This is a genomic window from Sphaerotilus sp. FB-3, from assembly GCF_023706025.1.
In the GTDB taxonomy this organism is placed as follows: domain Bacteria; phylum Pseudomonadota; class Gammaproteobacteria; order Burkholderiales; family Burkholderiaceae_C; genus Sphaerotilus; species Sphaerotilus sulfidivorans.
The window spans coordinates 1-55,898 of the sequence record NZ_BQWE01000008.1 but is presented as its reverse complement, the minus strand read 5'-3'; the positions used below and the strand labels follow the sequence as shown (position 1 = coordinate 55,898).

Annotated in this window: 53 protein-coding genes and 3 pseudogenes (1 of these 56 running past the window's edge); 38 read left to right on the top strand and 18 right to left on the bottom strand. The window is 70.0% G+C overall.

What is annotated here, in order from left to right:
• The 4 genes from rbbA to NFT33_RS03920 form a co-directional block, all read left to right on the top strand.
• On the top strand, positions 1–189 hold the end of the coding sequence (rbbA, locus tag NFT33_RS03935) for a ribosome-associated ATPase/putative transporter RbbA (protein WP_251673308.1). Its footprint begins 2,598 nt before the window's first position; only the last 189 of its 2,787 coding nucleotides appear in the window; the start codon falls outside the window, past its left edge; the stop codon is at positions 187–189.
• 46 nt (positions 190–235) lie between these two features.
• The gene (locus tag NFT33_RS03930) at positions 236–1,360 is read left to right on the top strand and encodes an ABC transporter permease (protein ID WP_251673306.1); all 1,125 of its coding nucleotides are present in this window, start codon (positions 236–238) and stop codon (positions 1,358–1,360) included.
• Positions 1,361–1,533: 173 nt separating this feature from the next.
• Positions 1,534–2,553, top strand: a complete 1,020-nt coding sequence (locus NFT33_RS03925; protein ID WP_251673304.1) for a Gfo/Idh/MocA family oxidoreductase — start codon at positions 1,534–1,536, stop codon at positions 2,551–2,553.
• A gap of 11 nt (positions 2,554–2,564) precedes the next feature.
• A complete protein-coding gene (locus NFT33_RS03920; RefSeq protein ID WP_251673302.1) occupies positions 2,565–3,482 on the top strand; it encodes a sugar phosphate isomerase/epimerase family protein in 918 nt (305 codons plus the stop codon).
• Here the strand turns inward: NFT33_RS03920 and NFT33_RS03915 are convergent.
• Positions 3,467–4,276 (bottom strand): pseudouridine synthase, encoded by an 810-nt coding sequence (locus NFT33_RS03915; RefSeq protein WP_251673300.1) that lies wholly within the window; start codon positions 4,274–4,276, stop codon positions 3,467–3,469. The two genes, NFT33_RS03920 and NFT33_RS03915, sit on opposite strands and share 16 nt — an antisense overlap.
• A 254-nt stretch (positions 4,277–4,530) precedes the next feature.
• Between NFT33_RS03915 and NFT33_RS03910 the strand changes: the two genes are divergently transcribed.
• The 3 genes from NFT33_RS03910 to NFT33_RS03900 are packed head-to-tail and all read left to right on the top strand — an operon-like array spanning position 4,531 to position 8,614.
• Positions 4,531–5,121, top strand: coding sequence for a type IV pili methyl-accepting chemotaxis transducer N-terminal domain-containing protein (locus NFT33_RS03910; protein WP_251673298.1), 591 nt, complete (start codon positions 4,531–4,533; stop codon positions 5,119–5,121).
• 8 nt (positions 5,122–5,129) lie between these two features.
• Positions 5,130–7,289, top strand: a complete 2,160-nt coding sequence (locus NFT33_RS03905) for a SpoIIE family protein phosphatase (RefSeq protein WP_251673296.1) — start codon at positions 5,130–5,132, stop codon at positions 7,287–7,289.
• The gene (locus NFT33_RS03900; protein WP_251673294.1) at positions 7,286–8,614 is read left to right on the top strand and encodes a PhnD/SsuA/transferrin family substrate-binding protein; all 1,329 of its coding nucleotides are present in this window, start codon (positions 7,286–7,288) and stop codon (positions 8,612–8,614) included. Before NFT33_RS03905 ends, NFT33_RS03900 begins: the two co-directional genes overlap by 4 nt.
• An 86-nt stretch (positions 8,615–8,700) precedes the next feature.
• On the opposite strand, the gene NFT33_RS03895 is transcribed toward NFT33_RS03900, so the two are convergent.
• The 4 genes from NFT33_RS03895 to NFT33_RS03880 all read right to left on the bottom strand — a co-directional run bounded on the left by NFT33_RS03895 (position 8,701) and on the right by NFT33_RS03880 (position 11,659).
• The gene (locus NFT33_RS03895) at positions 8,701–9,150 is read right to left on the bottom strand and encodes an acyl-CoA thioesterase (RefSeq protein ID WP_149505692.1); all 450 of its coding nucleotides are present in this window, start codon (positions 9,148–9,150) and stop codon (positions 8,701–8,703) included.
• Positions 9,147–10,322: an iron-containing alcohol dehydrogenase gene (locus tag NFT33_RS03890; protein ID WP_376744121.1), complete on the bottom strand. Its 1,176-nt coding sequence runs from the start codon at positions 10,320–10,322 to the stop codon at positions 9,147–9,149. The genes NFT33_RS03895 and NFT33_RS03890 overlap by 4 nt, the downstream gene beginning before the upstream one ends.
• Before the next feature lie 141 nt (positions 10,323–10,463).
• Positions 10,464–11,450, bottom strand: a complete 987-nt coding sequence (locus NFT33_RS03885) for a DUF6976 family protein (RefSeq protein ID WP_251673289.1) — start codon at positions 11,448–11,450, stop codon at positions 10,464–10,466.
• A gap of 47 nt (positions 11,451–11,497) precedes the next feature.
• Entirely contained in the window at positions 11,498–11,659 is a 162-nt protein-coding gene (locus NFT33_RS03880; RefSeq protein WP_220786724.1) for a hypothetical protein, read from the bottom strand.
• Positions 11,660–11,814: 155 nt separating this feature from the next.
• Between NFT33_RS03880 and NFT33_RS03875 the strand changes: the two genes are divergently transcribed.
• From NFT33_RS03875 to NFT33_RS03865, 3 genes are all read left to right on the top strand, one after another.
• A complete protein-coding gene (locus NFT33_RS03875; RefSeq protein ID WP_251673287.1) occupies positions 11,815–13,788 on the top strand; it encodes a phage integrase family protein in 1,974 nt (657 codons plus the stop codon).
• Positions 13,789–14,012: 224 nt separating this feature from the next.
• Positions 14,013–14,468 carry a PadR family transcriptional regulator gene (locus tag NFT33_RS03870; protein WP_220786638.1) on the top strand — a complete coding sequence of 152 codons (456 nt, stop codon included), beginning with the start codon at positions 14,013–14,015 and terminating at the stop codon, positions 14,466–14,468.
• A gap of 26 nt (positions 14,469–14,494) precedes the next feature.
• Positions 14,495–14,839 (top strand): DUF3861 domain-containing protein, encoded by a 345-nt coding sequence (locus tag NFT33_RS03865; RefSeq protein WP_251673284.1) that lies wholly within the window; start codon positions 14,495–14,497, stop codon positions 14,837–14,839.
• Here the strand turns inward: NFT33_RS03865 and NFT33_RS03860 are convergent.
• The 5 genes from NFT33_RS03860 to NFT33_RS03840 all read right to left on the bottom strand — a co-directional run bounded on the left by NFT33_RS03860 (position 14,782) and on the right by NFT33_RS03840 (position 20,975).
• Positions 14,782–16,512, bottom strand: coding sequence for a subtype B tannase (locus NFT33_RS03860; RefSeq protein WP_251673282.1), 1,731 nt, complete (start codon positions 16,510–16,512; stop codon positions 14,782–14,784). The genes NFT33_RS03865 and NFT33_RS03860 overlap by 58 nt on opposite strands.
• A gap of 104 nt (positions 16,513–16,616) precedes the next feature.
• Positions 16,617–17,936, bottom strand: a complete 1,320-nt coding sequence (locus tag NFT33_RS03855) for a gallate dioxygenase (protein ID WP_251673280.1) — start codon at positions 17,934–17,936, stop codon at positions 16,617–16,619.
• 54 nt (positions 17,937–17,990) lie between these two features.
• A complete protein-coding gene (locus NFT33_RS03850; protein ID WP_251673278.1) occupies positions 17,991–19,040 on the bottom strand; it encodes a TRAP transporter substrate-binding protein in 1,050 nt (349 codons plus the stop codon).
• Positions 19,041–19,104: 64 nt separating this feature from the next.
• On the bottom strand, positions 19,105–20,430 hold the full coding sequence (locus tag NFT33_RS03845; RefSeq protein WP_251673276.1) for a TRAP transporter large permease: 1,326 nt from the start codon (positions 20,428–20,430) through the stop codon (positions 19,105–19,107).
• Positions 20,427–20,975: a TRAP transporter small permease gene (locus NFT33_RS03840; RefSeq protein WP_251673274.1), complete on the bottom strand. Its 549-nt coding sequence runs from the start codon at positions 20,973–20,975 to the stop codon at positions 20,427–20,429. Before NFT33_RS03840 ends, NFT33_RS03845 begins: the two co-directional genes overlap by 4 nt.
• Before the next feature lie 208 nt (positions 20,976–21,183).
• On the opposite strand from NFT33_RS03840, the gene NFT33_RS03835 reads away from it, so the two are divergent.
• The gene (locus tag NFT33_RS03835; protein WP_251673272.1) at positions 21,184–22,110 is read left to right on the top strand and encodes a LysR family transcriptional regulator; all 927 of its coding nucleotides are present in this window, start codon (positions 21,184–21,186) and stop codon (positions 22,108–22,110) included.
• A gap of 88 nt (positions 22,111–22,198) precedes the next feature.
• On the opposite strand, the pseudogene tal reads toward NFT33_RS03835, so the two are convergent.
• Positions 22,199–23,251 (bottom strand): annotated as a pseudogene (gene tal / locus NFT33_RS03830) (transaldolase); the annotation flags it as partial.
• 21 nt (positions 23,252–23,272) lie between these two features.
• Positions 23,273–25,063: pseudogene (tkt, locus tag NFT33_RS03825) on the bottom strand (transketolase); the annotation flags it as partial.
• A 200-nt stretch (positions 25,064–25,263) separates the two neighbouring features.
• On the opposite strand from tkt, the gene NFT33_RS03820 reads away from it, so the two are divergent.
• Entirely contained in the window at positions 25,264–26,226 is a 963-nt protein-coding gene (locus tag NFT33_RS03820) for an IS110 family RNA-guided transposase (protein ID WP_251673270.1), read from the top strand.
• A gap of 14 nt (positions 26,227–26,240) precedes the next feature.
• Here NFT33_RS03820 and NFT33_RS03815 read toward each other — a convergent pair.
• Positions 26,241–26,480, bottom strand: a pseudogene (locus NFT33_RS03815) (transketolase); the annotation flags it as partial.
• Positions 26,481–26,829: 349 nt separating this feature from the next.
• On the opposite strand from NFT33_RS03815, the gene NFT33_RS03810 reads away from it, so the two are divergent.
• The 8 genes from NFT33_RS03810 (at position 26,830) to NFT33_RS03775 (ending at position 32,675) form a co-directional block, all read left to right on the top strand.
• Positions 26,830–27,780, top strand: a complete 951-nt coding sequence (locus NFT33_RS03810; protein ID WP_149505760.1) for a sugar-binding transcriptional regulator — start codon at positions 26,830–26,832, stop codon at positions 27,778–27,780.
• 92 nt (positions 27,781–27,872) lie between these two features.
• Positions 27,873–28,193, top strand: a complete 321-nt coding sequence (locus tag NFT33_RS03805) for an ArsR/SmtB family transcription factor (protein ID WP_251673267.1) — start codon at positions 27,873–27,875, stop codon at positions 28,191–28,193.
• 12 nt (positions 28,194–28,205) lie between these two features.
• Entirely contained in the window at positions 28,206–28,703 is a 498-nt protein-coding gene (locus NFT33_RS03800; protein ID WP_149505675.1) for an arsenate reductase ArsC, read from the top strand.
• A 51-nt stretch (positions 28,704–28,754) separates the two neighbouring features.
• Positions 28,755–29,243: an arsenate reductase ArsC gene (locus NFT33_RS03795; protein ID WP_251673265.1), complete on the top strand. Its 489-nt coding sequence runs from the start codon at positions 28,755–28,757 to the stop codon at positions 29,241–29,243.
• A gap of 17 nt (positions 29,244–29,260) precedes the next feature.
• A complete protein-coding gene (locus NFT33_RS03790; RefSeq protein ID WP_251673263.1) occupies positions 29,261–29,926 on the top strand; it encodes an aquaporin in 666 nt (221 codons plus the stop codon).
• Between the two features lie 86 nt (positions 29,927–30,012).
• A complete protein-coding gene (gene arsD, locus NFT33_RS03785) occupies positions 30,013–30,390 on the top strand; it encodes an arsenite efflux transporter metallochaperone ArsD (protein WP_220787935.1) in 378 nt (125 codons plus the stop codon).
• 8 nt (positions 30,391–30,398) lie between these two features.
• Entirely contained in the window at positions 30,399–32,153 is a 1,755-nt protein-coding gene (arsA, locus tag NFT33_RS03780) for an arsenical pump-driving ATPase (RefSeq protein ID WP_251673261.1), read from the top strand.
• Positions 32,154–32,195: 42 nt separating this feature from the next.
• Positions 32,196–32,675, top strand: coding sequence for an OsmC family protein (locus NFT33_RS03775; protein WP_220787933.1), 480 nt, complete (start codon positions 32,196–32,198; stop codon positions 32,673–32,675).
• A 13-nt stretch (positions 32,676–32,688) separates the two neighbouring features.
• On the opposite strand, the gene NFT33_RS03770 is transcribed toward NFT33_RS03775, so the two are convergent.
• Entirely contained in the window at positions 32,689–33,102 is a 414-nt protein-coding gene (locus NFT33_RS03770) for a GlcG/HbpS family heme-binding protein (RefSeq protein ID WP_149505670.1), read from the bottom strand.
• A 73-nt stretch (positions 33,103–33,175) separates the two neighbouring features.
• A complete protein-coding gene (locus tag NFT33_RS03765; RefSeq protein ID WP_251673259.1) occupies positions 33,176–33,895 on the bottom strand; it encodes a dienelactone hydrolase family protein in 720 nt (239 codons plus the stop codon).
• Positions 33,896–34,076: 181 nt separating this feature from the next.
• Between NFT33_RS03765 and mnmH the strand changes: the two genes are divergently transcribed.
• From mnmH to selD, 5 genes are read left to right on the top strand one after another with little or no spacing between them, the layout of a single operon-like run.
• Positions 34,077–35,126, top strand: coding sequence for a tRNA 2-selenouridine(34) synthase MnmH (gene mnmH / locus NFT33_RS03760; protein WP_251673257.1), 1,050 nt, complete (start codon positions 34,077–34,079; stop codon positions 35,124–35,126).
• A gap of 13 nt (positions 35,127–35,139) precedes the next feature.
• Positions 35,140–35,895 carry a phosphonate ABC transporter ATP-binding protein gene (locus NFT33_RS03755; protein ID WP_251673255.1) on the top strand — a complete coding sequence of 252 codons (756 nt, stop codon included), beginning with the start codon at positions 35,140–35,142 and terminating at the stop codon, positions 35,893–35,895.
• A complete protein-coding gene (locus tag NFT33_RS03750) occupies positions 35,882–37,570 on the top strand; it encodes a PhnE/PtxC family ABC transporter permease (RefSeq protein ID WP_251673253.1) in 1,689 nt (562 codons plus the stop codon). The genes NFT33_RS03755 and NFT33_RS03750 overlap by 14 nt, the downstream gene beginning before the upstream one ends.
• On the top strand, positions 37,567–38,436 hold the full coding sequence (locus NFT33_RS03745; protein ID WP_251673251.1) for a putative selenate ABC transporter substrate-binding protein: 870 nt from the start codon (positions 37,567–37,569) through the stop codon (positions 38,434–38,436). The genes NFT33_RS03750 and NFT33_RS03745 overlap by 4 nt, the downstream gene beginning before the upstream one ends.
• A gap of 8 nt (positions 38,437–38,444) precedes the next feature.
• Positions 38,445–39,527, top strand: a complete 1,083-nt coding sequence (gene selD, locus NFT33_RS03740) for a selenide, water dikinase SelD (RefSeq protein ID WP_251673249.1) — start codon at positions 38,445–38,447, stop codon at positions 39,525–39,527.
• Between the two features lie 32 nt (positions 39,528–39,559).
• Here the strand turns inward: selD and NFT33_RS03735 are convergent, their stop codons facing one another.
• Entirely contained in the window at positions 39,560–40,312 is a 753-nt protein-coding gene (locus NFT33_RS03735; RefSeq protein WP_309296107.1) for a class I SAM-dependent methyltransferase, read from the bottom strand.
• A 73-nt stretch (positions 40,313–40,385) separates the two neighbouring features.
• Between NFT33_RS03735 and NFT33_RS03730 the strand changes: the two genes are divergently transcribed.
• From NFT33_RS03730 to NFT33_RS03685, 10 genes are all read left to right on the top strand, one after another.
• Positions 40,386–40,676, top strand: a complete 291-nt coding sequence (locus NFT33_RS03730) for a rhodanese-like domain-containing protein (protein ID WP_149505653.1) — start codon at positions 40,386–40,388, stop codon at positions 40,674–40,676.
• A 57-nt stretch (positions 40,677–40,733) separates the two neighbouring features.
• Positions 40,734–41,474 carry a GntR family transcriptional regulator gene (locus NFT33_RS03725; protein ID WP_251673247.1) on the top strand — a complete coding sequence of 247 codons (741 nt, stop codon included), beginning with the start codon at positions 40,734–40,736 and terminating at the stop codon, positions 41,472–41,474.
• Positions 41,475–41,613: 139 nt separating this feature from the next.
• Positions 41,614–42,489 (top strand): formyltetrahydrofolate deformylase, encoded by an 876-nt coding sequence (gene purU / locus NFT33_RS03720; protein WP_251673312.1) that lies wholly within the window; start codon positions 41,614–41,616, stop codon positions 42,487–42,489.
• Between the two features lie 13 nt (positions 42,490–42,502).
• Positions 42,503–43,879, top strand: coding sequence for an L-serine ammonia-lyase (locus NFT33_RS03715; RefSeq protein WP_251673244.1), 1,377 nt, complete (start codon positions 42,503–42,505; stop codon positions 43,877–43,879).
• On the top strand, positions 43,845–44,933 hold the full coding sequence (locus NFT33_RS03710; RefSeq protein ID WP_251673242.1) for a GlxA family transcriptional regulator: 1,089 nt from the start codon (positions 43,845–43,847) through the stop codon (positions 44,931–44,933). Before NFT33_RS03715 ends, NFT33_RS03710 begins: the two co-directional genes overlap by 35 nt.
• Before the next feature lie 100 nt (positions 44,934–45,033).
• Positions 45,034–46,290: a sarcosine oxidase subunit beta family protein gene (locus tag NFT33_RS03705; RefSeq protein ID WP_251673241.1), complete on the top strand. Its 1,257-nt coding sequence runs from the start codon at positions 45,034–45,036 to the stop codon at positions 46,288–46,290.
• A gap of 21 nt (positions 46,291–46,311) precedes the next feature.
• A complete protein-coding gene (locus NFT33_RS03700; protein ID WP_251673239.1) occupies positions 46,312–46,629 on the top strand; it encodes a sarcosine oxidase subunit delta in 318 nt (105 codons plus the stop codon).
• Positions 46,626–49,631, top strand: coding sequence for a sarcosine oxidase subunit alpha family protein (locus tag NFT33_RS03695; RefSeq protein WP_251673237.1), 3,006 nt, complete (start codon positions 46,626–46,628; stop codon positions 49,629–49,631). The genes NFT33_RS03700 and NFT33_RS03695 overlap by 4 nt, the downstream gene beginning before the upstream one ends.
• Entirely contained in the window at positions 49,624–50,286 is a 663-nt protein-coding gene (locus NFT33_RS03690; protein WP_251673235.1) for a sarcosine oxidase subunit gamma, read from the top strand. Before NFT33_RS03695 ends, NFT33_RS03690 begins: the two co-directional genes overlap by 8 nt.
• 49 nt (positions 50,287–50,335) lie before the next feature.
• Complete coding sequence (locus tag NFT33_RS03685) at positions 50,336–51,481, top strand: branched-chain amino acid ABC transporter substrate-binding protein (protein WP_251673234.1); 1,146 nt, start codon at positions 50,336–50,338, stop codon at positions 51,479–51,481.
• A 70-nt stretch (positions 51,482–51,551) separates the two neighbouring features.
• On the opposite strand, the gene NFT33_RS03680 is transcribed toward NFT33_RS03685, so the two are convergent.
• Both NFT33_RS03680 and NFT33_RS03675 read right to left on the bottom strand, forming a co-directional pair.
• Positions 51,552–52,445: a glycine betaine ABC transporter substrate-binding protein gene (locus NFT33_RS03680; protein WP_251673232.1), complete on the bottom strand. Its 894-nt coding sequence runs from the start codon at positions 52,443–52,445 to the stop codon at positions 51,552–51,554.
• A 150-nt stretch (positions 52,446–52,595) separates the two neighbouring features.
• Positions 52,596–52,781: a CBU_0592 family membrane protein gene (locus NFT33_RS03675; RefSeq protein WP_251673230.1), complete on the bottom strand. Its 186-nt coding sequence runs from the start codon at positions 52,779–52,781 to the stop codon at positions 52,596–52,598.
• A gap of 32 nt (positions 52,782–52,813) precedes the next feature.
• Between NFT33_RS03675 and NFT33_RS03670 the strand changes: the two genes are divergently transcribed.
• The 3 genes from NFT33_RS03670 to NFT33_RS03660 all read left to right on the top strand — a co-directional run.
• Positions 52,814–53,761 (top strand): IS5 family transposase, encoded by a 948-nt coding sequence (locus NFT33_RS03670; RefSeq protein ID WP_251673228.1) that lies wholly within the window; start codon positions 52,814–52,816, stop codon positions 53,759–53,761.
• 466 nt (positions 53,762–54,227) lie between these two features.
• Complete coding sequence (locus tag NFT33_RS03665) at positions 54,228–55,199, top strand: MvdC/MvdD family ATP grasp protein (protein ID WP_251673226.1); 972 nt, start codon at positions 54,228–54,230, stop codon at positions 55,197–55,199.
• Positions 55,200–55,696: 497 nt separating this feature from the next.
• A partial coding sequence (locus tag NFT33_RS03660) for a transposase (protein ID WP_251673224.1) occupies positions 55,697–55,898 on the top strand: 202 nt, incomplete at its 3' end.

Genomic DNA, 55,898 nt, shown 5'->3' with positions numbered 1-55,898 from the left:
TCGCTCGACGGCGTGGGCGCGCTGGTCGGGCAGGTCTATCCGGCCTCGCATTTCCTGACGATCAGCCGCGGCGTCTTCGCCAAGGCGCTGGACCTGCCGGCGCTGGCCTCGTCCTTCCAGGCGATGGCGCTGGCGGTGCCGGTCATTCTCGGGCTGGCCCTGTGGTGCCTGCCCAAGCAGGAGCGCTGAGACGCGGCCCGCGCCGCGTCCGGCCCCGTTCACGGAGACAGTCCCGATGGCCTCGCTGTCGAACATCCGCCGCCTCGGCATCAAGGAGCTGTGGAGCCTGGCGCGCGATCCGATGATGATCGTGCTGATCCTCTACACCTTCACCGTGTCGATCTACGTCGCCGCCACCGCGATGCCCGAGACGCTGCACCACGCCGCGATCGCGGTGGTCGACGAGGACGGCTCGGCGCTGTCGGCGCGCATCGTCTCGGCCTTCCGGCCGCCCTGGTTCACGGTGCCGGCGCTGATCGACCCGGCCGAGGCGGACGCGCGCATGGACCGCGGCGAGAGCACCTTCGTGCTCGACCTGCCCCCGGGCCTGCAGCGCGACGTGCTGGCCGGCCGCAGCCCGACGATCCAGCTCTCCATCGACGCGACCCGCATGAGCCAGGCCTTCACCGGCAACGTGCAGATCCAGCGCATCCTCGCCACCGAGATCGCCGGCTTCGTGCGGCGCGACGAGGGCGTGACGCGGCTGCCGGTCGGGCTGGACCTGCGCATGCGCTTCAATCCGAACCTGGAGCAGGCCTGGTTCGGCGCGCTGATGGAGATCATCAACAACGTCACGCTGCTGTCGCTGATCCTGACCGGCGCGGCGCTGATCCGCGAGCGCGAGCACGGCACGATCGAGCACCTGCTGGTCATGCCGGTCAGCCCGGCCGAGATCATGCTCGGCAAGGTCTGGTCGATGGGCCTGGTGGTGCTGCTGGCGGCGCTGGGCTCGCTGGCGGGCGTGGTGCAGATCGCGCTGCAGGTGCCGGTGCAGGGCTCGGTCGCGCTGTTCCTCGCGCTGGTGGCGCTGCACCTGTTCGCCACCACCTCGATGGGCATCTTCCTGGCGACGCTGGCGCGCTCGATGCCGCAGTTCGCGCTGCTGCTGGTGCTGGTGCTGCTGCCGCTGCAGCTGCTCTCGGGCGGAGTGACGCCGCGCGAGAGCATGCCGCAGGCGGTGCAGCAGCTGATGCTGGCCGCGCCGACCACGCACTTCGTCGCCGCCGCACAGGCCGTGCTCTACCGTGGCGCCGGCCTGGAGGTGATCTGGCCGCAGGCGCTGGCCCTGCTGGCGATCGGCAGCGCGCTGTTCGCCTTCTCGCTGTCGCGCTTCCGGCGCACGCTGGGGCAGATGGGCTGAGCCGGCGCGGCGGCCCGAGGGCCGCCCGATGCAGGATGCGGGGTGCACCGCACGGACTGAAGCCGCGGCCGGCCTGACCAGATCTGGTCCACGCTGGAATGGAAATCCATTTCCATTCTGGCGATGCTGGGCGCCCACGCTTCATCCACCGAAGCACCACCCAAGGAGACATCATGACCCTGCGTATCGGCATCATCGGCTGCGGCGGCATCGGCCAGGAACACGCCCGTCGGCTGCACTTCAAGCTGGCTTGCGCCCAGGTCGTCGCCATCAACGACATCGACGTCGCCGCGGCGACGCAGTTCTCGGAGATGTCGGGCATCAAGGCCCGCGTGCTCGACAGCGATCAGGCCGTCATCGACGCGCCGGACGTGGATGCGCTGGTCGTGGCCTCCTGGGGCCCGGCGCACGAGGAGCAGGTGCTGGCCTGCATCAAGGCGGGCAAGCCGGTCTTCTGCGAGAAGCCGCTGGCCGTCACCGCCGAGGGCGCGCGCCGCATCGTCGACGCCGAAGTCCAGGCCGGCAAGAAGCTGGTGCAGGTCGGCTTCATGCGCCGCTATGACGCCGGTTACCGTGCGCTCAAACAGACGCTGGACGCCGGCACCGTCGGCGACGCGCTGCTGGTGCACGCCGCCCACCGCAACCCGGCGGTGCCGGAGATGTATGTCGGCGACATGAGCATCACCGACACCTTCATCCACGAGATCGACGTCTTCCGCTGGCTGCTGGACGACGACTATGTCTCGGTGCAGGTCATCGAGGGCCGCAAGACCCGCAATGCCCACGCCGGCCTGCACGACCCGATCACCGTGCTGCTGGAAACCCGCCAGGGCATCCGCATCGACACCGAGATCTATGTCGCCTGCCGCTTCGGCTACGACATCCAGTGCCATGTCGTCGGCGAGACCGGCGTGGCCAGCCTGCCCGAGCCGATGAGCGTGCCGCTGCGCTCGAACGCCCGCCAGGGCTCCGGCATCCTGATGGACTGGAAGCTGCGCTTCATCGACAGCTATGACGTCGAGCTGCAGGACTGGATCGAGGCCACCGTGCGTGGTGAAGTCAACGGCCCCGACGCCTGGGACGGCTATGTCGCCAGCGTCACCGCCGAGGCCTGCATCGAGGCCCGCAAGACCAAGCAGATCCTGCCGATCGCGCTGCCCGAGCGCCCGGCCTTCTACGCGCGCCAGGGCTGAAGGTGTCCACCATGAAGATCGCCCTCGACCCCTACATGATCCGCCACCTGTCGCTGGCCGAGTTGCCGGCGGCGGTGGCCGAGCTCGGCTATGACCAGATCGAGCTGTCGCCGCGCAGCGACTTTCTCGACTGGTGGGTGATGCCGCGCGCGACGAAGCCGCGCATGAGCGAGTTCAAGGCCGCGATGCGCTCCGCGGGCGTGGGCCTGGCCTCGCTGCAGCCGATGTACCGCTGGGCCAGTCCCTTCGAGGACGAGCGCCAGTGGGCGGTGCGCTGCTGGAAGAAGGCCATCGAAGTGGCCGTCGAGATGGACTGCCGCCTCATGGTCAGCGAGTTCGGCCGCGGCGCCTCGCCCGACCGCACGGTGGCCGAGCGCAACGGCCTGGCCACCAACCTCAATACCAAGGAAGCCTGCGAGGCCGCCTGGTTCCGCTCGATGGACGAGCTGCTGCCCCTCCTGGAGCGCGAGGGCGTGACCCTCTCGGTCGAGCCGCACCCCGAGGACTGGATCGAGCAGTACCAGCCGGCCTGCGACATCGTGCGCAACATCGGCTCGAAGGCGCTGAAGCTCAGCTTCATCGCGCCGCACACCTTCTACTACGGCCGCGACATCGGCGCGATGGTGCACGAGGCGGGCGACCTGCTGGCGCATGTGCGCGTGGCCGACACCTTCGACCACACCCAGAGCAGCCAGCTGCGCTACATCGTCAACCCGCCGGGCTCGAGCCAGGTGCGGGTGCACCAGCATCTGGACATCGGCCAGGGCGAGGTCGACTTCGACGGCCTGTTCAAGGCGATGGCCGACATCGGCTTCGACGGCCTGGTCTCGGCCTGCGTGTTCGCGTGGGAAGAGCGGGCGAAGGCATCGAGCCAGATGATGCGCCAGGGCATCGACCAGCTCGTCCAGCGGCACTACGGCGCACGCTGAAGGGCCGGCAGCCGGCACCAGCCGGCCAGATCGCCGAAGGTGTCTGCCGGTGCGCCGGCATGCACCGCGAAGGCCCCCGTCTGCGCCTGCCACGCCAGCCCGCTGTGCAGCTGCAGCAGCTCCTGCGTGAAGGGATGCGTCAGCTCCAGCGCCTGCGCGTGCAGCCACAGGCGCTGCCGGCCCAGGCGCTCGGCCCACCAGCGGTTCAGCGGGCCCTTGCCGTGGGTGGCGTCGCCGATGATCGGGTGCGCCAGATGCTTCAGGTGGCGGCGGATCTGGTGGCGCCGGCCGGTCAGCGGCTCGGCCTCGACCAGCGATGTCCGTGTCGAGGGGAATCGCCCGTCGCTCGACTCCAGGCGCTCGAAGCTGGCCAGCCGGCGCAGCCGGGTCTGCGCGGGCTGGGCCGGCGCGTCGGGCGGCGCGTCGTCCGGGCGCAGCGCATGGTCGACCCAGGCCTCGGCGGGCGCCCAGCCGCGCACCAGCGCCAGATAGCGCTTGCGCACCTCGCCGGTGGCCATGAAGGCCTGCCCCAGCCGGCGCGCGGCCTCGGGGTGCCGCGCCAGCAGCAGCACGCCGCAGGTGCCCTTGTCGAGGCGGTGCACCGGATGCACATGCGCGCCGCCGAGCTGGTCGCGCAGCGTCTGCACCACGAAGCGGGTCTCGCCGGCATCCAGCCCGGTGCGGTGCACCAGCCAGCCCGCCGGCTTGCGAATGGCGATCAGGTGCTCGTCCTGCCAGAGCACCGGCAGAGACAGCGGCATCGGCGGCGCATCGGTCGTCGGGTCGTCGTTCATGCGCCGATCATCGCGCACCCGAGCGGTACCAGGCCGGCTCCCGCCACGCACCAGGGCGGTGCTCGTGACGCCATTTGAGGCATGGCACCAGGATCGCGCCCTTGATTTGTGAAATCAATCACGAATTCGGGGCGGCATGCACGAAGGAAAGCTGCTGGCATGGCCGTTGCTGCACAGGGATCGAGCACGCGACCCGCAGCTCGACGCTTCGCCGGCCATGCGGCCGGTCCGATTCCCGCCGCAACGACCTGTCCATGGCCGCCCTACCCTCCGACGCCGCCTCCGCTCCGCCCGACCGCGGCGCCACCGCACCCGATGCCGCGGCCACCGCGATCGCCGACCGCAATGTCGCGCAGCTCACCCGTGGCATCTGGCTGCGCTCGATCACCGGCCTGCTGCTGATCGCGATCCTGGCCACCGCCAACTTCCTGATCCTGCACGATGTGCTGAGCATCAACAGCAGCGCGGCGACCATCGTCAACATCAGCGGCCGCCAGCGCATGCTGTCGCAGCGTGCGGCGCTGTTCGCCACCCGGCTGGTGGCCAGCCGCGACGAGGCCGAGCGGCGCGTGCTGCGCACCGAGCTCGACCGGGTGACCGGCCTGCTGCTGAGTTCGCACGAGGGCCTGACCCGCGGCAGCACCGCGCTGGGCCTGCCGGCGACGATGTCGGCGACGATGAACACGCTCTATTTCGGCGAGCCGCAGCATCTGGACCGCCAGGTGCGCGACTATGTCGAGCAGCTGCGCGCGCTGATGCGCCGCACCGACCAGGAGCCTGGCGTGGTGCCCCCCGAGCTGCGTGCGATCACCGCCGCGGCCTCCGGCCGCTGCTGGTCACGCTGAACCAGGCGGTGCAGCAGTACGAGAAGGAGAGCGAGGCCGAGGTGGCCCGCGCCATTCTCTATGAGCGCATCGTCTACGGCGTGACGCTGCTGGCCCTGCTGCTGGAAGCCGCGCTGATCTACCGGCCGCTGGTCAACCGGGTGCGCCGCGCCACCGAGCGGCTGGTGCGCCAGCAGCAGTTCAGCGACCGGGTGGTCGACACTTCGCAGGCGCTGATCATCGGCCTGGACAGCGCCGGGCGCATCGCGCTGTTCAATCAGCACAGCCAGAAGGTCACCGGCCATGCCGAGGCCGAGGTGCAGGGTCGCGACTTCCTGTCGACCTTCCTGCCGCCGGAGGCCGCGGCCGATCCGGCGATGGAGAAGCTCTTCCTGGGCGGCGCTGCCGCAGGCCGCACCGAGACGCCGCTGCGCACCCGCAACGGCCGCCTGCTGACGGTCGAGTGGTCGAACGCCGAGCTGCGCGACCCGGCCAGCGGCCGCACGCTGCTGCACCTGGCCACCGGCGTCGACATCACCCAGCGCAAGCAGGCCGAGCAGGCGCTGCAGCAGGCGCTCGAGCGCACCGAGGCGCTGGGCAGCCGCCTGCGCCAGGAGGTCGCGCATGCGGCGGTGCTGCAGCGCGCGATGCTGCCGCCGCCCGAGATCGCGCTGCCCGGCCTGCAGGGCCTGGCGCGGCTGACCACCTCGACCGAGGTCGGCGGCGACTACTACGACCACTACGCGGTTGACGGCCGCCATGCGATCTTCCTGATCGGCGATGTCAGCGGCCACGGCGTGGCCTCGGGCACGCTGGTCAGCGCCGCGAAGATGGCGGTGCACCAGCTCGCCAGCCAGGGCGAGACCGACCCGGCGGCGATGCTCGAGCACCTGAACGAGGCGCTGCTGGCCTCCAGCCACGACAGCATGTTCATGACCCTGCTGTGCTGCAGCCTCGATGCCCGCACCGGGCGGCTGCGCATCGCCAACGCCGGCCATGCCTTCCCCTACTACTGGCTCGATGCCGAGCAGGGCTGGGGCATGATCGAGGTCGAAGGCGTGCCGCTGGGCCGGGTGCGCGAGCCGGCCTATGCCTCGATCGCCTTCGACATCCAGCCCGGCGACCGCCTCTTCCTCTACACCGACGGCCTGGTCGAGCAGGAGGACGGCCAGCGCCGCGCCTTCGGCCACGAGGGGCTGGAGAACCTGCTCTACGACCATGCCGCCGCGGCCGCCGACACGCTGCTCGACCGGGTGTTCGGCGCGCTGGCCGCGCATGCCGGCCGCGAGGGCTTCGACGACGATGTCACCGCGATGTGCGTGACCCACATGGCCCGGGTCGAGGGCGCGCCGGCCCTGCCCGGCCGGCTGGCCGCGGCGCGCGATCTGCTGCAGGTCGAGGCGGCGGCGGTGGTCGAGGCCGGCGGCCTGCCGGCGCCGGTGGCGCGCCAGCGCGTCGTCGCCACCCATGCCTCGGGCGCGCTGCTGCCGATGCTGCCGGCGCTGTGCGAGACCGGCATCCGCCGCGTGCTGCCCGACGACCAGCCCTTCCTGCGCGAGCTGGGCTGGCAGGCGCTGCTCGACCAGCACCATCTCGACGGCGTCGACGACCTGGCGCGCTGGATCGCCGCGCCTGTCGACGAGGCGGTCTGGACCTTCGCGCACAGCAGCGACAAGGCCCGCGCGATGGCCGGCCTGGCCGACTGGCTCGACACCCAGCCGGACCTGCCCGAGGGCCTGCGCGACATCGTCGTGCTGATGAGCGACGAGCTGATCGAGAACGGCCTGTACGGTGCGCCGGTCGATGCCACCGGCGGCAAGCTGCACCACAAGGGCGAGGTGCGCGAGGTGCAGCCTCAGGAGGGTCTGCGGCTGCAGCTGCGTCGCGACGGCGGCCGCCTGGGTCTGTCGATGAGCGACCGCTGGGGCACCTTCACCCCGTCGATCTTCCTGCGCCGGCTGGCCCTGAACGCCGGCCGGCAGGGGCTGGAGGCCGGCATCGGCGGCGCCGGCCTCTACCTGATGTGGCGCATGAGCGACTACATGCAGGTCCGGGTGCAGCCGCAGCGTCTCACCCAGATCACGCTGCTGTGGTCGCTGCAGCAGCTGCCCGACCCCGAGCGTGACGCCGGCTTCCAGTTCCTGTACCACCACGAGCTTGGCGAGCTGCCGGGCTCCAGCACCGCATGACCGATTCCCCGACGACGCTGCACATCGACGCGACCCGCGACGAGGCCACCCGCACCACGCTGCTGCGCCTGAGCGGCGAGATCGACGTGAGCGCAGCGACCGCCTTCGAGCCGCTGCATCGCCAGCCGCCGGCCGATCCGCAGGTGGTGATGGATTTCGCCGCGGTGGCGCGCATCAACTCGATGGGCCTGGCGCAGCTGCTGCGCCTGCTCGAGCACTGGCGTGGCCAGGGCCTGCGGCTGGAGGCGCGCGGCCTGAACCGCACGCTGAGCATGCTGTTCAAGATGACCGGGCTGATGCGCTACTTCGCCGGGCCGGAAGGCGCGGCGGCGGCGGTGGCCTCGGCCAGCGCACCGGCCGCGGGCGTGATGCCGCCGGGCGTGCGTCCGGTCGCCGCCCGGCCGGCCGGCCCGCCGCAGATGCGCCGCATCGTGCGCCCGGGCGGGGCCGTGCCGGCGACGCCCGGAGCCCCTTCGCCGGTCTCGCCGGCCGTGGCGAGCGCGCCGTCGGCGCCGCCCATGCCGGTGCCGACCTCCGTGCTGCCTGCGATGTTCGCGGCCGCGGCACCCCCGCCGGGCGATCGGCTCGACTTTCTCGTCAGCCAGCAGAACAGCCAGCAGCTCACCGGCTGGTACTACCTCAACACGCTGCTGCAGCGCACGCTCGGGCGCACGGTGTCGCTGTCGGTCGAGGACTTCGAGGACGGCGCCGCGGCCGGCCGCGCGCGTGCCCACGCACCGGCGCTGGTCTTCGCCCGCCCCTTCGACGCCTGCGCGCTGATGCAGCAGCACGGCTACCTGCCGGTGGTGCGACCGCAGGACGACTGCGACGAGGTCAGCCTGATCGTGCGCCACGACGACGCCCGCGCCACGCTGACCGACTTCGCCGGCGCGCAGGTGGCGACGGCGCTGGAGCGCAGCTTCGTCTTCGTGCTCGGGCGCTTCTTCTGCGACGAGTGCGGGCTGGACTCCGCCGGCCTGCCGCGCCGCTTCGCCGGCAGCGAGATCGCCGCGCTGAAGATGCTGCTGTCGGGTCAGGCCGAGCTGCTGTTCATGTCGAGCCGCGGCCACGAGCGGCTGTCGGCGCTGGCGCGCGCCGGCACCCGGGTGCTCGAGCACAGCGAGACGCGGGTGGCCTCGCACCTGCTGCTGCTGCACCCGTCCTGTCAGGCGCTGGTGCAGCCGCTGCGCGAGGCCCTGACCGGCCTGGCGCAGCACGACAAGGGCCGCCAGGCGCTGCAGGACCTCGGCATGAGCGGCTGGGACGTGCCGGCGCCCGAGGAGGTGGAGATGCTGCTGATGCTGTACCGGCGCTACGCGGGCTGAAAGGTGGCCGCGGTCGGAATGCCATATGAAGGCGCATGCATTCTCTGTCAGCCCAACCGAAGGAATCCGACCTACGAGGGCCGGGCTCAGCCACCGGACCGCGGCCGCAGCAGCCGCTCCAGCACCGCGCGGATCGGCGCCGGAATGTCGGTCGGTCGGCCGGTCGCGGTGTCGACGAAGACATGGACCATGCGGCCGATCGCGGCCGGCCGGTCCTCGCCCGGGCGCAGCAGCGCGGTCTCGTAGGTGACCGAGGAGCGACCGAGCCGGCGCACCACCACCCCGACCTCCAGCAGGCCGGGATAGGCGACCGGCGCGAGAAAGTCGCACTCCGAGCGCACGATGAAGCCGACCACCTCGCCGCGGTGGATGTCCAGGCCGCCCTGGTGGATCAGCACCTCGTTGATGACGCTGTCGAAGTACTGGTAGTAGACGGCGTTGTTGACATGGCCGTAGCGGTCGTTGTCGTTCCAGCGGGTGCTGACGCTGCCGACATGCGGGTAGTCGGCGCGGGTCGTCGGGGGCAGCGTGCTCACCAGGCCTCCTCGTAGATCGCCAGGGCGTCGGCCTCGGACAGCGGACGCGGGTTGTTCTGCAGCAGGCGCTGCTGCTGCATCGCGGCGGCCGCCAGCCCGGGCAGCGCGTCGCGCGGGATGCCGCAGTCGCGCAGCCGCTGCGCCAGGCCGCAGGCCGCGCAGTCGGCCACCCGCTGCGCCACATGCGCGATGAAGGCCTCGCAGCGCTGCGCCTCGTCCAGGCGGGCGCTCGCCTCGGGCAGCAGCTGCGCGGCCAGCGCGGCGTAGCGCGCCTGCGCCGCCGGCCGGTTGAAGCGCAGCACCGGAGCCAGCACCAGCGCGTTGCTCAGCCCGTGCGGCAGATGGAACTGCCCGCCCAGCGGATAGGCCAGCGCATGCACCGCCGCGACCGGCGCGTTCTCGAAGGCCATGCCGGCCAGCATTGCGCCGAGCAGCATCTGCTCGCGCGCGGCCAGGTCGCGGCCGTCGGCGATGGCCGCCATCAGGTGCCGGTCGAGCCGGCGCAGCGCGTCGACGGCCAGCAGGTCGGAGAGCGGATTGGCGCGCAGCCGGCTGGTGAAGGCCTCGATCGCGTGCACCATCGCGTCGATGCCGGTCGCGGCGGTGACCGCCGGCGGCAGCCCGACGGTGAGTTCGGCGTCGAGCAGCACCAGATCGGCCAGCAGTGCGCGGTTGACCACGCCGGCCTTGGTGTCCGCGCCGGTGGTGACGATGGCGATGCGGGTGACTTCGGAGCCGGTGCCGGCGGTGGTCGGCACCTGCACCAGCGGCAGGCGCGCGACCGTGCGGGTGTCGATGCCGTAGAGCTCGGCCAGCGCCGGCGCCTCGGGCCGCGCCAGGCAGGCCACCAGCTTGGCCACATCCATGCTGCTGCCGCCGCCGAAGCCGATGACCAGCCCGGCGCCATGCGCCAGCGCAGCCTGGCGGGCCGCCTCGACCACCGTCTCGGACGGATCGGGCGTCACCGCGTCGAAGACGGCCACCTGCCAGCCGGCCGCCTCCAGCGAGGCGCGGGCCGGCGCGATCAGGCCGCTGGACGCGAGAAAGGCATCGGTGACGATCAGCGCGCTGCGCCCCGGGGCATCGAGGCTGCGGACCAGTTCGCCCAGGCGACGGGCCAGCCCGGGCGCACTCTCGATGCGGCGCACCGTCTGGAACACGAAGGCGGGCAGCGGCTCGGCGGACATCGGCATCTCTCCCTGGTCATGTGCGACGAGGGCCGATTGTTCGGAGCCGGCCGGGCGCGGCCGTCACCTGCGCGACAGGCCGCGGGTAGATCCGGAGGCGAAGCCGCCCCCGGACCCGGGCGGGCCTCACTGCACTCGCACCACCACCATGGTCTGGTTCAGCAGCTGGTAGGCGATCTCGCCGAAGGTCACCGGGCCCTCGACGCCGCCGATCGCCTTGCCCTCCAACTCGCCGAACAGGAAGTTCAGGATGCAGTTGCACGAGAACACCGCGCCGGTGGCGTCGTACTCGGCCAGACGGCGGCGGAACTCGGCCATGTAGTCGCCGACCGGGCGGGCCAGGCGGTAGTCGATGCCGGTGAAGACCGGGGCGTAGAACGCCACCTGGCCCTTGTCGACGTCGATCGACTGGAAGGAGACGTTGATGCAGGCGCCCGCATAGTCGCCCACCAGCGGCAGGCGGCCGTCGGTGGCGCCGCGCTTTTCCAGGTACTTCGCCAGGTTGACGCGCTCGCCGTTGACGGTGCACTCGGTCGCCTCGAAGCCGACCTGGTCGAAGCGCAGCACGTCGCCGTCGTCCTGCTCGAAGATGTTGACGATCTCGACCGAGGCGAGCTTGTCGTCGGGCAGGCGGATGTGGGCGACGACCGCGCCGTCCTCGACCTCGCGGCCGCTGCGGCCGTCGAAGACCAGTGCGTGTGCGCGGCCCATGTCGTCGAGGTGGATGCCGGAGATCCAGCCCACCGTCGGCTTCAGGAAGGCGTCGGCCGAGTCGGTGGCCTCGCGCGCGAAGCGGCCGTGGGCCTGGCCGCCGGCCGGGATGATGGTCAGCGAGAAGCCGTTGTCGAAGGCCTCGGCGGTGATGCGGGCCAGCTCGTCGGGGCCGTAGCAGGCGATGCGGACCTCGGCGCCCACCTTGGACAGGTCGGTGACGAAGACGCGGTCGTCGCCGACGACCACGCCGCCGCCGGAGACCATGAAATAGGGAATCGTGCCGCCGATCCAGGGGCCGGCCGGCAGCGTGCGCAGCGCGCCGGCGGTGCCGGCGATGCTCAGGGCGACGCCGTTGCGGATCAGCTCGGCAGCGGCGGCGACGGAAATCAGTTCGTTCATCGCGAAATTCCTCGGTGAGATGCGGTTCGGTGCGGCGTGGCGGGGCGTCAGATCGTCGTGACCTGCGCCAGCTCGGCGGCCAGCACCCGCTCCCACTTGGCGAAGAAGGCATGGATTTCGGACGCCTTGGCCTGCACCGGATCGCTGCTGCGCTCCAGCCGCTTGGCCAGCATCTGCGTACCCAGGTGCGTGGTCTTCAGACGGCTCATGCCGCCGCTGGCCATGCGCTGCCAGCAGGGTGGGACGGCGGAGGGACGGGAATGGCCATGATGCGTCTTCGTTGGAGTGGATGGCCCGTGGGGTATCAACGGGTGATGTCGGGACTTGAGTCCGCTGCGTTCCAGGTTTTGTCGACAATCCGGGCATGAGCCTGTCGCCTGCCCCTGCCCCCGCCCGCCCGCTGTCGCCCCGGCGCCTGCACCTGGGTCATTTCGCCTTCATGCGCGCGGTGGTCCAGGGGCTGGACCATGGCGACTGCTGGCGCCGCTACCTGGCCATCGAGGGCGAGGCGGGCGACGCGCGGGTGGTGCGCTCGACCCTGCGCTGGATCCGCGAGGCGCTGGTGCGCATCGCGCTGCAGACCGACCGCTTCCAGCTCGCGCGGCTGCTGCAGCTCGATGTGCAGACGCTGGGCACGCCCGATCCGGCGCTGCCTTCGCTGACGGAATTCGCCGAGGCGCAGGGTCTGGACGACGAGCCCGAGGCGGTGCAGATCGCTGCCTTCGAGGCCGCGCACGGACGCGCCAGCCGGCGTCTGCAGCGCCGCCAGCGCCTGGTGCGGCGCCAGCTCGACGCGCTGCGCTGGCTGGAGCTGCAGGGCGCGCAGGTGCCGCAGGCGGCGGACGCGGTGCGCGCCTGGTTCGCGCCGGCGCTGGCCGGGCATCTGGAGGCGGCCGGCCTGCTGCTGCTGGGCCAGCTGGCCGAGCGCATCAACGCGATCGGGCCGGGCTGGTGGCGCGGGGTGCGCGCGGTCGGACCGGTCAAGGCCGCACGCCTGGTCGACTGGCTGCACGAGCATGGCGACAGCCCCGGCCTGCGCCTGGACGCGCGCGCCGCCCTGCCCCGGCGCGCGCTGAATCCGTCGACCCGCGGCGAGCTGGTGGCCGCGGCCACCGCGGTCGTGCCGATCGAGCGACTGATCGTGCCTGCCGGCCTGGACGGCCGCGACGGACGCTTTCGCCGGCCGCAGGCGCAGTGCCTGCTGGCCGCCGAGGACGATCTGGCCGCGGTGCAGGCCTGGATCGCCTCGAAGACGCCGGGCTCGCACACCCAGCGCGCCTACCGCAAGGAGGCCGAGCGCTTCGTGCTGTGGGCGATCGTGCAGCGCGGCCGGGCGCTGTCGTCGATGACGCAGGAGGACTGCGTGGCCTACCGCGATTTCCTGGCTGATCCGCAGCCGGCCTCGCGCTGGTGTGCGCCGCGCAGCCGCGAGCGCTGGTCGCCGGCCTGGCGGCCCTTCGAGGGGCCGCTGTCGCCCTCGGCGCAGCGCCATGCGCTGACGGTGCTGAAGAACCTCTACCGCTTCCTGGTCGACCAGAACTACCTGATGGGCAACCCGTGGAGCGCGGTGAGCGTGCCGCGCTCGATCGCGCCGCGCATCCAGACCGCGCGCAGCCTGTCACCGGCGCAGTGGCGCCGGCTGGACGCCGAGCTCGATCAGCTGCCGCCCGGCTCGGCCTCGCACCGGCTGCGGGTGGCGCTGCGGCTGCTCTACGCCACCGGGCTGCGGCTGTCGGAGATCGTCGCGGCGCGCGCCGGCGATCTGGAATGGGTGGAGTTCCCGCCCGAGGGCGACGACGGCCTGCCCGAGCAGGGCTGGATGCTGCGCGTCGTCGGCAAGGGCCGGCGGGTGCGCCAGGTGCCTGTGCCTGACGACGTGGTGCGCCAGCTCTCCAGCTATCTGGTCTCTCGCGGGCTGTCGGGCGACCTGCAGGATCCGGCACAGCGCGATGTCTTCCTGCTCGGTCGTGCGACGGATCTGGCCGAACGGGCGCCGGGGCTGGCCGCGCATCTGGCCGAGCGGAGCGAGCGTTCGGCGTCGGACGCGCGCGGCGGCATCGCCGGCTCCACGCTCTACGACCAGCTCAAGGCGCATTTCCTGCGCACCGCGGCGGTCTGGCGCGCCCAGGGCGACGAGCGCGGCGCGCTGCGGCTGGAGCGCGCCAGCACCCACTGGCTGCGCCACAGCCACGCCAGCCACACCATCGCGCACGGCCTGCCGATCGAGATCGCGCAGCAGAACCTCGGCCACGCCTCGCTGGCCACCACCACCGTCTATGTCACCACCGAGCAGCGGCAGCGGCTGCGGGCGATGCGCAAGGTCTGGGGCAAAGGCTGAAGCCGCCTGCGGCGGCGCGGTAGCGCCGCATGCACTTGCTCGCCGCAGGGACATTCAGTGAATCGATTGATCTCGAGTCTTTCAAGATATATCTTTTATCCATCTTGAAAATCTTGAGAGACATGCATCCCAGACATTTCCCTCCTCACCTCGCCTCTCCTTTTGCGTCGGAGGCCGGCGAAGGCCGGCGCGGTCATGGCGGCCCCGGCGGTCGGCGCGGCCGCATGTTCGACGGTGGCGACCTGAAGCTGCTGGTGCTGCAGGTGCTGTCGCGCCAGCCCAGCCACGGCTACGAGGTCATCAAGGCCATCGGCGAGCAGGTCGGCGGCGACTACAGTCCGAGCCCCGGCACGATCTATCCGCTGCTGACGATGCTGGAAGACCTCGGCCTGGCCGAGGCCGCCGCCACCGAGGGCAGCCGTCGCCAGTACGCGCTGACCGAAGCCGGCCGCGCCCACCTCGCCGAGCAGGCCGAGGCCCTGGCGCGCATCGAGGCCCGGCTGGCGCACACCCGTGACCAGGCCCGCGCCCGGCGCGTGCCCGACATCCAGCGCGCGATGGAGAACCTGAAGACCGCGCTGCGGCTGCGCTTCGACGGCGACATGTCGCCCGACGAGGCCACCGTGCGCCAGATCGCCGAGGCGATCGACCGTGCGGCCGTCGAGATCGGTCGTCTCTGAGCACCCCGGCACACCAGGAGCACCCCATGAAACAGCACCGCTACCGCATCACCGTCGAGCATCTGGCCGATGCCCACGGCAACCCGTCGATCCACGCCGCGCCGCTGCAGTTCGAGACCGGCAACCACGACGACATTCTGGCCATCGCCCAGCGCATGCGCGGCCGCGGCGACTTCGACCCCGACACCGCCACCGCGCTGGCCATCGGCCTGAAGCTCTTCGGCGAGGTCATGCTGGAGAACCGCGGCCACCCGCTGTTCGCCGAGCTGGCACCGCACTTCCGCGACTTCATGAAGCGCTTGAAGCAGGGTGGTCAGGGATTGGCGGCCAGCCGGCCCTTGATCCAGGCGAAGGCTTCCTGCACGTCGTAGTTGCCGGAGTGACCGACCAGGTAGGGGTACTTGAAGCTGACTTCCTTGACGGCACTGTTGTTGCGGATCGCGTGATAGAGCAGGGTCTGCATCGAGAACGCGGTGTCGCGATCGACCATGCCGTGGCGCACGTACCAGTAGGGCGCCGGGTTCGCGCCGCTGCCGGTCAGATAGGCAACCGGGTTGATCAGCTTCAGCTGGGTGGCCAGCGTGGTGCCGGAGCTGGCCAGATAGGCGGACCAGGCCAGGCCGGTGTCGTCCGCGCCGCTGCCGTCGCTCACCACCTGGTTGTTGGTCCAGGACCAGTCGGTGAAGTTCTGGTAGGCGTAGTACTCGTTGCCGAACAGGTTGGTCTCGCCGCTGCTGCGCCACACGCCGGTGGTGGCGTCCTTGTTGCCGGTGACCGCTATCGCATCGAAGGCGACCACCGTCTTGAGCGCTTGGTTGGTGGCCGCGTAGGCGACGAACTTGGCGTAGTCCAGTGACGCAATCGTGGCGCTGGTGCCGCTGCCGGACAGGGTCAGCCAGTTGTTGGCGAGCGTGGCGCGGCTGGTGACGAAGTTCTCGCCGAGCTGCGGCACGGCCGTGCCCTGGGCGATCTGTCGTGCGATCTCCTCCTTCAGCAGCGAGGCGGTTTCCTCGCGGATGTTGGCCGAGGTCAGCAGCGAGCCATCGGTACGCTTGAGGCCCAGTCCGTCCAGATAGGTCGGGAAGGCGGCCGCGATGGCGGTGGAGGCGGCCGGCTGGAGACCGGCGCTGTAGGCCACGCCACCCAATGCGGCGGTGTTGCTGTCGCTGCGCACCGCGGAGTACTCGAACTCGTAGCCTGCGTCGGCGTTGCCGAGGTTGTTGATCGGGCAGTAGGCCACCGCCGCGAAGACATCGTCCTTGATCGTGCTGGACAGGGTCGTGCCGCTGCCGGTGATGCCTGCTGCGCCGATGGCCTCCAGGAACGGCAGGTAGTCGGCATGGTTGCCGCTGGAGGCCACCGCTGCGGTCAGGCCGCCGCCGCCGCTGGTGCCGTTCATGACGATGCGCTCGGCCGAACCGGGCATCAGGCTGTCGTTCAGACGCAGATAGCGGATGGCTGCCTTGGCATCGACCACCGGTGCCGGTGCCTTGCCGACCCAGCGGCCGTCCTCGGCGCGTGCGCCACGGCTGCGGGTGCCGACATTGACGACCACATAGCCTGCCTTCAGCGCGGCACCGATATGGTCGGTGTTGCTGGTGCTGACGAAGGCCTTGCCTTCGGTGATGGTCGTCGACACCGCGCTGGTCCACCAGCCGCTGTTGTTGACCGCGAACAGCAGTGCGGTCTTCTGGTCGTCGACCGAGGCTTCCGGTACCGAGACGATGATCGTCTGGTAGGCGTAGGGATCGCTCAGCGTGGTGGTGCTGCCGCCCAGCGTGAGCTGCGTGCTGGCCATCTTGACCGGCTTGGCGACATAGACGATGCGGTACTGACGCACCTTCATCGCCACGCCGTCCACCGTCACGTTGACGGTGGTGTAGCTGCTGGCGTTGAACTTCAGCGCGCTGTCCTCGGTGTCGGCGACCGTGGTGGTGGGTGTTGTTGCAGCAGTGTCGCTGCTTCCGCCGCCGCAGCCGCCCAGCAGGCTGGCCAGCAGCATCGTGGCGGCCGTGGCCGTCATCGTCGTGTTCTTGCGTGTCATGTCAGTCTCCTTCACCCAGTCTCGGGTTGTCATGGAACGAGGATCCAACACGGGGTCTGCCGGCGGGTGCCCCGGTCTGTCCGCCCGCTTCTTGCGGGACAGGTTCAGTGGTCGGTGTCGGCCTGCGCGTGCTCGGGCGCCTCCCAGTCGAGCCGGCCTGCATCCTTGCCGGCCACCGAATAGAGCGCGCCCGGCGCATTGCGCGTCTTCTGGAAGTCCTCCAGCGACTGCCCGCGCATCGCGGCGTAGATGTGCAGGTTCGACACGCCCACCACCGCGCCGAGCTTCTCCAGCATGAAGAAGATGACGCCGTGGTGGATCAGGCCGCGCCAGTCGCGCTGGTGCACCAGGCGGATTTCCTCGGGCGTCAGGCCGGCGGCCTGCATGACGGCCAGCTCGTCGGTGCGGAAGGCGGCGCGCTTCTCGGGATCGATCAGTCCGTGCAGGAAACCGTTCAGGCGGAAGGCCTTGACGCTGCGCTCGAAGTTGAACGGGTAGGTGCCGGCCAGGCGCTCGGCGCCGGCGAGCTGCACCTGCATCGCGGCGCGGTGGCGCTCGACCTCGCCGGCGATCACCGGGCCGGCCTGGTTCTCGTAGATGGCCGCGGCGATGCCGGTCATCGACGGCAGGTAGTAGGCCTGGTGCAGCTTCTTCACCTGGCTGGAGAGCGCGCCGCGCATCGTCAGCCACATCATCACCTCGGCGCCTTCGGCCCCGCCCAGCTCGGCCAGCTCGGCGTGCGTCAGCTGGGCCAGGCGCTCGGGGTCCTGCTCGAACAGCTCCAGGAACTGCATGTCCCACGGCGTGTTGTTGAAGCCGGCGCGCTCGCCGTGCACCTGGTGCGACAGACCGCCGGTGGCGACCACCACCACCCGCAGGTCTTCCGGGTAGCTCTCGACGGCGCGGCGCAGTGCCTGGCCCAGCTTGTAGAAGCGCCGCGCGGTCGGCACCGGAAACTGCAGCACGCCCATCTGCAGCGGCACGATGCTCACCGGCCAGCCGCCTTCGCCCTGGTGATCCCACAGCACCGACATCGGCGAGAAGGCGCCGTGGTCCAGCCCCTTGCCCTGGAAGAAGGACAGGTCGAACTCTTCCATCATCAGCGACTGGCCGATGTGCGCGGCCAGGCCCGGATGGCCCTGCACCGGCGGCAGGTCGCGCGCGCCGCCGCCCTCGTCGGCCGCGGACCACTGCTGGCCGATGCCCAGCGCGAAGGCCGAGTAGTGGTCGAAGAAGAAGGAGGTGACATGATCGTTGTAGGTCACGATCGCCACGTCGGGCTTCTGCTCGGCCAGCCACTGCTTGACCGGCTCGAAGGCTGCGAAGATGGGGGCCCAGACCGGGTCGTCATGCTTCTTCTGGTCGAAGGCGAAGCCGATGGTGGGGGTGTGCGAGACGGCGACACCGCCGATGATGCGTGCCATGGAAAGGGGCTCCGGAAAGAAGGGGCCGCTGCAATCAGGGCGAAGCAGCGGAAATCAGCGCTTGGCGGCGTGCTGGACGATCAGCGCGCGGGCGTCCTCCAGCATTCGAGCGCCCGGCTTGCCCTTGCCGTTCATGTCGGACACCCAGCTGTCGGCCAGCTTGGTGCCGACCGCCTTCCACGCGGCCAGTTCGGCCGCCGGGATGACCTGGGTGGTGTTCTTCGCGGTCAGCTTCTTGCCCTCGGCATCGGCCTGCAGGAAGGCGCGACCGATCTGGCCCGACAGCGCCTGGCCGGAGTTGGCGTCGATCACCTTCTTCAGGTCGGCCGGCAGCGATTCGTACTTGGCCTTGTTCATCGCGAACACGAAGGTCGAAGTGTAGAAGGCCGGCTCGGCCGGATCGGTCTCGATGTGGTACTTCACCAGTTCCTGGATCTTGACCGAAGGCACCACCTCGTAGGGCACGACTGCGCCGTCGATCACGCCCTTGGACAGCGCGTCGCCCACCTGCGGCACCGGCATGCCCACCGGCGTCGCGCCCAGCATCGCCAGGTACTTGTTGGTCATGCGGGTGGGCGCGCGCAGCTTCAGGCCCTTCAGGTCCGCCAGGGTCTTGATCGGCTTGTTCGTCATGTGGAACACGCCGTCGCCGTGGACGTGGAAAGCCAGCGGCTTGATGTCCTTGAACTCGTCCTGGCTGTATTTCTGCGTGTAGTCCCACAGCGCCTTGCTGGTGGCTTCGGGGTTCTGCATCATGAAGGGCAGCTCGAAGGCCTCCAGGCTGGGGAAGCGCCCGGCGGTGTAGCCCGGCAGCGTCCAGACCACATCGGCCACGCCGTCACGCGCCTGGTCGTAGAGCTGGGCCGGCGTGCCGCCGAGCTGCATCGACGGGTAGAGCTGGCACTTCATGCGGTTGGCCGACTCGCGGGCGATCTTGTCGCACCAGGGCTGGATGAACAGCGTCGCGGCATAGCTGGTGGCCGGCAGGAAGAAATGCACCTTCAGTGTCGTCACGTCCTGGGCCATCGCGGCCGGTGCCGCCAGCAGGCCCGACAGCAGGGCGGTGGCGGCGGCCAGCGGGCGCAGCAGGTTCTTCGTCGTCATCGAGGTCTCCTCGGGAAAAGGCAAAGGAAGGGGGATGGAAGCGAGGAAGGCGTGGCGCTGCGGTTCAGCCGGCGAGCCGGTGCACCAGCCACAGCGCGATCGAGGGGAAGCCGATCAGCAGCGCCAGTCGCACCGCGTCGGTCAGCAGGAAGGGCACGACGCCCTTGTAGGTCTCGACCATCGGAACGTCCTTGGCCAGGCCGTTCATGATGTAGACGTTCAGCCCCACCGGCGGGAAGATCATCCCGATCTCGCAGACGGTGAGGATCAGGATGCCGAACCACAGCGCCTTGTCGGAGGCATCCAGACCGAAGAAGTCCATGCCCATGATGACCGGGAACAGCGTCGGCACGGTCAGCAGGATCATGCTCATCTCGTCCATCACGCAGCCGAGCAGGATGTAGAAGACCATGATGCCGCCCATCACCACCAGCGGCGAGATCTGCAGGTGCGAGACGATGTCCGCCAGCTGCGCGGGCAGCTGCGACAGCGCCAGGGCGGCGTTGATCATGTCCGCGCCGATGAAGATCAGGAAGATCATGCCGCTGGTCTGCGCGGTGGTGCGGATGCAGGCCAGCAGCCGCGCCAGGTCCATCTCGCGCTTGATCAGGGTGATCGCGAAGGTCAGCAGGTTGCCGATCGCCGCGCCCTCGGTGGCGGTGAAGATGCCGCCGTAGATGCCGCCGAAGACGACCACGAAGATGGTCATGATCGGCCACACCCGCGCCGCGGCAGTGGCGATCTCGCGGCCGGAGGCGGCCTGCGCGGCCGGGGCTTGGCCGGGCTGCAGCCGCACCACCAGCGCGATGGCCAGGATGTAGCCGGCCGCGGCCAGCAGCGCCGGCACATAGGCGGCCAGGAACATCTTGGTGATGTTCTGCTCGGTCAGGATCGCGTAGACCATCAGCGTGACCGAGGGCGGCAGCAGCACGCCCATCGTGCCGCCGGTGGCCAGCGCCGCGGTGGCGAGCCGGCCGGAGAAGCCGATGCGGCGCATCTCGGGGTAGGCCACCTGCGCGATGGTGGCGGTGGTGGCCACCGTCGAGCCCGAGATCGAGCCGAAGGCCGCGCAGGCCAGCACGCCGGCCATCGCCATGCCGCCACGGAAGCGCCCCAGCAGCGCGTTGGCGAAGTCGAACAGCGCCTTCGACAGCCCGCCCTGCACCGCGAACGCGCCCATCAGCATGAACAGCGGAATCACCGACAGGTCATAGACCGAGACCCGGCCGTAGACGGCGCCCTTCAGGTGGGCCAGCAGCGGATCCCAGCCCGACAGCGCGATGTAGCCCAGCGCGCCGGGCACGAACATCGAGATCGCGATCGGCACGCGCACCGCCATCAGCACCAGCATGGCGCCGAACATCGTCAGTCCGACGGACATCGTGCTCATCGTGCCGCCTCCACCGTTTGCGCCATGTCGCGGACCGGTGCGCGCAGCAGCTCGAGCGTCTGCTGCAGGCCGATCAGCACGCACAGCGCCAGACCCGGCAGCATCAGCGCGTAGGGCCACCACAGCGGCAGGCTCATCAGCATCGAGCTCTCCTGCGACGCGTGCATCGCCAGCGCACCGGCACCCACCCGCCACAGCACCAGCGCCATCACCAGCGTGTAGAGCAGCGTGCCGAAGGCGTCCATCCGGCGCTGCGCCCCGGCCGAAGCGTTCGAGGTGAAGAAGTCCACGATCAGGTTGGCACGCCGGAACTGGGTGCAGGGCAGGAAGCAGGCCACCACCACCGCGCTGCCGAGCTGCACCAGCTCGACATCACCCAGGATCGGGTGCGCGAAAAAGGCCCGGCCCACCACGCTCACCGTGGTCATGGCGGCCATCGCCACCAGCACCAGGCCGCCGATGGCGGCATTCAAGTCGCACAGGCGCCGCAACAGGCGGCCGCCGTCCTCGGGCCGGCGGGTGCCGGTGTCCGATCCAGTCGTCATGTCGTCTCCTCGACGCTGTCCCGCTCAGGGGCGCGCGCGGTCGTTGGAAGGTTGGGAGGGGAGGCGACCCGGTCTTGCGCCGGGTCAATCTCGAACGGCCGAACTCTAGGCAGAGCGCCCGGAGCGCAAAAGATGCCGTGTCCGCCGTTGCGATCACGTCTGGTTATCACGTTTTCAGGGTTTACCCCAGGGAGATATCATTCCGGTGATGAAGATCCCTGCACTGCGCGCCCTGATTTCCGCCATCGACGAAGGCAGCCTGCGTGCGGCGGCCCGACGCATCGGTGTCTCGCAGCCGGCGCTGACGAAGATGATCCGCGAGCTCGAGCAGGAGCTGGCCGCGCCGCTGCTGGTGCGCTCGACCACCGGCGTGACACCGACGGCGCAGGGCAAGGTGCTCTACGAGCGCGCCGGACTGGCGCTGCGCGAGCTGGCCGGTGCGGCCCAGGAGATCGGGCAGCTGGGCGGGCGCATGAGCGGGCAGCTGCGCATCGGCGCGGTGCCGCTGGCGGTGATGCTGCTGGTGCCCGAGACGCTGCGCACCTTCAGCCGCGAGTTCGACGGCGTGCACCTGCAGATCAACGAGGAGCTCTACATCGAGCAGCTGATGAACCTGCGCCGGGGCGATGTCGACATCGCGCTCGGGCCGATTCCCGACCGGCTGCCGCCGGGCGAGTTCCATGTCGAGGTGCTGATGCCGGTGTCGATGGTGGTGGTGGCGCGGCGCGGCAGCGTGCACGCTTCGGCCTGCTCGCTGGAGGCGCTGCGCGGGGCCCGCTGGGTCTATACCGGTCTGTCGGGCGTGACCGGCTATGGCCGGCGGCTGTTCGAGCAGAACGGGCTGGAGCCGCCCGCATACGGCGCCACCGTCAACTCCACGCTCGGGCTGCTGTCGCTGATCGGCGGTGCCGACTTCGTCGGGCTGATGCCGCGGCCGCTGGCCCTGCATCCGGCGGCTGCGCCTTTCATCGAGGTGCCGCCGCTTCAGGAGGCGCCGCTCGGACTGGTGCTGGGCGCGATCACACGGGTCGAGACCGCGCTGCGGCCGGTGGTGCGCCATTTCCTGACGCATCTGCATCGGGCCGCCCACCATCTCCAGAACGATCCGTCCTGGACGTCCTGGCAGCGGGTCTGATGCGTCTTCAGCGGCCGAGTTCGCTGCGGATGCGCGTGCCCATCGCCGCGCACGACGAGCCTGCCCTGCGGCCCGAAGGCCGGACCGCTCAGGCCACCGCCGCCATCAGCCGCTCGAAGGCCTGCTCGAACTGCGCCAGGCCTTCGGCCTGCAGCTGCTCGCCCAGCCCGTCGAGGTCAATGCCGCAGCGGGCGGCCGCGGCCAGGGTGGCGCGGGCCTCGGGCAGTGTGGCGTCGAGCGTGCGCGCGGCCTGGCCGTGGTCGGCAAAGGCGGCCATCGTCGCGTCGGGCACGGTGTCGACGGTGTCGGGGCCGATCAGCGCCTCGACATAGCGGGTGTCGCGCCAGGCCGGGTTCTTCACGCCGGTGCTGGCCCACAGGCAGGACGGCGGACGGGCGCCGGCCGCGCGCAGCCCGGCGAACTCGCTGCCGCCGAAGCGGTCCAGCCACAGCGCGTAGGCATTGCGGGCGTTGGCGATGCCGACCTCGCTGCGCAGCGCCTCGGATCCGGCCGGCAGCAGGCGGTCGACCCACGTGTCGACGCGGCTGACGAACAGGCTGGCCACCGAGCGCACCCGGTCCACCGGCAGGCCGCGCTCCTGGCGGCGGCGCAGGCCCAGCGCGCAGGCCTCGAAGACCTGGAGCAGCTGGCGCGGCGAGAAGATCAGCGTGACGTTGATGTTGATGCCGTCCGCCACCGCGTCGGCGATCGCGTCCAGGCACTCCGGCGTGGCCGGGACCTTGATCATCGCGTTGGCGCGGCCGATCTCGGCCCACAGGCGGCGCGCAGCCGCCAGCGTGCCGGCACCGTCGCGCGACAGCCGCGGCGAGACCTCGAAGCTGACGAAGCCGGCATCGCCTGCCGTGCGCTCGTGCAGCGGGCGCAGCACGTCGCAGGCGGCCTGCACGTCGGCCACGGCCAGGCGCTCGAAGCGGCGCTCCAGGTCGGGCTCCTCGGCGCGCAGCTGCGCCAGCGCCGGCGCGTAGGCCGCGTCCGACGCGAAGGCCTGCGCGAAGATCGCCGGGTTGCTGGTGACGCCGGCGATGCCGTGATCGTCGATCCAGCGCTGCAGCGCGCCGCTGGCCACCAGCGTGCGCGAGAGCTGGTCCAGCCAGACCTGCTGGCCGTGGCGCGCGACCGCCTTGAGCGGGCTGTCCAGGCCGAGCACACGCAGGCCCGCGGCCGCGACCGCCTCGGCGGTGATGCCGAAATGCTGGAACAGCGCCGGCGCCGGGGCCGATTCGCCGAAGGTGTCCAGGCCGACCACCGCGCCGTCCAGCCCGACGATCTCGCGCCAGCCCGAGGTGGCGCCGGCCTCGACCGCGACGCGCGGCACGCCGGCCGGCAGCACCGCTTCGCGCCAGGCGGCGTCCTGCGCCTTGAAGGCGAACAGCGACGGCAGCGAGACGACGCGAGCGCGCACGCCGCGCGCGGCGAGCTGCTCGCGCGCCTGCACCGCCAGCTGCACCTCGCTGCCGGTGGCGACCAGCACGAGCTGCGGGCGCTGTCCCTGGGCTTCGCCCTCGGCCGGCAGCAGCACATAGCCGCCGCGGGCGACCGCCGCAAGCCGCGCGGCGTCGCGCGGCTGGTGCGCCAGGTTCTGGCGGCTCAGGATCAGGCAGGTCGGGTGCGCCGTCGACTGCAGCGCCGCGGCCCAGGCGGCGCGCGTCTCGACCGCGTCGCAGGGGCGCCAGACGTCCATGTTCGGGATCAGGCGCAGCGTGGCGGTCTGCTCGACCGGTTGGTGGGTCGGGCCGTCCTCGCCCAGGCCGATCGAGTCGTGCGTGAAGACCTGGATGACCGGCTGCTTCATCAGCGCGGCCATGCGCAGCGCGTTGCGGGCGTACTCGCTGAACATCAGGAAGGTGCCGCCGAAGACACGGAAGCCCCCGTGCAGCGACACCCCGTTCATGATGGCGGCCATGCCGAACTCGCGCACGCCGTAGTGCAGGTAGTTGCCACCCTGGCCGGCGCGCAGGCGCTCGGGTGTCACCGACACGCAGCCCGGCCAGTTCGTCAGGTTGGAGCCGGTCAGGTCGGCCGAGCCACCGAGCAGTTCGGGCAGCGCCGGCGCGAAGGCGGCGATCGATTCCTGGCTGGCCTTGCGGCTGGCGACGGTGGCGGCGCGCTCGGCGGCTTCTGCCACCGCCCGCTCGGCCAGCGCGGCGAAGCCTTCCGGCAGATCGCCGGCCAGGCGGCGCTCCAGCTCGGCGGCCAGGCCGGGATGCGCGGCGGCATAGGCGGCAAAGTGGCGCTGCCATTGCTGGCGGGCGGCCTGGCCCTGCTCGCGCGCATCCCAGGCGGCGCGCACGTCTTCGGGAATCTCGAAGGGGCCGTGCGCCCAGCCCAGCGCCGCCTTGGTCGCGGCGATCTCGGCTGCGCCCAGCGGCGCGCCGTGGCTGTCGTGCGTGCCGGCCTTGTTCGGCGAGCCGAAGCCGATCGTGGTGCGGCAGCAGATCAGCGTCGGACGGGCGGTCTCGGCCTTGGCTTGCGAAATGGCGGCATCGAGCGCGGCGCTGTCATGCCCGTCGACGCCGCGCACCACATGCCAGCCGTAGGCCTCGAAGCGGCCGGGAATGTCCTCGCTGAACCAGCCTTCGACATGGCCGTCGATCGAGATGCCGTTGTCGTCCCAGAAGGCGGTCAGCTTGCCCAGGCCCCAGGTGCCGGCCAGCGCGCAGGCCTCGTGGCTGACGCCTTCCATCAGGCAGCCGTCGCCCAGGAAGGCCCAGGTGCGGTGGTCGATGACCGCATGGCCGGGGCGGTTGAATTCGGCGGCGAGCAGCTTTTCCGCCAGCGCCATGCCGACCGCGTTGGCGATGCCCTGCCCCAGCGGGCCGGTGGTGGTCTCGACGCCCGGCGCGTAGCCCAGTTCCGGGTGACCCGGCGTGCGGCTGTGCAGCTGGCGGAAGGCCTTCAGGTCGTCGATCGACAGGTCGTAGCCGCTTGTATGTTCAGACCAGACCAGCGCGGTAGAGTCTGCTCGCCGTTGAGGCGGCCAGACCGGCCCGTGCAGTTTGGTAGCCGCAGGGGTGTCCGAGCCCGTTTCTGAGTACAGAACGCACGGTCGCCGTGCTGGTCTTCCTGAAGCCCGAACGGTTACGCGCGCCGGCCTGGCCGAGTGCGCATGCACAAGCAAGGGATCCGAAGACCATGTCTGCTTCCTCAGTGGTGGTGGGCATCGACGTGGCCAAGGCGCACGTCGATGTCTCGGTGCTGGGCGCCAAGCTCGATGCCCAGCGGTTCGACAACCAGGCCGAGGGCCACTCGGCGCTAACGGCGGCCTTGAAGCCGCTGGGCGTGGCGCTGGTGGTGATGGAGGCCACCGGCGGCTACGAGACCGAGTTGGCCTGCGCGCTGCAGGCTGCCGGACTGCCGGTTGCGGTGGTCAACCCCCGGCAAGCCCGCGACTTCGCCAAGTCGATGGGTCGGCTGGCCAAGACCGATGCAGTGGACGCGCGCATGCTGGCGGAGTTCGCCGCAGTGCTGCTGCGCCGCGAAGACCTCGCCCGCTTCCTGCGCCCGCTGGCCGACCCACAGCAGCAGTGGCTGGCCGCGCTGGTCACGCGCCGGCGTCAGCTGCTGGCCATGCTGCTGAGCGAGCGGCAGCGGCTGCAGATCACGCCCAAGGGTCTGCATCCGAGCATCGAGGCCATCGTGGCGGCCATCAAGGCGCAGCTCGATGAGATCGAAGGTCAGATGGTCAGCCACGTGCGAGAGCACTTCGGCGAGCTCGACCGGCTGCTGCAGTCGGCCAGCGGCATCGGCCCGGTGGCCAGCGCCACGCTGATCGCCGAGCTACCCGAACTCGGCCGGCTCAACCGGCGCGAGATCGCCGCGCTGGTGGGCATCGCGCCGATGGCCAACGACTCCGGCTCCAGCAAGGGGCGACGACGCATCCAGGGCGGCCGCTTCGATGTCCGCCGCGTCCTCTACATGGCTGCGCTCACCGCCAGCCGCCGCAACCCCACCATCAAACCCTTCTACGACCGACTGATCGCCGCCGGCAAGCTGCCCAAGGTCGCCTTGGTCGCCTGCATGCGCAAGCTGCTGACCACGCTCAACGCCATGGTCAGAACCAACAGGCCTTGGGACAACTCGCTTCACGGCGCTTGACTCGGGAGACGGTTACTCAGGTGCAGCAGCCCGTAGAGCAGCATCGAGCCGTGGCCGTTGGAGAGCACGAAGCGGTCGCGGTCGGCCCAGCTGGGCGTGGCCGGGTCATGCTTCAGGTGATGGCGCCAGAGCGCCTCGGCGATGTCGGCCATGCCCATCGGCATGCCGGGATGGCCGGAGCTGACCTGCTGGACGGCGTCCATCGCCAGCGCGCGCAGCGCGTGGGCCAGGGTTCGGCGGGAGGGAGAGGTCATGGTCGGGAATCCGGCAGAAGGCGTGAACTTGAGCCTTGAACAGGTCTGAGCGAATGTAATTCACAATGATCAAAAGATCAAAGCATGAGCGCCAAATCACCTTAGTCAAACCGCACTTCAGGCTTTCATGCCCACCGATATCACATGAATTCCTCGAAATTCGCACAAGAATCGCCAAAAAATCCATTCCATGAACTGATCAAAAAATTTATTGATGATCAAAAGATCATGCCGTGAGCGAGGCGCAGGGTGACGTGGCCGCACAATCACGGCCATGAGCACCCGCGCCCCCAGTCCGTCCCCGGCCCCCGGCCCTTCCAGCTTTTCCGCCGCGTCCTCCTCGACCTCGATGAGCACCGAGGAGCTGACCCGCATCGCCACGCTCTACTACGTCGACGGCCAGACGCAGGAGGAGCTCTCGCGTCGCTTCGGCATCAGCCGCGCCACCGTCGGGCGCATGCTGAAGAAGGCGCAGGATCTGGGCATCGTCGAGATCCGGGTGCAGCACCACCCTTCGCTCACGGTCGATCTGGAGCGCGAGCTGGTGCGCCGCTTCGGCATCAGTCGCGCGCTGCTGTCGGTCGACCATGCCGATGCCGAGAAGCAGCGTGCGCTGCTGGCCGCGCTGGTGGCCACCTGGCTGGACCGCAACCTCAGCGACGGCGCGATCGTGGCGGTCGGCATGGGCCGCAATGTCAGCGCGGTCAGCGAGCACGCGATGCCCGCCACGCGCCGGGCGGCGACCTTCGTCTGCGCCATCGGCGGCAGCTACCGCGGCGGCGAGACGATGAACCCCGACCACATCTGCCGCCGGCTGGCCGCGCGCTTCGGCGGCGAGAGCGAGACGCTCTACGCGCCGGCGATGGTCGACGACATCACGCTGCGCGCCGCGCTGCTGGAGAACGACACCGTGCGCCAGACGCTGGACAAGGCGCGTCGCGCCGACATCGCGCTGGTGGGCATCGGCGACATGAGCGAGGACAGCAACATGGTGCGCATGGGCTGGTTCAGCGCGCAGGAGATCACCGAGGCCAAGCGCCAGGGCATCGTCGGCGACGTGATGGGCTATGACTTCATCGACATCCACGGCCGCTCGGCGATGGGGCCGATCCAGGGCCGGGTGGTCGGGCTGAGCACCCAGGATCTGACGCGCATTCCCAACGTCATCGCGATCGCCGGCGAATCGAGCAAGACCACCGCGATCCTGGGCGCGCTGCGCACCGGCACGATCAACACGCTGGCCACCACCGCCACCAACGCGATGGCGGTGCTGCATCTGGACGACGCGACCCGGCGCTGAAGCCCGCAGGCCTGGCCACCCGGCCGGGGTGTCCGCACCCGGGGCCGTCGTTCTGTCATCATTCCTTCAAATATTTCCACCATGATGGAATCATGGAAGATGAAGAAGTCGTTCGCCTGCTGGCCGCGCTGGCCCAGCCCCACCGCCTGCGGGCCTTCCGGGCCCTGGTCGTCGCCGGACCCGAGGGACTGACGCCGGGCGTGCTGGCCGAGCAGCTCGGCCTGCCGGCCGCCACGCTGTCCTTCCACCTGAAGGAAATGCTCCATGCCGGCCTGATCGGCTGCACCCGCGACGGGCGCCATCTGATCTATCGGGCCGACTTCGTGCGCATGAACACGCTGCTCGCCTTCCTGAGCGCCAACTGCTGTGCTGGCCAGCCCTGCGGGCTGACCACTCCGTCCTGCAACTGCTGAGGTCCGATCGCCATGTCCGAACGCATCCACAACATCCTGTTTCTCTGCACCGGCAATTCCGCCCGTTCCATCCTGGCCGAGGCGCTGATGAACCAGCTCGGCCGCGAGCGCGGCTTCCGTGCCTTCTCGGCCGGCAGCCATCCGCGCGGCAGCGTGCATCCGGCCGCGCTGGAGCTGCTCGCATCGCGCGGCCTGCCCACCGAGGGGCTGCGCAGCAAGGGCTGGGAGGAATTCGCCGCGCCCGACGCGCCCGCGCTGGACTTCGTGTTCACCGTCTGCGACCAGGCCGCCGGCGAGGTCTGCCCGGTCTGGCCAGGCCAGCCGGTGACCGCGCACTGGGGCCAGCCGGATCCGGCGGCCGTCAGCGCGCCGGAGGCCGCGGTGCGCAAGGCCTTCCTGGATGCCTTCGTGACGCTGCAGCGCCGCATCGAGCTGATGCTGGCCCTGCCGCTGCAGCGGCTCGACGCGCTGTCGCTGCGCCGCGAGGTCGACCGCATCGGCCAGCAGTGAAGCCAGCAGCGAAGGCCGCATGAACCAGCCCCCCCGAGAAGATCACCGCCCATGACCACCCACGTTCTCATCCTCTGCACCCACAACTCGGCCCGCAGCGTGCTGTCCGAGGCCATGCTCAACCACTGGGCGCGCCAGCTCGGCCGCGACGTGCGCGCGCACAGCGCCGGCAGCAGCCCGAGCGGTCGCATCAACCCGCATGCGCTGCAGGTGCTCGAGGCCGCCGGCATCGACACCGCCGGCACCCGCAGCAAGTCCTGGGACGAGTTCGCCGCACCGGGCGCGCCCGAGATGCGCATCGTCATCACCGTCTGCGACAGCGCCGCCGCCGAGACCTGCCCGTACTGGCCCGGCAGTCCGGTCAAGATCCACTGGGGCTACCCCGACCCGTCCAACGCGCCCGAGGACCAGAAGGCGCAGGCCTTCGAGCTGACCCGCCAGGCGATCGGCTACCGGATGCTGCAGCTGCTTCAGCTGCCGCTGGAGACGATGGACAACGCCGCGCTGCAGGCGGCACTCGACGCCATCTGGCGCAGCTGAAGCGGGGCGGGCACGCGATGAAGGCTCCTGTCTCGAACGCACAGCGCCTGTTCGGCGAGCTGCTGGGCACCGCGCTGCTGCTGGCCGTCGTCATCGGCTCGGGGCTGATGGCCGAGCGGCTGTCCGGCGGCAATGTCGCGGTGGCGCTGCTGGCCAATACGCTGGCCACCGTCGGCGGCCTGTACATCCTGATCGAGGTCTTCGGGCCGGTCAGCGGCGCGCACTTCAATCCGGCGGTCTCGCTGGCGATGGCGCTGCGCGGCGAGCTGCCCTGGGCGCGGCTCGCCGGCTATGTGCCGGCGCAGCTGCTGGGCGCGGCGCTGGGCGCGGTGCTGGCGCATGCGATGTTCGACCTGCCGCTGCTGCAGGTCTCGGCCAGGCTGCGCACCGGCACCGGCCAGTGGATCGCCGAGGCCGTGGCCACCGCCGGGCTGCTGCTGGTGATCCTGCGCGCGCCGCAGGCCCGGGTCGCGGCGATGGTGGCGGCCTACATCGGCGCGGCCTACTGGTTCACCGCCTCGACCTCCTTCGCCAATCCGGCGGCAGTCTTCGGGCGCATGTTCAGCGACAGCTTCGCCGGCATCGCGCCGGCCAGCGCCCCGGCCTTCATGCTGGCCGAGGTGCTGGGGGCCGGCCTGGGCCTGCTGCTGCACCGCGCGCTGGGCCGCCCGGCTTGCGCATGATCAAGGTCCCACGGGACTTCCGGCGCCACCATGGCCCTGAAGAACCCGTGGGGGCATTTCCCCACCGACTGAAAAGGACAAGCGCGATGAGCCGACTGGAAGTGTTCGAACCCGCGATGTGCTGCCCCACCGGCGTGTGCGGCATCGATGTCGATCCTGTGCTGGTGCAGTTCAACGCCGATCTGAAGGCGCTGGAGGCCAGCGGCGTGACGGTGAGCCGCCACAGCCTGAGCCATGACGCGGCCGCCTTCGCCGCGCAGCCGCTGGTGCTGCGCGAGATCGAGGCCGGCATGGACCGGCTGCCGGTGGTGATGCTCGACGGCCTGATCCTCTCGACCGGCCTGTACCCGACGCTGGCGCAGATGCAGCAGCGCATCGCCCGGGCCGCGGCGCTGGCGGCCAAGCCGCGCATCAAGCTCGGCAGCGGCGGCGACTGCGGCTGCGCGCCGGGCCAGTGCTGCTGAGGCCGGCCATGCTGCCCCGTCTCCACACCCGTCACCTCTTCTTCACCGGCAAGGGCGGCGTGGGCAAGACCTCGCTGGCCTCGGCCTGCGCGGTGCAGCTGGCCGAGACCGGCCGGCGCGTCTTGCTGGTCAGCACCGATCCGGCCTCCAACCTCGACGAGGTGCTGGAGACTCGGCTGTCGGACACGCCCACCCGGGTGACCGGCGTGCCGGGCCTGTCGGCGCTGAACATCGATCCGGAAGCGGCCGCTGCCGCCTACCGCGAGCGCATGGTCGGCCCCTACCGCAGCCTGCTGCCCGAGGCGGCGATCCGCAGCATGGAGGAGCAGTTCTCCGGCGGCTGCACCGTCGAGATCGCGGCCTTCGACGCCTTCGCGGCGCTCCTGGCCGGCACCGGCGTGGCCGGCGACTTCGACCATGTCGTGTTCGACACCGCGCCGACCGGCCACACGCTGCGGCTGCTGACGCTGCCCTCGGCCTGGAGCGAGTTCCTGTCGACCAACACCACCGGCACCTCCTGCCTGGGGCCGCTGGCCGGGCTGGAGCACAACCGCTCGATCTACGCCGCCGCGGTCGAGGCGCTGACCGATGCCGCGGTGACCACCGTCGTGCTGGTGGCGCGCCCCGAGACCGCCGCGCTGCGCGAGGCCGAGCGCAGCCGCCACGAGCTGGCCGAGCTGGGCGTGGCCAACCAGGTGCTGGCGATCAACGGCCTGTTCGATGCCCCTTCGGAGGATCCGGTCGCTCAGGCGATGGCGCGGCGCCACCGGGACGCGCTCGCGGCCATGCCCGCCGGTCTCGCGGCGCTGCCGCGCAGCTGCACCGGCTTCATCGCCCGCGGTCTGGTCGGGCTGGAGGCGCTGCGAGCGCTGCTGCATCCGGCGCCCCGCTCCTCCCTCGCGACCGCATCGACCCCGGACATGCCGGCCCTCGCGCTGCCGCCCGGGCTGGCCCCGCTGGTCGACGACATCGAGCGTGCCGGCCACGGCCTGGTGATGACCGTGGGCAAGGGCGGCGTCGGCAAGACCACGGTGGCGGCGGCGGTGGCGGTGGCGCTGGCCGCGCGCGGCCACCGGGTGCTGCTGTCGACCACCGACCCGGCCGCCCATCTGACCTGGTCGCTGGACGAGGCGGTGCCGGGCCTGACGGTGCAGCGCATCGACCCGACCGCCGAGGTCGCGCGCCACCGCGACGAGGTGCTCGCCCGCGCCGGCGCCGGGCTCGACCCGTCGGCACGCGCGATGCTTGAAGAAGACCTGCGCTCGCCCTGCACCGAGGAGATCGCCGTCTTCCGCGCCTTCGCCGCGACGGTGGCGCAGGCCGCGCACGGCTTCGTGGTGCTCGACACCGCGCCGACCGGCCACACCGTGCTGCTGATGGACTCGGCCGAGGCCTATCACCGCGAAGTCGGCCGCACCCGCGGCGACCTGCCCGAGGCGGTGGTGAACCTGCTGCCGCGCCTGCGCGATCCGGAATTCACCCGGGTGCTGGTGGTCACGCTGGCCGAGGCCACGCCGGTGCACGAGGCCGAGCGGCTGCAGGACGACCTGCGCCGCGCCGGCATCGAGCCCTTCGCCTGGGTGATCGAGCAGAGCCTGCTGGCCAGCGGCACCACCGATCCGGTGCTGGCCGAGCGGGGCCGCTGCGAGCGCCCGTGGGTGCAGCAGGTGATGGCGACGGACGCCCGGCGCTGCGCGCTGCTGGCCTGGCAGGCGCGACCGCCGGTGGGCGCGCAGGCGCTGCGCGAGCTGGCCGGACGCTGAGGCGTGGGAGACTCCGGGCCTGTCCTTGCCGGAGTCTCCCTGATGGCCCAGTACACCGCCGATCTCGTCTGGCTGCGTGGCGAGCAGCCCTTTCTCGACAAGCGCTACAGCCGCCGGCATGTCCTGCGCTTCGACGGCGGTGTCGAGGTGCCGGGCTCGTCCTCGCCGCAGGTGGTGCCGCTGCCGTTCTCCGACGCCGCGGCGGTCGATCCCGAGGAGGCCTTCGTCGCCTCGCTGTCGAGCTGCCACCTGCTGTGGTTCCTGTCGATCGCGGCCCGACGCGGTTTCCGGGTCGACCGCTACGAAGACGCCGCGGTCGGCGAGATGGGGCGCGACGCCGAGGGCCGCTTCGCGATGCTGCGCGTGACGCTGCGCCCGGCCGTGCAGTTCTCCGGCGAGCATCTGCCCACGCCCGAGGAGATCGACGAGATGCACCACGAGGCCCACGACGAGTGCTTCATCGCCCGCTCGGTCAAGAGCGAGGTGCGCTGCGAGCCGGTGCTGCGCGAGACCGGACGCTGAAGGCTCGGTCGATTCAGCCCTGCTGCAGCAGCGCGGCGATCCCTGCACGCGCGATCTGGGCGTCCTCGGTCGACTTCACGCCGCTGACGCCGACCGCGCCGACGCAGTGGCCATCCACCAGCACCGGCACACCGCCCTCGAGCAGACCGTCCAGGCCCGGCACCGACAGGAAGGCGGTGCGGCCCTGGTTGATCATCTGCTCGACGCCGAGCGTCTCGCGGCGCATCAGCGCGGCGGTGCGGGCCTTGGCCTGGGCGATCTGGGCAGAAGCCGGCGTGGCGCCGGGGCGGCGCACGAAGGCCATCAGGTGGCCGCCGTCGTCGCAGACCGCCAGGGAGACCGCCCAGTCATTGCGGGCGGCTTCGGCCTCGGCGGCCAGCAGCAGGGTCATGGCATCGTCACGGGTCAGTGCAGGGCGCTGGATCACGGCAGTCCTTGTCAGGCAAAAGCAAAAGTGCATGCACTTTAGACCAGAAGAGCGTGGACTGCACGGCGTGCGCTCAGAACAGCGCCGCCAGAAACACCAGACTGCGCCCCTGCGCCAGCACCGCGCTGGCCGGGTCGTGCGCGGCGCGGGCCCAGCAGTTGAAGCCGTGCTGCGCGTCGGGGTAGTCGTGGAACTCGGCCTGCGCGGCGGCGGGGGCGCGGGTCATGGTCGTGCGCACCACGGCCACCGCCTCGGGCGGAATGCTCGGGTCGTGGCCGGCGTGGTGGAACTGCACCGGCACGGTGATGCGCCCGGCCAGCGCGGCCAGATCGGGCTGCGCGGCGATGCCGCCGCCGTAGTAGCACACCGCCGCGTCCACCCCGCACAGCGCCGCCGCCGCGAAGGCCAGCCGCCCGCCCATGCAGTAGCCCAGGGCGCCGATGCGACCGGTGCATTCCGGCATCGCGCGCAGCGCTGCCAGCGCCACGGCCATGTCGGCCACCGCCTGCTCGCGGCTCAAGCCGCGCATCAGCGTCAGCGCACGCTCGCGGTCCTCGCCGACGTAGCCCAGCTCGACCCGTGTCGCCTGGCGCCGGAACAGGTCGGGCGCGATCACCACGAAGCCGGACTGCGCGTACTGCTCGGCCACGGCGCGGATGTGCGCGTTGACGCCGAAGATCTCCTGCAGCAGCAGCAGACCGGGGCCGCGGCCGGCCGGCGGCAGCGCGACGAAGGCGCCCAGCGAGCCGTCCTCGGCGGGCAGGCTTGTCCAGCGGGTGGTGCAGGGGCTCATCAGAAGAAGTCCTTGATCGGTCGGGAAAGAACCCGAGGCTAGCCGAGATCGGGCAGGCCGGCAGACCGCGCACCCGACCTGGGGCGATCTCCTATCATCTCGCCTTTGCCCTTCCGCCCTGGCCCGTGTCCCGCCCCACCATGACCCAGCACCTCCTGCCGCCGCTGGCGCAGGCTCGCCGATGAGCTCGCGCGGCCCGGCGCAGATCGCCGACCTGCATCGCTTCGACTGCATCATCGACGCGCGCTCGCCGTCGGAATATGCGCTCGACCACATTCCCGGCGCGATCAACTGCCCCTCGCTCGACGACGAGGAGCGCCGCATCGTCGGCACGATCTACAAGCAGCAGGGCGCCTTCGAGGCGCGGCGGGTCGGCGGCGCGATGGTGGCGGCCAACCTGGCACGTCACCTGCGTGAGCGCTTCGCCGACATGCCGGCCACCTGGCGGCCGGTCGTCTACTGCTGGCGCGGCGGCCTGCGCAGCGGCTCGATGGTGAACTGGTGGCGACTGGTGGGCTGGGACGCGCAGCAGCTCGCCGGCGGCTACAAGCGCTGGCGTCAGCATGTGATCGCGCAGATCGACGCGATCGCGCCGCAGCTCGATCTGCGGGTGGTCTGCGGCCCCACCGGCAGCGCCAAGACCCGCGTGCTGCAGGCGCTGGCCGCGCAGGGCGAGCAGGTGCTCGACCTGGAGGGCCTGGCCTGCCACAAGGGCTCCCTGCTGGGCGCGCTGCCCGGCGTCGAGCAGCCCTCGCAGAAAGCCTTCGAGACGCAGCTGGCGGTGCAGATCGAGCGGTTCGACCTGGCCCGGCCGGTCTACGTCGAGGCCGAGAGCCGCCGAATCGGCCGCATCGCGCTGCCGACCGCGCTGATCGAGCGCATGCGCGCGGCCGTCTGCCTCGAGATCGAGGCCAGCGCCGCGGCGCGGCTGGACTATCTGCTCGAGGACTATGCCTACCTGGGCGACGAGCCCGAACAGCTCGCCTCGCGCCTCGAGATGCTGCGCGAGCTGCACAGTCGCGAGACGATCGCGCGCTGGCAGGACTGGGCGCGCACCCGCGCGCTGCGCCCGCTCTTCGACGAGCTGAGCCGGCTGCACTACGACCCGGCCTACGGCCGCTCGCAGGCGGCGCATTTCCGCCGCTGGTCCGAGCGGCGCACGGTCGCCGCCGACATGCTGGACGCCGCCGGCATCGAGCGGGTGGCGCAGGCGCTGCGCGCGCTGGGCTGAAGAGGACGCGGGCATGGCACGGGAACTGCGCCTGCACGGCGTCGGCCGCCGCTGGGGCGATCGCGAGGTGCTCTCCGGCATCGACCTGACGCTGCGGGCCGGCGAGCGGGTGGCGCTGATCGGCCCGAGCGGCGCGGGCAAGTCGACGCTGCTGCGGCTGATGGCCGGCGCGCTGCGCCCCACCCAGGGCCGCATCGAGGTCGACGGCCGCGATCTGGCGCAGATGCCGTGGCGCGCGCTGCAGGCGCACCGCGCCCGCTGCCGCATCGTCGAGCAGCAGAACCTGCTGGTGCCGCAGTCGAGCGTGCACGACAACATCGTCGCCGGGCTGCTGTCGCACTGGCCGGCCTGGCGCACGCTGCTGGCGGCGCTGTGGCCGCTGGAGCGCGAGCGCGTCGCCGCGCTGCTGCAGGCGGTCGATCTGGCCGGGCTGCAGTGGGCACCGGCAGCCACGCTCAGCGGCGGGCAGATGCAGCGGGTGGCGCTGGCGCGCGCGCTGGTGTCGGGCCCGCGCCTGCTGCTGGCCGACGAGCCGACCGCCTCGCTCGATCCGCGCACCGCGCGTCAGATCACCCGGCTGATCGTCGACCAGGCCAGGGGCGGCGACATGGCGCTGGTGTTCTGCACCCACTGGTTCGACATCGTGCGCAGCGACTGCACCCGCGTCATCGGCCTGCGCGACGGCCGCCTGCTGTTCGATGCCCCGCCGGCCGAGGTCGACGAGACCCGCCTGGCCCAGCTCTATGCCGGCAGCGATGAACGGCTCTGACCCGGTGCTGCGCTCGCGGCTGCTGACGCTGCTGCTGGTGCTGGCGGTGCTGCTCTCGGGCGGGGTGGCGCTGCCGCTCACCGGCGCCGAACCCGCGAAGCTGTTCGACGCCGAGGGGCTGAAGAACGCCGGCGACATCCTCTCCGGCCTGGCCCGGCCGGACTTCTCGGCCGAGTTCCTCGCGCGGGTGCTCGAGCTCTCGCTCGAGAGCCTGCTGATCGGCGTGCTGGGCACGGTGATGGCCACCGCGCTGGGCACGCTGCTGGCCCTGGCGGCGATCCGCGTGCCCGATCTGGACGATCCGCCGCAGCGCCTGCCGGCGTGGTGGCGGGGCCTGGGCGCGCTGATGCGCCAGCTCGCGCGGCTGCTGCTGAACTTCTTCCGCTCGGTGCCGGAGATCGTCTGGGCCTATCTGTTCGTGCAGCTGCTCGGCCTGGGGCCGGGCGCGGCGGTGCTGGCCATCATGCTGACGGTGGGCGGCAACATCGGCAAGCTCTACGCCGAGCTGGCCGAGGCGCTCGAGCCCGCCGCGATCCGCGCGCTGCGCGCCACCGGCGCCTCGCGCGGCGCGGTGCTGCTGCACGCGGTGCTGCCGCAGGTGCGCCGCGCCTGGACCGGCTACGCGCTGTTCTGCCTGGAATGCAACATCCGCATCGGCTCCATCCTGGGCGTGGTCGGTGCCGGCGGCCTGGGCAGCGAGATCGCGCTGAGCCTGCGCTACTTCCAGTACGACAAGCTGGCGACCACGCTGCTGGCGGTGCTGGTCTTCGTCGTCGCGCTGGAGGCGCTGGGCGCGCGGCTGCGGCGCTGGCCCCTGCAGCGCACGCTTGCGCTGGCCGGCCTGGGCACGGCGGCGGCGCTGTGGCGGCTGGAGATCGCCTGGGCGGATCTGTGGAGCGGCTCGTCGGTGGCGCTGCTGAGCTTCGAGCATCTGGCGCCGGACGCCGCCTTCATGCGCACCGTGGCGCTGCAGACCGGCGAGACCGTGCTGATGGCCTGGGCAGCGACGCTGGCCTCGGCGCTGGGCGCGGCGGTGCTGGCCCCGCTGGCGGCGGCGCACCTGAGCACCGGCAGCTTCCTGCCCGATCCGCCGCGCCCGGCCTGGCCGCGCCGGCTCGCGCTGTGGGCCGGGCGCCAGTCGGCGCGTGCGGTGCTGCAGCTCACCCGGGTGATGCCGGAGCTGACGCTGGCCCTGGTCTTCGTCGTCTGGGTCGGCGGCGGGCCGCTGGCCGGCATCCTGGCCATCGCGGTGCACAACCTCGGCGTGATGGGCCGCCTGTTCGCCGACGTGCTCGACGAGGCCGAGCCGGGGCCGCCGGCGGTGCTGCAGGCACAGGGCGCCGGGCGGCTGGCGGTCTTCGTCGCCGGCGTCTGGCCGCAGGTGCGCGCGCGGCTGGCGGCCTTCGCGCTCTACCGCTTCGAGGTCAATGTGCGCGCCACCACGATGGTGGGCTTCGTCGGTGCCGGCGGCATCGGCGACGCGCTGCACACCGCCATCAGCCTTTTCCATGTGCGCGACCTGACGCTGCTGCTGATCGTGCTGCTGAGCCTGGTCGCGCTGGTCGACCTGATCGGCGACCGCCTGCGCGCGCGCCTGCTCGCCACCCCCGGCCGCGGCCCGCGCTGCGCGCCGTCCGTTCTCTCCCCTTCCTCCTCCGGAGCCTTTCCCGCATGAACCTGCCCCGCCACACCCTGATCGCCCTGTCCTCGCTGCTGGCCCTGTCCGCGCTGGCGCCGCTGGCACAGGCCCAGGAGACCGTCATCCGCGTCTCCGGCATCCCGGACGAGAACCCGACCGAGCTGGCGCGCAAGTACAAGCCGCTGGTCGACCAGCTGCAGAAGCACCTCGGCGTCAAGGTCGTCTACGTGCCGGTGATCGACTACGGCGCCGCGGTCTCGGCGCTGGGCGCCGGCAAGATCGACTTCGCCTGGCTGGGCGGCTTCACCTTCGTGCAGGCCAAGGTGATGTCGGGCGCGCGGCCGGTGGTCATGCGCGACATCGACCGCGAGTTCCACAGCGTCTTCATCGCCAGCAGCACCTCCGGCATCACCAAGCCCGAGGAGCTGCGCGGCAAGAGCTTCGCCTTCGGCTCGAAGTCGTCCACCTCGGGCCACCTGTTCCCGCGCCATTTCCTCGAGACCACCTGGCGCATCGACCCGGACAAGGACTTCGCCGGCGCGCCCGTCTACAGCGGCGCGCATGACGCCACCGTGAAGATGGTCGAGTCGGGCAAGGTGCAGGCCGGCGCGGTCAACATCGAGGTCTGGAAGCGCATGGAAGCCAAGCAGCAGTTCGACCCGGCCAAGGTGCGGGCGATCTGGACCACGCCGGCCTTCGTCGACTATGTCTGGACCGCGCGCAAGGACCTGCCCGCCGAGACGGTGAAGAAGTTCGCCGACGCCTTCCTGACGCTGGACATGAACGATCCGGCCGAGAAGGCGGTGCTCGACCTGCAGGGCGCGAAGAAGTTCGTGCCGGCCAGGGCCGAGGACTTCGCCATCATCGAGCAGGTGGGCCGCTCCACCGGCCTGCTGAAGTGAGCGCGGCCATGACGACCGCACCGGCCACTGCGCCCGCGCCCGCTCACCCGCCGCTGTCGCAGCTCGCCCACGGCGGCGGCTGCGGCTGCAAGCTCGCGCCCGGCGTGCTCTCCGAGATCCTGGCGCGCACGCCGCAGGGCCTGATCCCGCCGGAGCTGATCGTGGGTCTGGAGACCAGCGACGACGCCGCGGTCTGGCGCCTGGACGAGCGCCACGCCATCGTCGCCACCACCGACTTCTTCACCCCGATCGTCGACGATCCGCGCGACTTCGGCCGCATCGCCGCGACCAATGCGCTCTCGGACATCTACGCGATGGGCGGGCGGCCGATCTTCGCGCTGGCCCTGGTCGGCATGCCGATCCAGAAGCTCTCGACCGAGACGATCGGCGCGATCCTGGAGGGCGGCGCCAGCGTCTGCCGCGAGGCGGGCATCCCGATCGCCGGCGGCCACTCGATCGACGCGGCCGAGCCGATCTACGGCCTGGTCGCGATCGGGCTGGTATCGCCCGACCAGGTGCGGCGCAATGCCGACGCGCGCTCCGGCGACTGCCTGGTGCTGGGCAAGCCGATCGGCGTGGGCGTGCTGTCGGCGGCGCTCAAGCGCGGCCTGCTCGACGAGGCGGGCTATGCGCGCATGCGCGCACCGATGACGCAGCTCAACGCGGTCGGCACCACGCTGGCCGCGCTGCCGGCGGTGCACGCGATGACCGACGTGACCGGCTTCGGGCTGCTCGGCCATCTGCTGGAGGTCTGCCGCGGCTCCGGGCTGGACGCGACGCTCGAGCTGGCCGCGGTGCCGGTGCTGGACGATGCGCGCCGCTTCGCCCAGGACGGCGTCTTCACCGGCGCCTCCACCCGCAACTGGGCCAGCTACGGCACCGAGGTGGCGCTGCCGGCCGATCTGCTGGAGGCGCAGCGCGCGCTGCTGACCGACCCGCAGACCAGCGGCGGCCTGCTGGTGAGCTGCGCGCCCGAGGCGCTGGACGCGGTGCTGGCCACCTTCCGCGCCGCCGGCTTCGCCGAGGCGGCCTGCGTCGGGCGGATGCAGGCGCGCGGCGACGGGGCCGCGCGGGTGCAGGTGAAAGGCTGAACCGGAACGGCCGAACGATCTCGGGGCAGCGCTCAGCGCCGCCACAGCACCCGCAGATGCATCGGCCGGGTAAAGCTGGCGCCGTCGGCACGCTGGTGCGGTGCATAGGCGACGCGCACCCGCTCGGTCAGTGCGGCATCGACATGATGGTCGGCGAAGCTCGGATGCAGCATCCGGCGCTCGAAGGCCGCGAAGTCGGCGAAGTGCACCGGCATCTCGAAATGGCGCTGCTCGCCGGCACGCCAGAGACTGTCGGGTCGTGCCAGTGCCCGGTCGAGGGCCTGCTGCGCAGCGATTCGCACCTCGCGTTCGTCGTTGAACAGTCGCACGATCTCGTTGAGCGCACCGTCGTAGACCGGCTCCGAGACATGCAGCCAGCCTCCCGGGCGCAGCACCCGCGCGATCTCGTCGAGCGCACGGTCCATCACCGCCGGCGGCACATGGTGCAGCGACTTCAGCATCAGCACGCCGTCGAAGCAGGCATCGGGCAGCGGCATCGCCTCGGCCCCTGCCAGCAGCAGGCGCAGCCGCGGATGGGGCCGCTGCAGATTGCGTTCATGCTGGCGCGCATCGACCTCCAGGCCGGTCAGCCGGCTGTCGGGATGGCGCTCGAGCAGAGCGCGTGCCAGACGGGCGGCGCCACAGCCGACCTCCAGCAGCTCCCGCCCGGACAGGTCGAACAGCGAATCGATCAGGTCCAGCTCGTCGGCGATCAGCGGCGCCTGGCTGCCCAGGGAACTCCGGGAAATCTTGGAAAGATTGGGACTGGCAGTGGAAATGCTCATGGGAAGACTATAGCAAATATACCTTGCAGGGTATATTTGCACTCCGTGCCACTGTTTTTCCGGAGACCCTGCGATGTCCTCCCTGCTGTCGCCTTCCACCCTGGTCATCGATGTCCGCTCGCCGGCCGAGTTCGCCAGCGGCCATCTTGACGGCGCCGTCAATCTGCCGCTCGACCGGCTCGCCGGCCTGTGCGCACAGGCACTGCCGGACCACCAGGCCGACATCGTCGTCTACTGCGCCGCCGGCGGCCGCTCGGCGATGGCCTGCCGGATGCTCGGCGAACTCGGCTACCGTCGGGTGCGCGACGGCGGTGCGCTGTCGGTGCTCGCGCTGGGCTGCGGACGGCCGCTGCGCCGGGTCTGACAAGACCTGCAGCGGAGCGAAGAAACCCCTTCCTGTATGGGCATAGAATTTGCGGCCATGCCCAAGCCCGCGAAGTCTGTTGCCCGTCCGCTGTCCGCCATTCTTCCCAGAACCACGCTCGACCGCTCGCGCCATGCCGCGCCGCAGATCTTCGAGCAGCTGCGCGCGCGCATCGTCTCGATGGAACTGGCCCCCGGCACGGTGCTGGTGCGCAGCGAGCTGGCCGAGGCCTTCGGCGTGAGCCAGACGCCGATCCGCGACGCGCTGATCAAGCTCGGCGAGGAGGGGCTGGTGCAGATCTTCGCGCAGCACGCCACGGTGGTCAGCCGCATCGACCTGGCCGCCGCCACCCAGGCGCATCTGCTGCGGCAGGCGCTGGAGCTGGAGCTGGAGATCGTCGAGCGGCTGGCCTGCGGCGAGGCCGACGCCGCGCTGGAGGCCCGCCTGACCGACGCACTGGCGCGCCAGGAGGCCACCGGCACGCTGACCGATGCGGACTGTGTCGAGTTCATCGAGGCCGACCAGGCCTTCCACCAGGCGATGTACGTCGCGCTGGGCCGGGAGGCGCTGTGGGCACTGGTGCGCCGGCAGAGCGGCCACATCGACCGGCTGTGCCGGCTGCATCTGCCAGAGGCGGGCAACATCGCCTCGGTGCTGGCACAGCATGAACAGATTGCCGCGACGATCGCTCGGCGCGAACCCAGCGCGGCACGAACCGCGGTTCGCGAACACCTCAACGATCTGCTTGGCCGCATCGACGAGATCCGCCGGCTCTACCCGGAATCGGTCATCGGCTGAGCGCGGCCGGCGGCGCCCGCACTGGCGAGCCCGGGCAAGCGGATGTCGGAATCGGACAAGCCCTGATGGGGCGGACTGCCGACAGTGGAGCCCGGCGGACCGCAGCGGTCCGCGTTTCGCAAGGTGGCTCCCGATGTCCATGTCCGACTCTCCCTCGCCGCGTCGCTACGCGCTCACGCTGGCCTGCCGCAGCGCCGCCGGCCAGGTGGCCGCGGTGGCGGCCTTTCTCGGCCGGCACCAGGCCTATGTCGAGCAGTTCACCGTCTACGACGACCCGCCGACCGCGCGCTTCTTCGTGCGCGCGGTCTTCCGCCGCGCCGAGGCCCGCGCCGACGATCTGGTGCGGCTGCGCGAGGAATTCGCCGTGCTGACGCCGCAGTGCGATGCACTGCAGTGGCAGGTGCATGACCTGGCACAGCCGCTGCGCGTGCTGCTGATGGTCTCCAAGCTCGACCACTGCCTGGTCGAGCTGCTGGCCGGCTGGAAGCATGGCGAGCTGCCGATGCAGCCGGTGGCGGTCGTCTCCAACCACGAGACGCTGCGCGGTCTGGCCGAGGCCCACGGCCTGCCCTTCCACTGCCTGCCGGTCACGCCCGAGACCAAGGCGGCGCAGGAAGAGCGACTGCTCGGGCTGGTGCACGACACCGGCGCCGATCTGGTGGTGCTGGCGCGCTACATGCAGGTGCTGTCGGACCGCCTGTGCGAGCGTCTGGCCGGGCGGGTCATCAACATCCATCACGGCTTCCTGCCGGCCTTCAAGGGCGCTCGGCCCTATCACCAGGCCTTCGAGCGCGGCGTGAAGCTGATCGGCGCCACCGCGCACTTCGCCACGCCCGACCTCGACGAGGGCCCGATCATCGAGCAGGCCACCGAGCGGGTCGACCATGCGCACGGCCCGGAGGACCTGCTGGCGGTGGGCCGCCAGGTCGAGTCGACGGTGCTGTCGCGGGCGCTGCGCCAGGTGCTCGAGCACCGGGTCTTCATCAACGGCCAGCGCACCGTGGTGCTGCGCTGAGCCCGGAGGCACCATGACCATCAGCGTCTTCGACCTGTTCAAGATCGGCATCGGGCCGTCGAGCTCGCACACGGTGGGGCCGATGAAGGCCGCGCGGATGTTCGTGCAGCGGCTCGACGCGGCCGGGCTGCTGGCGCACGTGGCGCGCGTCGAGGTGCAGCTCTACGGCTCGCTGGGCGCCACCGGCCGCGGCCACGGCTCGGACAAGGCGGTCATTCTCGGCCTGCAGGGCCATGCGCCCGACACGGTCGATGTCGACGCGGTGCCGGGCCTGCTCGAGCAGGTGCGCCTGAGCGGGCGGCTGCGCCTGGACAGCCGCCACGAGATCGCCTTCGACGAGCGGCGCGACCTGGTGCTGCACAAGCGCCGCGCGCTGCCCTTCCACGCCAACGGCATGGGCTGCGTCGCCTTCGATGCCGAGGGCCTGGAGCTGGACCGGCGCGAGTACTACTCGGTGGGCGGCGGCTTCGTCGTCAGCCACGAGACCGGCGCGCCGGCGCTGGTCGCCGACCGCCCCGCGCTGCCGCGCCCCTTTCGCACCGGCGAGGAGCTGCTGGAGCAGACCCGCCGCCACCGCTGCAGCATCGCCGAGCTGATGCGTGCCAACGAGCGCTTCTGGCGCGACGACGCCGAGATCGATGCAGGCCTGGCGCGCATCTGGCAGGTGATGCAGGACTGCGTGGTGCGCGGCTGCCGCACCGAGGGCGTGCTGCCCGGCGGCTTCAAGGTGAAACGCCGCGCGCCCGACCTGCACCGCCACCTGCTCTCGCGCGCCGAGGCCGCGGTGGGCGATCCGCTGCTGGTGATGGACTGGGTCAACCTCTACGCGATGGCGGTCAACGAGGAGAACGCCGCCGGCGGCCGGGTCGTGACCGCCCCGACCAACGGCGCGGCCGGCATCGTGCCGGCGGTGCTGCACTACTACACCCGCTTCACCCCCGGCGCCAGCCGTGCCGGCGTCGCCGACTTCCTGCTCACTGCCGCGGCGATCGGCATTCTCTACAAGGAGAACGCCAGCATCAGCGGCGCCGAGGTCGGCTGCCAGGGCGAGGTCGGCGTGGCCTGCTCGATGGCCGCAGGCGCCCTGTGCGCGGTCATGGGCGGCACGCCCGAGCAGGTGGAGAACGCCGCCGAGATCGGCATGGAGCACCACCTGGGCCTGACCTGCGACCCCGTCGGCGGTCTGGTGCAGATCCCGTGCATCGAGCGCAACGCCATCGCCTCGGTCAAGGCGATCAACGCCGCGCGCATGGCGCTGCGGGGCGACGGCAACCACCATGTCAGCCTCGACAAGGTCATCAAGACCATGCGCGAGACCGGCGCCGACATGCTGACGAAATACAAGGAGACGGCCCGTGGCGGACTGGCGGTCAACATCGTCGAGTGCTGAACGCAGCGTCGACGACCTGACGGGCGCAGCAGCAGAGTCCCCCCCGCGTGATTCACGCCCGCTGAGCGTCGGCTTCGTGCTGATGCCCGGCTTCACGATGGTGGCCTTTTCCGGCTTCGTCGACGCGCTGCGCCTGGCCGCCGACGAAGGCGACCGCAGCCGTCCGCTGCACTGCCGCTGGAGCGTGCTGGCCGAGGAGCTGCGCCCGGTGAGCGCCAGCAACGGCATCGAGCTGATGCCCACCGAGCGCTTCCGCGATCCCTCCGGCTTCGACTATCTGGTGTTCGTCGGCGGGCTGCTGCCGGGCACGCGCCGGCTGAGCCCGGCGCTGCAGGACTTCCTGCGCCTGGCCGCTGCCCGCGCGGTGCCGCTGGTCGGGCTGTGCACCGGCTCCTTCGTGCTGGCGCGCGCCGGGCTGATGCAGGGCCGCCGCGTCTGCGTGAGCTGGTTCCATCACCAGGACTTCCTGCGCGAGTTTCCCGGCCTGCGCGCCGAGTCGCACGAGATGTTCGTGGTCGACCGCGACCGCCTGACCTGCGCCGGCGGCACCAGCGTCGTGCATCTGGCGGCCTGGCTGATCGAGCGCCACTGCGGCCGCGCGGCCGCGTCGAAGGCGCTGCGCATCCTGCTGGAGGAAGGGGCGCTTCCGGCGCGCACGCCCCAGCCCCAGCCCAGCTTCGCCGAGCGCACCGACGACCCGCGCGTGCGCCAGGCGATCTGGCTGATGGAGCAGAACCTGGCCAGCCCGATGCCGCTGCAGGAGGTGGCGCAGAGCGTCAGCATGAGCCTGCGCCACCTCGAGCGCTGCTTCCGCCAGGCCATCGGCATGGGGCCGCACGAGTTCTCGGTGCGGCTGCGGCTGCGCCATGCGCACTGGATGACGCAGCACACCCGGCTGCCACTGTCGCAGATCGCGCTGGAATGCGGCTTCGGCGACAGCGCCGGCTTCTCGCGGCGCTTCCGCGAGGTCTTCGGCTACCCGGCCAGCGCGCTGCGCCGCGGCAAGGTCGACGCGCTGGCGATGAGCGATCCGCTGGCCCTGCCCGCGACCTGAGCCTGTCGTGATCCGACAAGAGGGTGTCGCGATGCGGCAATCGCGCCCGGGGTCGGACACGAAGAATGGACCCATCCCGATCAGCCAGGAGTCCAGACAAATGTCAGGCCAGAACTATTCATGGTGGAGCCTTTTCAAGAACGGCCTGAGCCACCACAGGACGTGGGAGCCGGCGTGGACACGCCGGCCGCTGCAGTCCGGCTACGACGTGGTCATCATCGGCGGGGGCGGGCACGGCCTGGCCACCGCCTACTACCTCGCGAAGAACCACAAGGCGGGCCGAATCGCGGTGCTGGAGAAGGGCTACCTCGGCGGCGGCAACACCGCGCGTAACACCACCATCGTGCGCTCGAACTACCTGTGGGACGAGGCGGCGCTGCTGTACGAGCACGGCATGAAGCTCTGGGAGGGCCTGACCGAGGACCTCAACTTCAACGTGATGTTCAGCCAGCGCGGCGTCTTCAACCTGGGGCACACGCTGCAGGACATGCGCGACATCGAGCGCCGGGTCAACGCCAACCGGCTGCAGGGGGTGGATGCGCATGTGCTGACGCGCGACGAGGTGGCGGAGAAGATTCCGCAGCTCGACTGCAGCCGGCGCAGCCGCTATCCGGTGCTGGGCGCGAGCTGGCAGCCGCGCGCGGGCATCGCGCACCATGATGCGGTGGCGCGGGGCTTCGCACGGGCCGCGAGCCGCCTGGGCGTGGACCTGATCGAGAACTGCGAGGTGACCGGCCTGGACATCCAGGGCGGCCGCGTGCAGGGCGTGCAGACCAGCCAGGGCTATGTGAAGGCGGGCCGTGTGGGCTGCGTGGCCGCGGGCCACTCGTCGGTGCTGGCGCGCATGGCCGGCATCCGGCTGCCGATCGAGAGCCATCCGCTGCAGGCGTTCGTCTCGGAGTCGATGCAGCGCGTGATCGACACCGTGATCATGAGCAACGCGGTGCACGGCTATCTCAGCCAGTCCGACAAGGGCGAGCTGGTGATCGGCGCGGGCATCGACAGCTACCTGGGCTACGGCCAGCGCGGCAGCCCGCATGTCATCGACCACACCGCGGCGGCGATCATCGAGCTGTTCCCGCAGTTCTCGCGGGTGCGCATGAACCGGCAGTGGGGCGGCATCGTGGACGTGTCGCCGGACGCCTGCCCGATCATCAGCAAGACGAAAGTGCAGGGCCTGTACTTCAACTGCGGCTGGGGCACCGGGGGCTTCAAGGCGACGCCGGGCTCGGGCCATGTGTTCGCGCACACCATCGCCAACGACCGGCCGCACCCGCTCAACGAGGCCTTCTCGATCGACCGCTTCCACAGCGGCCACCTGATCGACGAGCACGGCGCCGCAGCCGTGGCGCACTGACCTTCTGCAGGACCTGAACCCATGCTCCGACTGCACTGTCCGCACTGCGACGAACTCCGAGACGAGGAGGAGTTCAGCTACGCCGGCGAGGCCTACATCGCCCGCCCCGAGAACCCCGCCGAGGTCGACGACGCGACCTGGGGCGACTACCTCTTCATGCGCCGCAACCTCAAGGGCTGGTTCTGGGAGCAGTGGCAGCACTCGGCCGCCTGCCGCAAGGTGTTCGCGGTGCGCCGCCACACCGCGACCTACGAGATCTCGGGCAGCTGGACGCTGGCCGAGGGCAAGCCGCTGTTCGAGGCGGAAATGAAGGCCCAGCGCCAGGGAGAACACACATGACCGCGCGTCGCGTCGACATTGCCGGCACCCGCATCGACCGCCGCCGGCCGGTCCGCTTCCAGTTCGACGGCGAGGCGCTGTCGGGCTTTGCCGGCGACACGCTGGCCTCGGCGCTGCTGGCCTCGGGCAAGCTGCGCCTGGCGCGCAGCTTCAAGTACGGGCGCCCGCGCGGCCTGATCGGCGCCGGTCCCGAGGAGCCCAACGCGCTGGTGCAGATGGAGGAGGGCGCGCACACGGTGCCCAACATCAAGGCCACGCAGGCCGAGCTGTACGAGGGCCTGAAGGCGGGTTCGACCTCGGGCTGGCCCTCGCTGGACTTCGACCTGAAGGCGGTCATCGGCAGCGCCTCGCGCTTCATGCCGGCGGGCTTCTACAGCAAGACCTTCAAGTGGCCGCGCAGCTTCTGGCCGGCCTACGAGGCGGTGATCCGCAAGTTCGCCGGCTTCGGCAGCGCACCGGTCGAGCCCGATCCGGAGCACTACGACCATCTCTACCACCATGTCGACGTGCTGGTGGTCGGAGGGGGTGCCGCCGGCCTGCTGGCGGCGCTGCAGGCCGGCCGCGCCGGGCTGAAGACGATCCTGGTCGACGAGCAGAACGAGCCGGGCGGCTGGCTGCTGTCGGACCCGGGCGCGAACATCGACGGCCGCGACCGCGACGCCTTCCTGGCCGCGACGCTGGCCGAGCTGGCGGCGATGCCGCATGTCACCTGCCTGAGCCGCACCACCGCCTTCGGTCTCTACCAGGACAACCTGGTGCTGGCGGTCGAGCTGATGCAGGACCACCTGCCGATCGGCACCCGCGATCCGCACCTGCCACGCCAGCGGCAGCACAAGATCCGCGCCCGCCAGGTGGTGCTGGCCACCGGCGCGATCGAGCGTCCGCTGGTCTTCGGCAACAACGACCTGCCCGGCGTGATGACCGTCTCGGCCGGCCAGACCTTCCTGCGCCGCTACGGCGTGCGGGTGGGCGACACGGTGGTGGTCACCGGCACCAGCGACCTGATCTACGACGCGGCCAATGCGCTGGCCGCCGCCGGCGCCCGGGTCCATGTGGTCGATCCGCGCCACAACGGCTTCGCCCGGCGCCTGGAGGCGGGCATCACCGTGCACCAGGGCTTTGCGGTGGCCGAGGCGCGCGGACGCAGCCAGGTCCGGGCCGCGCGCCTGGTCAAGCTGCACCCGGACCGCGACGAGGTCGCCGGCTCCGGCCCGACGATCCGCTGCGACGCGCTGCTGAGTTCCGGCGGCCTGTCGCCCACCGTGCACCTGTTCTGCCATGACGGCCGCCGCCCGACCTGGGACGAGCGCGTCGCCGCCTTCGTCGCGCCGCGCCAGGGCCGCGAGGGCGTGGCCTGCGTCGGTGCGGTCACCGGCGCCTTCGAGCTGCAGGAGTCGCTGGCCCAGACCACCGAGGCGATGCAGCAGGTGCTGCGCCTGCTGGGCGCGCCGGCGCTGCTGGCCGCGCCGGTGTGCCGCAGCGCGCCGCGCCAGGGCGCGCGCCCGATGTTCCGCGTGCCCGACGGCCGCCCCGAGGGCACCGGCGCCAAGGCCTTCGTCGACTACCAGAACGATGTCACCGCCGCCGACATCGAGCTGTCCATCCGCGAGAACTGGCAGCACATCGAGCATGTCAAGCGCTTCACCGCCCTGGGCTTCGGCACCGACCAGGGCAAGCTGTCCAATGTCAACGGCTTCGTCATCGCCGCGCGGGCGCTGAAGCGCCCGGTCGCCGAGGTCAGCACCACCACCTACCGCCCCGCCTACACCCCGGTGAGCCTCGGCGCGCTGGCCGGCACGATGGAGGGCGCAACCTTCGACCCGGTGCGCACCACCGCGATCCACGCCAGCCATGTCGCCCGCCAGGCCGAGCTGGAGCCGGTCGGCAACTGGATGCGCCCCTGGTACTTCCCCAAGAAGGGCGAGGACATGCACGCAGCGGTGGCGCGCGAGTGCCGCGCCGCGCGCTCCGGCGTGGCCGTCATGGACGCCTCCACGCTGGGCAAGATCCAGATCGACGGGCCGGACGCCCGCGAGTTCCTCAACCGCGTCTACGCCAACGCCTGGAGCCAGCTGGCGCCGGGCAAGTGCCGCTACGGCCTGATGCTCGACGAGAACGGCATGGTCATGGACGACGGCGTCACCGCCTGCATCCACGACCAGCAGTTCTACATGACCACCACCACCGGCGGCGCGGCCAAGGTGCTCAACTGGCTGGAGCGCTGGCACCAGACCGAGTGGCCCGAGCTGCGGGTCTGGATGACCTCGGTCACCGACCACTGGTCCACCGTCGCGCTGGTGGGGCCGAAGTCCCGCCAGGTGCTCGCCCGGCTGTGCAAGGACATCGATCTCTCGCCGGAGAAGTTCAAGTTCATGGACTGGCGCGCCGGCACCGTCGCCGGCCTGCCCTGCCGGGTCTTCCGCATCAGCTTCTCGGGCGAGGTGAGCTATGAGCTCAATGTCGAGTCCGGCTACGGCCAGGCGCTCTGGGAAGCGGTGATGGACGCCGGCGCCGACTTCGACATCACCCCCTACGGCACCGAGAGCATGCATGTGCTGCGCGCCGAGAAGGGCTTCATCATCGTCGGCCAGGACACCGACGGCTCGATGAGCCCGCACGACCTGGCCATGGGCTGGGCGGTGAGCACCAAGAAGAAGTACAGCTTCCTGGGCCAGCGCTCGCTCTCGCGCAGCGACACCGCCCGCACCGACCGCAAGCAGCTCGTCGGCCTGATGCCCGAGGACCCCGCCCTGGTGCTGGCCGAAGGCGCGCAGATCCTCGAGAGCACCGACACCAGCCAGACGCCGACGCCGATGCTCGGCCATGTCACCAGCAGCTACCTCAGCCCCGAGCTGGGCCGCTCGATCGCCATGGCCGTCGTGCGCGGCGGCGCCCAGCGCGAGGGCCAGCGCCTCTTCGCCATGGCCGGCGGCCGCATCACCCCGGTCAAGGTCGTCTCGCCCGTCTTCGTCGATCCCAAGGGAGAACGTCAACATGCCTGAACTCCGCTCCCCCCTGGCCCACCTGCCCCTGGGCCCCGCCGGCTCCGGCCCCTTCGCCCTCACCGCCGCCGAGCTGCCCGACCTGGGCTACCTCGTGCTGCGCGGGCGCCAGGACGACGCGGCCTTCATGGAAGCCACCGCCGCCGTGCTGGGCGCGCCCCTGCCCACCCGACCCCGCTCGGTGCTGCGCTGCCCCGCCGGCGTCGTCCTCTGGCAGTCCCCCGACGAGTGGTGGCTGCTCTGCCCCCGCGACCAGCGCGACCGCCTGCTCGACGCCCTCCAGCTCGCCCTGGCCGGCCTCTTCGCCCAGGTCGTCGACAACAGCGGCGGCTTCACCAGCCTGCGCGTCTCCGGCCTGCCCCACCTGCAGCTGCTGCGCCACCTCACCCCCTACGACGTCGAGGCCCTGCCCGCCGGCGACTGCGTCTCCACCGTCGTCAGCAAGGCCTCGATGACCCTCCTGCGCAGCGACGCCGCAGGCGTCGCGCTGGTCTTCCGCCGCAGCTTCGCCGACTACCTCTGGCGCCTGATCGAGCGCAGCGCCCGCCCCTACGGCCTGCGCCTCGTCGAGGCCCGCCAGTGCCCCGACATGCTGCTCTCGCCGCTGCTCGGCGCTCAGCTGGCGCAGGGGCCGGGGCAGCGCCGGGCCGCCTGAGCTTCGCCGACCTTTTCTTCTCGCAGATCGAACAAAGGACCCCGCACTCATGAAACGACGCACTGCTCTCTCCGGCCTGCGGCTCGCGCCGCTGGCCCTCTCGCTCGGTCTGGGCCTGACGCTGTCGGCGCAGGCCCAGGAGGTGGTGAAGATCGGCTTCACCGGCCCGCTCTCGGGCGGCCAGGCTGCCTATGGCGCCGACAACCGCGACGGCCTGCTGCTGGCGGTCAAGGAGCTCAATGCCCGCGGCGTGCAGGTGGGCGGGCGCAAGGTCAGCTTCGAGGTGGTCGCGCAGGACGACGCGGCCGACCCGCGCCAGGGCGTGGCGGTCGCGCAGCTGCTGGCCGACGCGCATGTGCGCTATGTCATCGGACCGTACAACTCGGGCGTGGCCATTCCGGCCGGCCGGGTCTATCACGACGCCGGCATGCTGATGCTGACGGTGGCCTCCAACCCGAAGGTCACGCAGCTCGGCTATCCGCGCCTGTTCCGCGTCGGCGTCAACGACGCGCAGGTCGGCGTGTCGATGGCGGTGCATGCGGCCACGAAGATGAAGGCCCGGACGGTGGCGGTGATCGATGACCGCACCGCCTACGGCCAGGGTCTGGTGGAAGAGTTCGTGGGCGAGGCCAAACGCCAGGGCATGACCGTCGTGCGCCAGGAATACACCACCGACAAGGCGACCGACTTCACCGCGATCCTCAGCTCGATCCGCGCCGCCCAGCCCGACGTGGTCTTCTATGGCGGCTACTCCTCGCAGGCCGGGCCGATGCTGCGCCAGATGGTCACGCAGGGCATCCGCGCGCCGCTGCTCGGCGGCGACGGCATCTGCACCACCGAGACCAGCCGGCTCAGCGGCGGCAGTCTGGCCGACGGCCGGGTGTTCTGCAGCCAGGCCGGCGTGGTGCTGGACCAGGCCGATGCGGGCCGCGCCTTCGCGGCGAAGTACCGCGCCGCCTACCAGCGCGATCCGCTGACCTACGCGGTGTCCTTCTACGACGCGGCGATGCTGCTGGCCGACGCGATGCAGAAGACCGGCTCGACCGATCCGGGCAAGCTGGCCGAGCAGCTCGCCGCCGGCCGCTATGTCGGCGTGGCCGGCGAATACGCCTTCAACGCCGCGCATGACCTGAAGCAGTCGCCGGTGAGCGTCTACGGCTTCAAGGGCGGTCAGCCGCAGGCGCTGGGGCGCTGAGTCCGCGCGGCGCCAGGACAGGAAAGGGCCGGGGCAGAACCCCGGCCCTTTTTGCGTCGGATGAGGCGGATTACTTGCCCGCCGCAGCCACCCAGCGGTTGACCTGCTCGCCATGCGAGGCGATGTAGGCCGCGGCCTCCTTGGCGGCATTGCTGTCGCGGGCCTTGAGCATCACGCCCTCCAGGTCGGCCAGCGAGATCTTCAGGTTGCGGATGAAGGCCGCGGCCGCGGGAAAGTCGGCGCTGAAGCCCTTGCGTGCCAGCGCGTGGATCGACTCGGCGCCGCCCAGCGCCTGCTTCGGGTCTTCCAGATAGCGCAGCTTGTACTGCGAGAACATCCAGTGCGGCGACCAGGTGGTGACGACGATCCACTGCTTGCGCTGGATCGCGCGGTCCAGCGCCGAGACCATCGCCGCATCCGACGCGGTCAGCAGCTTGTAGTCGAGGCCGTAGGTCTTGATCGCAGCCTCGGAGAGCTTCATCAGGCCCGCGCCGGCATCGATGCCCTGGATCTTGCCGCCGAGCTTCTCCATCACCTCCGGCTTCTTCAGGTCGTCGATGGTCTTCAGCGTGGCCACCGGAATGTCGGCCGGCACCGCCCAGCCCAGCTTGGCGTCGGTGTAGAGCGCGCCGAGATTCTCGACCGAGCCCTTGACCTTCTCGTAATAGCTCTGGTGCGTGCCCGGCAGCCAGGCCATCAGCATCAGGTCGATCTGGCCGCGCTCCAGACCGGCGTACTGCAGCGCCACATCGGTCATCACCAGCTCGACCTTCTGCGCCAGGCGCTGCTCGAGAATGAGCTTGGCGATGTTCGTGACCGCCTCGGCGTCGGACCAGGCGGTCCAGCCGATGCGGATGGGCTTGGCCTGGGCCAGCACCGACAGCGGCGTGCCCGCCAGCGCCAGGGTGGTGGTCGTGCCGGCCAGGAAATGCCGGCGATTCATCAGGGCCTTGTCGTCAGTCATGGAAATGCTCCAGCAAGAGGGGTATGGGAATGGCGTGTGACCGACTCCACGTTAAGGCCGCGATGATCGCCGGGATGATCCGGGAACGACACCAAGATGTCCTGCGGCGACAAGCGCTCCATCGGGCCCGGACGGGGCGGCGGCCGGCCCTCAGCGCCGGCTTTTCCACCAGCCGGCCAGCGTCAGCAGCAGCCACAGCGACTGGCTGAAGAAGGAAGAAATGTTGAAGGCGCCGATCAGCGAGACCAGCACGCACAGCGGCCCGATCATGTTGAGCGCGACGATGCGGCCGCTGCGCGGCGACTCGTGGCGCACCTGCACGGCTCTGTTGCACAAAGCGAGCGTCCGAGCGCTCGTAGACTGACGCGGTGAGCGAAGCCAAGAAGAAGCGGACGACGTACCGCACGAAGAACTGGAAGACCTACAACGCGGCGCTGAAGGCGCGAGGCGCGCTGACGCTGTGGCTGGACCGTGACATGCAGTGGCTGGCCAAGCCGTCGGGCAAGCGCGGTCGCCAGCAGACCTTCTCGGACGCGGCGATCCAGTTCTGCCTGAGCATCAAGTGCTTGTTCGGGCAGGCGTTGCGTCAGACGCTGGGGCTGGTGGAGAGCCTGCTGCGGCTGGCGGGGCTGGACTGGCCGGTGCCGGACTACAGCACGGTGTGCCGACGTCAGAAGACGCTGCAGGCCCAGATCACCTACCGTCCCAGCGCCGAGCCCCTGCAGCTGCTGGTCGACAGCACGGGGGTCAAGTTCGTCGGCGAGGGTGAGTGGAAGCGCAAGAAGCACGGGGCCGAGTACCGCCGCGAGTGGCGCAAAGTGCATCTGGGCATCGACGCGCAGACGCTGGAGATCCGCGCGGTCGAGGTCACGAGCAATGCGATTGGCGACGCGCCGATGCTGCCCGAGCTGCTGGCGCAGATCGCGCCGGACGAGGCCGTTGCCAGCGTCACCGCAGACGGCGCCTACGACACGAGGGCGTGCCGGGATGCGATCGCGCAGCGCGGCGCGGTGGCAGTGATCGCACCGCGCAAGAACGCTCGCCTGTGGCGCCGCTCCAGTCCGGGATCCGAGTCCCGAAACGAGGCCGTCCGGGCATGCCAGCGCCTGGGCACAAGCATCTGGAAGACGTGGAGCGGCTATCACCGGCGCAGCCTGGTGGAGACCAAGATGCACTGCCTCAAGCGCCTGGGCGAGCGGGTCACGGCGCGCACCTTCGAGCGTCAGGTGGTGGAGCTGCATGTGCGCGTGGCCGTGCTCAACCGCTTCAGTCAGATCGGCCGGCCGCAGACCGTGCCGGTGGGTGCCGTGGCATGAGTCCGTCCGGGGTTGGGGTCAGGGCGTCTGCTCGTGGGTTTGTGCAACAGAGCCATGACTACCTGCAAGGGCTCTTCGGCTTGACGCCCGGTTCAGTCAGCCATGCACAAACTTCGAGCGGTGGCTAATGCAATCGCCCTGGCCGCTGGCCGGCCCGGTCCAGCCACATCATCCGCGATTTCCTAGCCCTCAGCGCCTTCGTGCAGGTCACCTATTTTGTCGTCTTGTCCCTCTGCTTGGCTGGTTTGCTCATCCCCCAGCCAACCTCACTGCTCGGCCACCAGCCGGCAGGGTTGTACAACTAAGCCCACCCTGTTAGTCCCGACAAGGCACGCCGTTCATTTGTGATTTTTTTCACGAACTTTTGGCAGATAGATGCTTATGATGCCCCTGCCGTAGACAGAAAAAACAATACTTAATAAGATTTGTGCTTCGTTAGCTGTACAGTAAAAGACAAAATTTCATCATGATTTTAGTTCTAACAGATCAACATGACAAGCATGCCGATATTGTATGCAAAAAATTTGATTTAAATAATTTTTCTTATTTTAGACTCAATTTAGATGTTGCATCGCTTCAGCAGACCTTGGTGACATTTAATGGGGGCGAATGGCTGATATACCAAAACAAGAAGCAAATTTCTTCGCATGAAATTTACTCCATCTGGACAAGGAGGCCATTTGTCGAGGTTATGCTCGACGAAGAAACGGATGACGTTGGATTTAAAATATGGCGCGGAGAATGGAACAAAACATTGCTTGGTCTATATAAATCACTGAAAAGTAAAAAATGGCTCAATCCATTAGCAAAGTCATACCAAGCTGAAAATAAATATTTGCAATTAGATATAGCCTCAGAAATCGGATTTTTAATTCCGCCATATATTGTGAGCAATAAAAAATCAGAAATTGTAAATTTTTCCAAGCTCTATGATTCAGTTGTTTTGAAGCCTCAAAATCAAGAGTTTTACAGAGATCCATCCGACAAATCATTCAAAGGAATGTATGTCAACAAAATATCAATCCAAGATCTTGAGGAATTTGCAAACGAAGGCGAAAATCCAGTTTTTGTTCAAGCCTACATCGAAAAACAATACGAAGTAAGATATACAGTGGTTGGACAAGATCACCATGTGTGTCGAATAGATTCTCAAAAATCAAGCCGAGCCAATATTGACTGGCGTAGGTACGATGTTCCGCATACTCCTCACTATTCTTTAGATCCGCCACAAAACATTAAAAATAAAGTCAGGGCCTTAATGAATTCTTTGGGGTTAAATTTTGGCGCTCTAGATTTTATTGTGTCGCCGTCAGATGATTGGTACTTTCTCGAAGTCAATACAATGGGGCAGTGGCTTTGGATTGAAGATCTAACTGGCCTAGATATTTCTGGATCGATAGTTGATTTTTTTCAACCCCCTCACGAGGAAAAGCAGTGAAAGTGTTCTCGCAACGATACCTTGAATCCCCCAGCAACGATGAAATATCCGATGAGAGTTGGAGCTGGGATCCGGCAAACCAAGACGCAAAAAAAATATACGGGAGCGGCGCCTCCACAAATACCCGCCAATCAACATACGCAGCAGAAAAAGATGATCGCTCAGATTCCGATCGTCCGAATGAGGGGATGTTGATCGCAGCATAAACGCTGCCGACATAAAGCGGCTCCATTGAAGTTATTTGCCTCAAAAATGTCCCAAGTCATTGGTGGCGATAACTCAAGACAGGTCAAAAACTTCTGTGAAGTCGCTTTAAATACATAAACTCTTGATGCAATCACAAATATTTTCAGAATTCATGCGGAATCGAGGGTATTATTGCACAACCCTACCGGGGCTGAGTTTCCCCTGACCCCAGACGGAGTTACACCATCGCCCGCGTCGCAGGGTGGCTCTGTTGCACAAAGCGAGCGTCCGAGCGCTCGTAGACTGACGCGGTGAGCGAAGCCAAGAAGAAGCGGACGAAGTACCGCACGACGAACTGGAAGGCCTACAACGCGGCGCTGAAGGCGCGGGGAGCGTTGACGATGTGGCTGGACCGGGACATGCAGTGGCGGGCGGCGCCGTCGGGCAAGCGCGGGCGCAGGCAGACCTTCTCGGACGCGGCGATCCAGTTCTGCCTGAGCATCAAGTGCCTGT

Coding starts and splice junctions, on each gene's coding strand:
- NFT33_RS03795 (WP_251673265.1), top strand. CDS start 28,755: ATGACCACCCACGTTCTCATCCTCTGCACCCACAACTCGGCCCGCAGC.
- selD (WP_251673249.1), top strand. CDS start 38,445: ATGACGACCGCACCGGCCACTGCGCCCGCGCCCGCTCACCCGCCGCTG.
- arsA (WP_251673261.1), top strand. CDS start 30,399: ATGCTGCCCCGTCTCCACACCCGTCACCTCTTCTTCACCGGCAAGGGC.
- NFT33_RS03750 (WP_251673253.1), top strand. CDS start 35,882: ATGAACGGCTCTGACCCGGTGCTGCGCTCGCGGCTGCTGACGCTGCTG.
- NFT33_RS03805 (WP_251673267.1), top strand. CDS start 27,873: ATGGAAGATGAAGAAGTCGTTCGCCTGCTGGCCGCGCTGGCCCAGCCC.
- NFT33_RS03755 (WP_251673255.1), top strand. CDS start 35,140: ATGGCACGGGAACTGCGCCTGCACGGCGTCGGCCGCCGCTGGGGCGAT.
- NFT33_RS03860 (WP_251673282.1), bottom strand. CDS start 16,512: ATGACACGCAAGAACACGACGATGACGGCCACGGCCGCCACGATGCTG.
- NFT33_RS03695 (WP_251673237.1), top strand. CDS start 46,626: ATGACCGCGCGTCGCGTCGACATTGCCGGCACCCGCATCGACCGCCGC.
- NFT33_RS03865 (WP_251673284.1), top strand. CDS start 14,495: ATGAAACAGCACCGCTACCGCATCACCGTCGAGCATCTGGCCGATGCC.
- purU (WP_251673312.1), top strand. CDS start 41,614: ATGTCCGACTCTCCCTCGCCGCGTCGCTACGCGCTCACGCTGGCCTGC.
- NFT33_RS03800 (WP_149505675.1), top strand. CDS start 28,206: ATGTCCGAACGCATCCACAACATCCTGTTTCTCTGCACCGGCAATTCC.
- NFT33_RS03700 (WP_251673239.1), top strand. CDS start 46,312: ATGCTCCGACTGCACTGTCCGCACTGCGACGAACTCCGAGACGAGGAG.
- NFT33_RS03775 (WP_220787933.1), top strand. CDS start 32,196: ATGGCCCAGTACACCGCCGATCTCGTCTGGCTGCGTGGCGAGCAGCCC.
- NFT33_RS03920 (WP_251673302.1), top strand. CDS start 2,565: ATGAAGATCGCCCTCGACCCCTACATGATCCGCCACCTGTCGCTGGCC.
- NFT33_RS03790 (WP_251673263.1), top strand. CDS start 29,261: ATGAAGGCTCCTGTCTCGAACGCACAGCGCCTGTTCGGCGAGCTGCTG.
- NFT33_RS03820 (WP_251673270.1), top strand. CDS start 25,264: ATGTCTGCTTCCTCAGTGGTGGTGGGCATCGACGTGGCCAAGGCGCAC.
- NFT33_RS03730 (WP_149505653.1), top strand. CDS start 40,386: ATGTCCTCCCTGCTGTCGCCTTCCACCCTGGTCATCGATGTCCGCTCG.
- NFT33_RS03705 (WP_251673241.1), top strand. CDS start 45,034: ATGTCAGGCCAGAACTATTCATGGTGGAGCCTTTTCAAGAACGGCCTG.
- NFT33_RS03715 (WP_251673244.1), top strand. CDS start 42,503: ATGACCATCAGCGTCTTCGACCTGTTCAAGATCGGCATCGGGCCGTCG.
- NFT33_RS03925 (WP_251673304.1), top strand. CDS start 1,534: ATGACCCTGCGTATCGGCATCATCGGCTGCGGCGGCATCGGCCAGGAA.
- NFT33_RS03850 (WP_251673278.1), bottom strand. CDS start 19,040: ATGACGACGAAGAACCTGCTGCGCCCGCTGGCCGCCGCCACCGCCCTG.
- NFT33_RS03900 (WP_251673294.1), top strand. CDS start 7,286: ATGACCGATTCCCCGACGACGCTGCACATCGACGCGACCCGCGACGAG.
- mnmH (WP_251673257.1), top strand. CDS start 34,077: ATGAGCTCGCGCGGCCCGGCGCAGATCGCCGACCTGCATCGCTTCGAC.
- NFT33_RS03810 (WP_149505760.1), top strand. CDS start 26,830: ATGAGCACCGAGGAGCTGACCCGCATCGCCACGCTCTACTACGTCGAC.
- NFT33_RS03665 (WP_251673226.1), top strand. CDS start 54,228: ATGATTTTAGTTCTAACAGATCAACATGACAAGCATGCCGATATTGTA.
- arsD (WP_220787935.1), top strand. CDS start 30,013: ATGAGCCGACTGGAAGTGTTCGAACCCGCGATGTGCTGCCCCACCGGC.
- NFT33_RS03765 (WP_251673259.1), bottom strand. CDS start 33,895: ATGAGCCCCTGCACCACCCGCTGGACAAGCCTGCCCGCCGAGGACGGC.
- NFT33_RS03910 (WP_251673298.1), top strand. CDS start 4,531: ATGGCCGCCCTACCCTCCGACGCCGCCTCCGCTCCGCCCGACCGCGGC.
- NFT33_RS03840 (WP_251673274.1), bottom strand. CDS start 20,975: ATGACGACTGGATCGGACACCGGCACCCGCCGGCCCGAGGACGGCGGC.
- NFT33_RS03680 (WP_251673232.1), bottom strand. CDS start 52,445: ATGACTGACGACAAGGCCCTGATGAATCGCCGGCATTTCCTGGCCGGC.
- NFT33_RS03915 (WP_251673300.1), bottom strand. CDS start 4,276: ATGAACGACGACCCGACGACCGATGCGCCGCCGATGCCGCTGTCTCTG.
- NFT33_RS03870 (WP_220786638.1), top strand. CDS start 14,013: ATGTTCGACGGTGGCGACCTGAAGCTGCTGGTGCTGCAGGTGCTGTCG.
- NFT33_RS03875 (WP_251673287.1), top strand. CDS start 11,815: ATGAGCCTGTCGCCTGCCCCTGCCCCCGCCCGCCCGCTGTCGCCCCGG.
- NFT33_RS03690 (WP_251673235.1), top strand. CDS start 49,624: ATGCCTGAACTCCGCTCCCCCCTGGCCCACCTGCCCCTGGGCCCCGCC.
- NFT33_RS03835 (WP_251673272.1), top strand. CDS start 21,184: ATGAAGATCCCTGCACTGCGCGCCCTGATTTCCGCCATCGACGAAGGC.
- NFT33_RS03745 (WP_251673251.1), top strand. CDS start 37,567: ATGAACCTGCCCCGCCACACCCTGATCGCCCTGTCCTCGCTGCTGGCC.
- NFT33_RS03685 (WP_251673234.1), top strand. CDS start 50,336: ATGAAACGACGCACTGCTCTCTCCGGCCTGCGGCTCGCGCCGCTGGCC.
- NFT33_RS03845 (WP_251673276.1), bottom strand. CDS start 20,430: ATGAGCACGATGTCCGTCGGACTGACGATGTTCGGCGCCATGCTGGTG.
- NFT33_RS03735 (WP_309296107.1), bottom strand. CDS start 40,312: ATGAGCATTTCCACTGCCAGTCCCAATCTTTCCAAGATTTCCCGGAGT.
- NFT33_RS03725 (WP_251673247.1), top strand. CDS start 40,734: ATGCCCAAGCCCGCGAAGTCTGTTGCCCGTCCGCTGTCCGCCATTCTT.
- NFT33_RS03855 (WP_251673280.1), bottom strand. CDS start 17,936: ATGGCACGCATCATCGGCGGTGTCGCCGTCTCGCACACCCCCACCATC.
- NFT33_RS03885 (WP_251673289.1), bottom strand. CDS start 11,450: ATGAACGAACTGATTTCCGTCGCCGCCGCTGCCGAGCTGATCCGCAAC.
- NFT33_RS03930 (WP_251673306.1), top strand. CDS start 236: ATGGCCTCGCTGTCGAACATCCGCCGCCTCGGCATCAAGGAGCTGTGG.
- NFT33_RS03880 (WP_220786724.1), bottom strand. CDS start 11,659: ATGAGCCGTCTGAAGACCACGCACCTGGGTACGCAGATGCTGGCCAAG.